The sequence below is a fragment of the Pseudomonas acericola (SeqCode) genome (assembly GCF_053456465.1).
The window spans coordinates 624555-682225 of the sequence record NZ_JBRFJB010000004.1 but is presented as its reverse complement, the minus strand read 5'-3'; the positions used below and the strand labels follow the sequence as shown (position 1 = coordinate 682225).

Below are 57671 nucleotides of genomic sequence, written 5' to 3'. Positions count from 1 at the left end.
TGGCGCATGAAGCCTCCGGCGCCGATGTGCTGGTGCTGCCGGAGATGTTCCTCAGCGGCTACAACATCGGCGCCGAAGCGGTTGGCGCCTTGGCCGAGGCGGCAGATGGCCCCTCCGCGCAGACGATTGCCGAACTGGCGCAAAGCGCGGGCCTGGCGATTGTGTATGGCTACCCGGAGCGCGCTGAAGACGGGCAGATCTACAACGCCGTGCAGTTGATCGACGCCCACGGCCAGCGTCTGTGCAACTACCGCAAGACCCATCTGTTTGGCGACCTTGATCATTCGATGTTCAGCGCCGGAGGCGACGACTTGCCGCTGGTGGAGCTCAACGGCTGGAAGCTGGGAATGCTGATCTGCTACGACCTGGAGTTCCCGGAAAACACCCGGCGCCTGGCCTTGGCCGGTGCCGAGCTGATCCTGGTGCCCACGGCGAACATGGTGCCGTTCGACTTCGTCGCCGATGTCACCGTGCGGGCGCGGGCCTTCGAGAACCAGTGCTACGTGGCCTACGCCAATTACTGCGGGCACGAAGGCGAGATCCACTACTGCGGGCAAAGCAGCATCGCCGCGCCGGATGGCCAGCGCATTGCCCAGGCGGGGCTGGATGAAGCCTTGATCATCGGCACCCTGGAGCGCCAATCGATCCTCGATGCCCGCGCCGCCAACCACTATCTGCACGACCGCCGCCCCGAACTGTACGGCGCGCTGCACAAGCCCTGACCCATTGGGTTTGCTAGCATAGGCACTTCCTACGTTTCGGAAGTGCCCATGCCTGCGCCGGCCCACCCCCTTGATCGTCAACTGACCCTCGCCAATGGCTTGCGGGTTACCCTGCTCCATGCGCCACGCTTGAAGCGCTGTGCCGCAGCCTTACAGGTGGCTGCCGGTAGCCATGACGTGCCGCTGGCTTGGCCGGGACTGGCGCATTTTCTTGAACACCTGTTGTTTCTCGGCACCGAGCGTTTTCCTACCAGCGAAGGGTTGATGACTTACGTGCAACGCCACGGTGGCCAGGTCAATGCCAGCACCCGCGAGCGCACTACCGACTTCTTCTTTGAGCTGCCGGTAGCAACCTTTGCCGATGGGCTGGAACGCTTGGCGGACATGCTGGCCCACCCGCGCCTGGCGCTGGACGATCAACTGCGCGAGCGCGAAGTGCTGCATGCGGAGTTCGTCGCCTGGTCTCAAGATGCCAAGGCACAGCAACAGGTGGCGTTGTTCGAAGGGCTGGCGGCGGATCATCCACTGCGGGGCTTTCATGCGGGCAACCGCGATAGTCTGCCGGTGGAGCGTGACGCATTTCAGCAGGCCTTGCGGGAATTTCATCAGCAGTTTTACCAGAGCGGGCAGATGAGCCTGCGTCTTGCCGGGCCGCAGCCGTTGGACGAACTGGAGGCCATGGCACGGCGGTTCGGCGAGCAGCTGTCTACAGGCCCGTTGCACCCTCAAGCCGCGCCGCCGGCATTGATGGCCGGCCTAGCCCAGGGCTATCAGTACAAAGCAGACAATCACCTGCATCAGGTCATCACTTGCCATGCGCCCCACGCGGCGCTCGAGTTCCTTTGCACCTGGCTTAACGCTTCGGCGCCGGGCGGGCTGTTGGCCGAGCTGCAAACCCGGCAACTGGCCACTGACTTACAGGCGACGGTGCTGTATCACTTCGCCGGACAAGCGCTGCTCGATATCGACTTTACGCTCGGCGTACAAGGTGAACAGGCGACACTGATTGAATCCTTGTTGCACGACTGGCTGAGCTTTTTCGCACACAGCGATTGGACTTCACTGAGAGAAGAGTTCGCCCTGCTCGCCGCTCGCCAGCAACAGACCCGCGGCGCCCTGGCCTCGGCTCAACACGCAAGCGAAGACTTGTCGGAACAGGCCATCGCCGCTCTCAAAGCCATGTTCGACACCCTGCACCTGCCGGCCTCCCGACACACATGGCAACTGCCACCCAACAATCCCTTCCTGCGCCCGCCGCTCAAGGAAGAGCGCGCCGGCCTGATTCGCGGCCAGACCAGCGCTCACCGGGGTTTGCGCACGTTCGCCCAGGATCGTTCGCGGGGGCGCCGGGAGGTTTCGGCACTGACGTTCAGCCAAGCGCTGGCGGATGACACCGATGAAGCAGCGCTGTACCTGCACTGGCGCTTTGCTCCCTCAGGCCTGGAAAGCGCCTTGCAGCCATTGCGTGAGAATGCTCGCCAGGCGGGCATCGAAGTGTCGTTTGAAACCGTCGGCAATGACTGGCTGGTGAAACTGGTCGGGCTACCCGACCCCATGCCCGCAGTGCTGGACGCGTTGGCGCACAGCCTGAATCAGACGCAACAGGCACCCTGCGCGCCCACGCCAATGATCGCCATCCGCGAATTGCTTAAGGCGTTGCCCGCTTTCTGTACCGCCAACACGCCCGAAAACACCGAGGCAACCTGGGCCAGCGCACAGTGGCAAGGCCTGGGGCTGGGGTTTTCCGCCACATCTGAAGCGGCGATCAAAGCCGCAGCGGCCCGCCTGCCTGGGCACCCAACAAATCTCCAACAGGTCCCGGCAACCCTCGGCGGCCAGCGTGTCTGGCACGAGATACAAACCGATTCCAACGAAGCCGCCTTGCTGCTGTTTTGCCCGGCACCCAGCCAATCCTTGGCGGATGAGGCTGCGTGGCGCCTGCTTGGGCATATGCTCCAGGGCCCGTTTTACCAACGCCTGCGGGTAGAACTGCAAATCGGCTACGCGGTATTCAGCGGCGTCCGACAGATCAACGGGCAAACCGGCCTGCTGTTTGGCGTGCAATCCCCCAGCGTGTCCCTCGATGGGATCGTCGAACACCTGCAATCCTTCCTCATACAATTGCCGGCACGCATCAGCAGCAGCGAAGACCTCGGTAACCTGGCCCTGGCCCAACAGTTTTCAACTGAGACGCTACCCCTTGCCCAGGCCGCCGAACTGCTCTGGAACGCGCGTTTGGCGGAGCATCCGGAGGATTATCTGGAACGCCTTCAACAATCAATCCAGAGCCTTACGCGTGAACAGATGCTGCACGCCGCCGAGCAATTGATCGACGCCACAGGAGGCTGGCGCTGTATCGCCAACGGCCCAATCATCCAGGGCCAATGGCAGTCTCCAGGCTGATCATTGCCAACCCTGCAACAGGCTTTTTCCTCCGAGACAGCGCTAACTTGAACAGATCTGAGTATTATTCCTACGCACACAGCTGAACATCTCCGATTGGAGGTGGACTATATATATTACTTGGTAGTGAAAGTCCCATCCCTTGGTAGGAGTAAGAATATGACCTGGTCCAAACCTGCTTACACTGATCTGCGTATCGGTTTCGAAGTCACCATGTACTTCGCCAGCCGTTAATCTGCTGGGTAATACAACGCCTCGGCCCGCCCGGGGCGTTTTTGTTTTGAGCTTTGCTTGGGAGCTACCATGTTTGTCCAGATTCTAGGTTCCGCCGCCGGCGGTGGTTTCCCCCAGTGGAACTGCAACTGCGTGAACTGCGCGGGTTTTCGTGATGGCAGCCTGCGGGCCCAGGCGCGCACCCAGTCGTCCATCGCGATCTCCGACGATGGCGTGAATTGGGTGCTGTGCAACGCCTCGCCGGATATTCGTGCGCAACTGCAAGGCTTTGCGCCGATGCAACCGGGCCGCGCCCTACGCGATACCGGCATCAGCGCGATCATCCTGATGGACAGCCAGATCGACCACACCACCGGCCTGCTGAGCCTGCGCGAAGGTTGCCCGCACCAGGTGTGGTGCACCGACATGGTCCATGAAGACCTCAGCACCGGCTTCCCGCTGTTCACCATGCTCACCCACTGGAACGGCGGCCTGGCCTGGAACCGCATCGAGCTGGACACCAGCTTCACCGTCCCGGCCTGCCCCAACCTGCGTTTCACCCCGCTGCCCTTGCGCAGCGCCGCCCCGCCCTACTCGCCGCACCGCTTCGACCCGCACCCAGGCGACAACATCGGCCTGATCGTCGAAGACCTGCGCACCGGCGGCAAGCTGTTCTACGCCCCTGGCCTGGGCAAAGTCGACGCGCCGTTGCTGGAGATCATGGCCGGCAGCGACTGCCTGCTGGTGGACGGCACGATGTGGGATGACGATGAAATGCAGCGCCGTGGCGTCGGCACCCGCACCGGGCGCGAGATGGGCCACCTGGCGCAAAACGGCCCCGGTGGCATGCTCGAAGTGCTGGAGCAGTTGCCCGAGCAGCGCAAAGTACTTATCCACATCAACAACACCAACCCGATCCTCGATGAAGACTCCCCCGAGCGAGCCGAACTGGTGCGGCGCAATGTCGAAGTGGCTTACGACGGCATGAGCATTGAATTGTAGGAGCGATCGAAATGACTAACACGCCGTTGACCACCGCTGAATTCGAAGCCGCCCTGCGGGCCAAGGGCGCCTTCTACCATATCCATCACCCGTATCACGTGGCGATGTACGAAGGCCGCGCCAGCCGCGAGCAGATCCAGGGCTGGGTCGCCAACCGCTTCTACTACCAGGTGAACATCCCCCTGAAAGACGCCGCGATCCTGGCCAACTGCCCAGATCGCGAGATCCGCCGCGAGTGGATCCAGCGTTTGCTCGACCATGACGGCGCCCCCGGTGAAGACGGCGGTATTGAGGCCTGGCTGCGCTTGGGCCAGGCCGTTGGCCTCGACCCCGACCAACTGCGCTCGCAGGAATTAGTACTGCCGGGCGTGCGATTCGCGGTCGATGCCTACGTCAACTTCGCCCGTCGCGCCAGCTGGCAAGAAGCCGCCAGCAGCTCGCTGACCGAACTGTTCGCGCCGCAGATCCACCAGTCGCGCCTCGACAGCTGGCCGCAGCATTACCCGTGGATCGACCCCACCGGCTACGAATATTTCCGCACCCGCCTGGGCCAGGCCCGGCGCGATGTGGAGCACGGCTTGGCGATCACCCTGCAGCACTACACCACCCGTGAAGGCCAGGAACGCATGCTGGAAATTCTCCAGTTCAAACTGGATATTTTGTGGAGCATGCTGGACGCCATGAGCATGGCCTACGAACTGAAACGCCCGCCTTATCACAGCGTGACCGACCAACGGGTGTGGCATAAAGGGATCGCCCTATGAGCTTTGACCGCAGCAAGAAACCGACCTGGCGCCAAGGCTATCGCTACCAGTACGAACCCGCGCAAAAGGGCCATGTGCTGCTCTACCCCGAAGGCATGATCAAGCTCAACGACAGCGCCGCGCTGATCGGCGGCTTGATCGACGGCGAGCGCAATGTGGCGGCGATCATCGCCGAGCTGGATAAGCAGTTCCCCGGCGTGCCTGAGCTGGGCGACGACATCGAGCAATTCATGGAGGTCGCCCGTGCTGAGCACTGGATCACCCTTGCCTGAAAAACCGCCGATTGGCCTGCCGTTGTGGCTGCTCGCCGAGCTGACCTACCGCTGCCCGTTGCAGTGCCCGTATTGCTCCAACCCGCTGGATTTTGCCGAGCAGGGCAAGGAACTGAGCACCGAACAGTGGTTCAAGGTGTTTCGCGAAGCGCGGGAAATGGGCGCCGCGCAGTTGGGGTTCTCCGGCGGTGAACCGCTGGTGCGCCAGGACCTCGCCGAGCTGATCGCCGAGGCGCGCAAACTGGGGTTCTACACCAACCTGATCACCTCCGGCATCGGCCTTACCGAGCAGAAGATCAGCGACTTCAAGAAGGCCGGCCTGGACCATATCCAGATCAGCTTCCAGGCCAGCGACGAGCAAGTGAACAACCTGCTGGCCGGCTCGAAAAAAGCCTTCGCGCAAAAACTCGAAATGGCCCGCGCGGTAAAAGCCCACGGCTACCCGATGGTGCTGAACTTCGTCACCCATCGGCACAATATTGACAAGATCGACCGCATCATCGAGCTGTGCATCGCGCTGGAAGCGGACTTTGTCGAACTCGCCACCTGCCAGTTCTACGGCTGGGCGCAGCTCAACCGTGTCGGGTTATTGCCAACCCAGGAACAGCTGGTGCGCGCCGAACGCATCACCAACGAATACCGCGCCAAACTGGAAGCCGAAGGCCACCCGTGCAAGCTGATTTTCGTGACCCCGGACTACTACGAGGAACGCCCGAAAGCCTGCATGAATGGCTGGGGCAGTATCTTTCTGACCGTCACGCCGGACGGCACTGCCCTGCCCTGTCACGGCGCCCGACAAATGCCGGTGCAATTTCCCAATGTGCGCGAGCACAGCATGCAGCACATCTGGTACGACTCGTTCGGTTTCAACCGCTTTCGCGGCTACGACTGGATGCCCGAGCCGTGCCGTTCATGCGATGAAAAGGAAAAAGACTTCGGCGGCTGTCGTTGCCAGGCCTTCATGCTCACGGGGGACGCGAGCAATGCCGACCCGGTGTGCAGCAAGTCCGAGCAGCACGGCATCATCCTAAAGGCGCGGGAAGAAGCCGAACACGCCACTCAGACCATCGAGCAACTGGCCTTTCGCAATGAGCGCAACTCACGGCTCATCGCCAAAGGCTGACGGCCTCAGCGCTTGGCGATGATGTACACCGCGTGAATGATGCCCGGGAAATAACCGCACAAGGTAAGCAGAATATTCAGCCAGAACGCACCGGCGAAACCCACTTGCAGGAACACACCCAGTGGCGGCAGCAGAATGGCGATGATGATACGAATGATGTCCATGGGTTCAGCTCCAGAAAATCGGCTCGTGTGAGCCGTGTAGCTAATCGACCTTGGGGGTTCGTGAGGGTTCAGTGGGATCTGGCATAGCGCCACCTTTAACGACGCAGACAAAAAAACGCCCCCAACCAAAAGAATCAGGCCGGAGGCGCCGCGTATACCGCGAGACGGTTCAGGAAATAAGGGTTAAACAGCGATGCCCTTGCGGCATTGCAGTTGCGCGGTGCGCACGCGGGAGAAGGCGCGCGCCAGGCGCAGGAGCATTTCGTCGATGTTGCTTTTGCTGACCGTCAGCGCCGGGGTGAAGCGCAGGCAGTTGGCTTGCGGCGCGTTGAGGATCAAGCCTTCGTGCAGCGCAGCTTTTACCACCGCATCCGCAGAATCATCCGACAAGGTCAGGCCCCACATCAGGCCGTGGCCGCGCAGTTGGCCGTGGTCGTAGCGGTAAGCCAGGCGGGCGAGGCCTTCGCCCAGGTGCAGGCCGGCTTCGCGCACATGCTCTAGAAAGCCGTGTTCCAACACGGTATCGAGTACGGCCACACCGGCCGACGCCATCAGCGCATTGCCGTGATGGGTGCCTTCCAGCTCACCCACTTCGAAGCAACAGGCTTTGCCCCGCGCCAGCAGCGCCGCCAATGGAACGCCGCCGCCGAGGCCTTTGCCGAGGGTGATGATGTCGGCGCGCACGCCGTATTGCTGTTCGGCGAGCAAGGTGCCGCAGCGGCCGAGGCCGGTTTGCACTTCGTCGAGGATCAGCAGGATGCCCAGCTCGCGGCACAGGCGCTCGACGCCTTTGAGATAGTGCTCGGTCGCGGGAATCACGCCGGCTTCGCCCTGGATCGGTTCGAGCATGATCGCGACGGTTTGCGCATCCACAGCGGTGTGCAGGGCTGGCAAATCGTTGAAGGGCACGTGGCTGAAACCCGGCAATTGCGGTTCGAAGCGGTTGCCAGCGGCGCCCGCCGAAGCGGCCATCGCGGCGAAGCTGCGCCCATGGCAACCGGCGCTGGCGCTGATGATCCGATAGGCGCCGCCGCGATGCAGCTGACCCCATTTGCGCGCCAGCTTGATCGCCGCTTCGCAGGCTTCCGCGCCGCTGTTGAGCAGGTAAGCCTGGTCGCTGCCGGTGCGGTGGCACAGGCGCTCGGCCAAATTGAGTTGGGCGCGGTTATACAGGCCATTGCCCGGGTTGATCAGCGCCTGGCTCTGGTCGGCCAGGGCTTTGATCAACACCTGCGGGCTATGGCCGAGGCTGTTGGCGGCGTTGCCCTGGCTGAAATCCAGGTAGGCACGGTCCTCACTGTCCCACAGCCAAGAACCCTGGCCGCGTACGAAAACTTGCGGCGGCCGCGCCACGGTGGGCATCAGGGAATCTCCCGACGGCGATTCGTCCAGAATCAGGTCATCCAGGCTCGGCGCAGGGCGACGCATATTGAACAGGTTCACACCTCACCCCCGATAACAACCGGACCTTGGTCGGTACACCCAGCCACTACGGCCATGAGGTTTATTGCCTTGCCTATGTAAACGCTATCTGAATAAACGCTGTTCATTGCCCGATCTGGCCCTGTAAGCCCTGCGAATAGGCGCTAGACTAGGCGTCTCGGGGGCCAACAGCCATTTCGATTTTCCAGCTTTTTCGATAAGTAAGTCTTATGGATTTCAAGCAACTGCGTTATTTCGTCGCGGTGTATGAGGAAGGCCACGTCGGCCGTGCCGCAGAGCGTCTGTCGATCTCCCAACCGGCGCTGTCCCAGCAGATCCGCCACCTGGAGCAGAACCTCGATGTGAGCCTGTTCGAACGCAGCAGCAAACGCCTGTTGCCGACCCTGGCCGCCCACACGCTGTACAACCACGCGTTGCCGCTGATCGATGGCATGCAGCAAGCCGTCGAGGCCTTGCGCAACTTCAAGGGCCAGGCGATGCGCACCTTGGCCATCGGCGTGCTGCAAACCGTGCACACCAGCCTGGTCCCGCAAATGCTCGAACGTGTGCGCAAGGCCCAGCCCCATCTGGTGGTGCAGATCTACGAATTGACCGGGCTGGAGATCGAGCGGCGGCTGCTCAATGGTTCGCTGGACATCGGCATCAGCTACCTGCCGCCCCGCCAGCCGGGACTGCACGGCGCGCTGCTGTACGAAGATGAGTTGAAGGTAGTCATCCCCGAGGATCACCCGCTGCGGGAATTCAAGAAAGTCTCGCTGAAACAGGCGGCCGAGTTGCCAATGTTGTTGCTGGGGGAAGAGTTTCAGGTCCGGCAGATCTGGCAGGGCCAGTTGGCCAACCTCGGGCGGCGCCCGCAGGTGCAGGCCGAGCTGAACACCATGGTGGGGATTCTCGACAGCCTGCCCCACACCCAACTGGCGACGGTGCTACCAGGGCGTTCCCAGGACGAACACAACAGCAAAGCGTTGCTGTGGAAACCCTTGAGCGAACCCAGGGTGCCGTTGAAAGTGGGCTTGGTGTGCCGCGATGCGCAGCGCCAGCAGGCGACGGTAGCGCTGTTGCGCACCTTACTCGAAGACGTGATGAATGCCCCGCAGGCAGGCGCCTGACTTTTTCGCGGGCAAAAGAAAACCCCGCCGAAGCGGGGCTTTGCAGACTGTTTCCCTGACATCCATTTCACTCCGCCGTCCTGGCAGAATCCTACGTGTCCGTGTTGTTGCTTTGCGCTTCCTGCGCGACGTCCATGTGAAGTAGATTATCTGTGGATCCAATTTGGCGATAGAGGACGAATAGCAGCACGTCATGTAAGAGAATGCTTACACGCCCTCCAAGCCCTTAGAACAGTGCTTCATCCAGCAAAAACAGTGATTCGCTACCGGCTTTTACCGACGCACTCAGCGACTGGATGCGCGGCAGCAGGCGCGCAAAGTAGAAGCGCGCCGTGCCCAGCTTGCTGGCGTAGAAGTCTTCCTCGGCCTCTTTGCCCAGCGCCGCCTTGGCCATACGTGCCCACATGTAGGCGTAGGCCATGTATCCAAACGCATGCAAATACTCCACGGAGGCCGCGCCGATTTCATTCGGGTTGGTCTTCGCGCGGTCCAGCACCCAGGCGGTCAATTCGTCGAGGTTGTCCACCGCCGCGCTCAGCGGCTTGGTGAATTCGGCCAACTCGGCGCCTGTCGATGCGATGAACTGGCGGATCTCGTCGGCGAACAAGGTGTAGAACGCACCGCCGCTGCCCACGATCTTGCGGCCCATCAAGTCCAGCGCCTGGATGCCGTTGGTGCCTTCGTAGATCTGGGTGATGCGCACATCACGCACCAGTTGCTCCTGGCCCCACTCGCGGATGTAGCCGTGGCCGCCAAACACTTGCTGGCCGAGCACCGTGGTTTCCAGGCCGAGGTCGCTCAAGAACGCCTTCGCGACGGGTGTCAGCAGCGCCACCAGGTTATCCGCACGTTCGCGGGCTGCCGGGTCTTCGCTGAACTTGGCGATGTCCAGTTGCGTCGCCACATAAGTGGAGAATGCACGGCCGCCTTCGTTCGCCGCCTTCATGGTCAGCAGCATGCGACGCACGTCCGGGTGGACGATGATCGGGTCCGCCACTTTGTCCTTGGCCTGGGCACCGGTCGGCGCACGGCTTTGCAGGCGGTCACGCGCGTATTCAATCGCGTTCTGATACGAGCGCTCACCCGACGCCAGGCCCTGGATGCCAACGCCCAGACGCTCGTAGTTCATCATGGTGAACATCGCTGCCAGGCCGCGGTTCGGCTCGCCCACCAGGTAACCCACGGCGCCATCGAAGTTCATCACACAGGTCGCAGACGCCTGGATGCCCATCTTGTGTTCGATCGAGCCACAGCTCACCAGGTTACGTGCGCCCAGGCTGCCATCGGCATTGACCATGAACTTGGGTACGAGGAACAACGAAATGCCCTTGGGACCGGCCGGCGCATCCGGCAGCTTGGCCAGCACCAGGTGGATGATGTTGTCGGTCAGGTCGTGCTCGCCACCGGTGATAAAGATCTTGGTGCCGCTGATGGTGTAGGAACCGTCCGCCTGCGGCTCGGCCTTGGTGCGAATAATCCCCAGGTCCGTACCGGCATGGGCTTCGGTCAGGCACATGGAGCCGGCCCACTCGCCGGAGTACATTTTCGGCAGGTAGATGGCCTTGAGTTCTTCACTGGCGTGAGTGTTGATCGACACACAGGCGCCAGACGTCAGCATAGGGTACAGGCCAAACGCCAGGCTCGACGAGTTGATCATCTCCTCGACCTGGGCCGAGACCGCCTTGGGCATGCCCATGCCGCCGAACACCGGGTCACCGCCTACACCGACCCAACCGCCTTGCGCGTAGGTTTTGTAGGCCTGTGGATAACCGTCCGGGGTAAACACCGCCGTGTCTTCCCAACGGCAGCCCTGCTCATCGCCGCCACGGCTGAGGGGGGCAATGGATTTGGCGGTGACTTTGCCGGCTTCTTCGAGGATGGCCTCTACGGTTTCGGCGTCAACGGTGTCTGCCAATGCCGGCAATTGGGCCCAAGTGGTGGCGACCTCAAAGACTTCATTGAGGACGAAGCGCATATCACGCAGCGGCGCTTTGTAATCAGCCATGGCAAACCTCGTGAGAACGTGAAAAGTAATTCGGTAAGTGTCGGTTTTACAGGCTCCGAGTGTACCCGAACAACTTTTCAGACACATAGGGTCCACTTATGACTGATTGGTATTTTTAAGTCATCAGAGCGCAAATGCCTCCGCCGGCAGACTCATCAGGCATTCGCTGCCCGCTTCCACCGCCGCGCGGTGCGTAGCGGTACGTGGCAACAGGCGCTTGAAATAGAACTCGCAGGTAGCCAGCTTGGCCTTGGCGAAGTCGGCATCATCCTGCTCAAGGGCAGCGATCGCCATGCGCAACCATAAGTAGGCAAGTACCACGTAGCCGCTATACATCAAGTAATCCACAGCCGCCGCGCCGACCTCATCGGGGTTTTTCATGGCGGCCATACCGACCTTAGTGGTCAGTTCGCCCCATTCCCCATTCAGTTGATTGAGCTGCGCCACATAGGCCTTGAGCTCCGCGTGCTCGGCATTCGCCACGCAGAACTTATGCACAATCTTGGTAAACCCGCGCAGCAACTTGCCCTGGCTGCCGAGCACCTTGCGCCCCAGCAAGTCGAGGGCCTGGATGCCGTTGGTGCCCTCATAGATCGGCGCGATCCGCGCATCTCGCGCCAGTTGTTCCATGCCCCATTCGCGAATGTAGCCATGGCCGCCGAAAATCTGCATGCCGTGGTTGGTCACCTCCAGGCCGGTGTCGGTCATAAAGGCCTTGCAGATCGGGGTGAGGAACGCCAACAGGTCTTCCGCCTCCTGGCGCCGGGCCGCGTCGCTGCTCAGGTGCGCAGTGTCGAGCAACTGCGCGGTGAAATAAGTCAGGGCGCGGTTGCCTTCGTTGAAGGCTTTCATGGTCAGCAACATGCGCCGCACGTCGGGGTGCACGATGATCGGGTCGGCGGCTTTGTCCGGGGCCTTGGCGCCGGTCAGGGCGCGCATTTGCAGGCGGTCGTTGGCGTATTTGATTGCGCCCTGGAAGCTCGCCTCGCCGTTGCACAAGCCCTGCATGCCGGTGCCCAGGCGCGCGTGGTTCATCATGGTGAACATGCAGTTGAGGCCTTTGTTCGCCTCGCCGATCAAAAAGCCCTTGGCCCCGTCGAAGTTCAGCACGCAGGTGGCCGACGCCTTGATGCCCATCTTGTGTTCGATGGAGCCGCAGTGCACCGCGTTGCGCTCGCCCGAATCCGCATGGAACTTGGGCACGATAAACAACGAGATGCCCTTGGTGCCCGCCGGCGCGTCCGGCAGCTTGGCCAGCACCAGGTGGATGATGTTCGCACTCATGTCGTGCTCACCGGCCGAGATGAAGATCTTGCTGCCGGTGAGCGCATAGCTGCCGTCCGCCTGGGGCGCGGCGCGGGTCTTGATCAGGCCCAGGTCGGTGCCGCAGTGGGCTTCGGTGAGGCACATGGTGCCGGTCCACTCGCCGGCGGTGAGTTTGCTCAGGAAGGTGTCTTTTTGCTCCGCGCTGCCGTGGGCGTGGATCGCCGACATCGCGCCATGGGTCAGCCCCGGGTACATGCCCCAGGACGTGTTGCTGGAGCCGATCATCTCGCTGAGCACCAGACCCAGGGATTGTGGCAAGCCTTGGCCGCCGTAGGCCGGATCTGCCGCCACGCCGTGCCAGCCGCCTTCGACGTATTGGGCGAAGGCTTCCTTGAAGCCCTTGGGCGTGGTGACCACACCGTTATCGAAATGGCAGCCTTCTTCATCGCCACTGCGGTTCAGCGGGGCGAGCACGTTTTCGCAGAATTTCGCGCCTTCTTCGAGGATTGCGCTGACCATGTCCGGGCTAGCGTCGGTCGCGCCCAGCGCAGTGTAGTGGCCGTGGAAATCAAACACGTTGTCGATCAGAAAGCGCATGTCGCGCAGGGGAGCTTTGTAGTCAGGCATGGCAATGTCTCCGGCAGCAGATGGCTCCAACCTACTGCCGGCAACACGCCTGGACAATCACTGTAGCGCTGCTGAATACAGCGCCATTACTCAACCGGCAGCGCTCTCCATGCGCACCGCGCCACGCCGGGTTTGCCCGGCCGCGATCACGCAATTGCGCCCCGCGCCCTTGGCGGCGTACAGCGCCTGGTCGGCGGACTTGAGCACTTCTTCGCTGGTGCGCTGCTCGGCCTGGCGTTCGGCCACGCCGATACTCACGGTCACCGACACACTGGTGGCCCCGCTGCCCACGCGCCGCTGGCGACCTTGCTGATCGTCTTGCGGGCGGTCCGGATTGCGCAGCTTGATGTCGTAGTTGGCGATGATCTCGCGGATCTCTTCCAGGTGCGGCATGCATTCGTCCAGGGTCTTGCCGGCAAACACCACGGCGAACTCTTCCCCGCCATACCGATAAGCGCGCCCGCCACCGTTGACCTTGGCCAACTTGCTCGCCACCAGGCGCAGCACCTGGTCCCCCACGTCGTGGCCATGGGTGTCGTTGAAGCGCTTGAAGTGATCGACGTCGGTCATGGCCAACACGTAGTTGCGGCCCAAGCGCTGCATGCGCTCGTTCAACGCACGGCGCCCCGGCAGGCCGGTCAGCTCGTCGCGGAAGGCCATTTGATACGCCTCATGGGCCACGCCGGCGGCGATCATCAGCATCACTTGGCTGCACATGATGTTGAGGGTGAACGGCAGGATGAAGGTTTGCGGCAACATCCAGAACAACCCGACAAACCCCACTAACTGCGCCGCGTGCAGCGGACGTGGCTGATACCAGTACTGCGCCGCCAGGGTCAGGAAGCCGATCAGGAACATCGGGTATGACAATTGGATCAAGCTCATCCAGTTGCCATGCAGCGCCGGCCAGCGAATCTCCGCCAGCCAGTTCAGCAGCGCCTGGGGATAACTTTGCTCCAGCGCCAACGCCACGCTGCCGACGGCAAACAGCACCGCACAGCGTGCGACGAAGTCGCGGAACAGGTGGGTCTTTTCCTGCCACAGCGCGTAGATGCTGAACAACAGCGGCAACAACAGGCAACACAGATGGAACACCACGGCGGCGTCTTCGCGCACGCGGCCGTTGTCGCGGTAGTAATCGGTCTGGGTATCCAGCAAGAAGTAGGCGATATACACCGTGATCATCAGGAACAGTTCGCGCTGGCGACGGTACACCGCGCAATACGAACCGCCGAGCAACAGCACCAGGGTCGGCAGCACGTTGAACAGCGAGGTGAAGAAGACGTTGAGGTCTTTGACGTACGCAGCCGACAGCCCGGCCAGCAACAGCAGCAACGAAGGGAGAAAATGACTGAACCGTACAGCGGACACGCGTGACAAGGGTAAAACTCCGACCCGTAAAAATGATGGCATTTTGCCTTTATGCGAACAGTTAAGCACAACCTGGCACGCATGTATCACATTGCCATCACTGTAACGGCAGCCGCCGCTAATCCCTGAGCGCTGCACTGGGGTTTTTTATCGCCCACAAAAAAGCCGCCGCTCCCGTAAAGGAGCGGCGGCTCTGGAAGTGAACCCGGTAAGGCTTAGTAAGCCAGGCCGAAGTCTTCTTCTTTCATGTCCATCAGGTTGTTGGCACCCGACAGCATGGTGGCTTTATGGGCCAGGGTACGCGGCAGGATGCGCTGGAAGTAGAAGCGCGCGGTCTGCAGCTTGGCAGTGTAGAACGCCTCTTCCGTGGTGCCAGCGGCCAGTTTTTCGGCTGCCAGGCGCGCCATGTCGGCCCAGAAGTAAGCCAGGCAGGCGTAACCGGAATACATCAGGTAATCCACCGAGGCGGCACCGACTTCTTCGCGGTCTTTCATCGCGGCCATGCCGACCTTCATGGTCAACTCGCCCCACTCTTTGTTCAGTGCCACCAGCGGTGCGACGAACTCTTTAACGGCTTCGTTGCCTTCGTTGGCCTGGCAGAACTTGTGCACGATCTTGGTGAAGCCCTTGAGCGCTTCGCCTTGGGTCATCAGCACTTTACGGCCCAGCAGGTCGAGGGCCTGGATGCCGGTGGTGCCTTCGTACAGCATCGAAATGCGGCTGTCGCGCACGTTCTGCTCCATGCCCCACTCGGCGATGAAACCGTGGCCGCCGTAAATCTGTACGCCGTGGTTGGCGGATTCAAAACCGACTTCGGTCATGAACGCCTTGGCAATTGGCGTCATGAACGCCAGCAGGCCGTCGGCTTGCTTCTTGGCTTCGTCATCGGTGCCGTACTTGACGATATCCACTTGCTTGGCGGTGAAGTACACCATCGCACGGTTGCCTTCGGCGAAGGCTTTCATGGTCAGCAGCATGCGGCGCACGTCAGGGTGCACGATGATTGGGTCAGCGGCCTTGTCCGGCGCTTTCGGGCCAGTCAGGGAACGCATTTGCAGGCGGTCGCGAGCGTACTTCAGGCCACCCTGGAAGCCGATCTCGGCGTGGGACAGACCTTGCAGCGCTGTGCCCAGGCGCGCGGTGTTCATAAAGGTGAACATGCAGTTCAGGCCTTTGTTCGCCGGGCCGATCAGGAAACCGGTGGCCGCGTCGAAGTTCATCACGCAGGTGGCGTTGCCGTGGATGCCCATCTTGTGTTCCAGGGAACCACAGGTCACAGCGTTGCGCGCGCCAATCGAACCGTCTGCATTCGGCAGGAACTTCGGCACGATAAACAGCGAGATGCCTTTGGTGCCAGCCGGTGCGTCCGGCAGGCGGGCCAGCACGATGTGGACGATGTTGTCGGCCATGTCGTGTTCACCGGCCGAGATGAAGATCTTGGTGCCGGAGACTTTGTAGGAACCGTCGGCCTGAGGCTCGGCCTTAGTGCGCAGCATGCCCAGGTCGGTGCCGCAGTGCGGCTCGGTCAGGCACATGGTGCCGGTCCATTCGCCCGACACCAGCTTGGTCAGGTAAGCGTCTTGCTGCTCGGCGGTGCCGTGCTCGGAAATGGTGTTCATCGCACCGTGGGACAGGCCCGGGTACATGCCCCACGACCAGTTGGCGGCGCCGACCATCTCGCTCACTGCCAGGCCCAGGGATTCCGGCAGGCCTTGGCCGCCGTGCTCCACGTCGTGGGCCAGGCTTGGCCAGCCGCCTTCGACGAATTGTTTGTAGGCTTCTTTGAAACCCGTAGGGGTTTTAACGCCTGACTCACTCCAGGTACACCCTTCGATGTCGCCCACGCGGTTCAACGGTGCCAGTACTTGCTCACAGAACTTGGCGCCTTCTTCAAGAATGGCGTCAACCATGTCCGGGGTAGCGTCCTGGCAAGCCGGCAGGCTTTGATAGTGCGCTTCATAGCCAAGCAGTTCGTCACGAACGAAGCGAATATCACGCAAGGGGGCCTTGTAGTCAGGCATAGCGATAAACCTCTGCTGATGTATCTGGAATGAACAACCGCGTGGATTTGTTGTAGCGGTCAAACAGGTGTTTGAAACATACGTTTACGACCTGGGGATGTCAAGACGCCGTTTGTCATGACGCCAATCAATGACGCGCACGGCGATGCTTGCGGCGGGTTGCCACAGCAAAGGAAAGTGTAGGAGTTCAGAGGGTTGGCGCAGGACAAATGTGGGAGCTGGCTTGTGTGGGAGCTGGCTTGCCTGCGATGCAGGCGCCGCGGTGTATCAGAAGAATCGAGTAGAGGCCATCGCAGGCAAGCCAGCTCCCACAGAAGAGCCGGCAAGCCTGAAGAGAGGGGGTTAAGCGTAGGTGTCGATCAACGTACCAAGCATTTCATCCGAAGCCTTGGCAACCTTGGCGCCCAGCTCCACTTGAAACTTGCCTTGCGCCATCTCGACCATATTGCTCGCCGAGTTGGAAGGCTGGGCACGGTCATTGGCGCGCAGACGATCAACCTGCGCATCCGAGGGCTGGGTCGTCGCGGCGCTGGCGATTTTGCCGGCGGCCTGGTCGACACGGTTCTGCCCGGTCTGAATGGTGCTCAGGCCCGAATAAAACGCGCTGCTTCCAGAGATGTCCATGGCGTAAGCCTGCCTTTAGAGAATCGTGAACGCTGATTGAAGCAGAGAAACCGGCAAAACACCCGTCAAAAACACTAATGGCACAATGCCTTAGTGATAGCCAAAATCAGTCAAGCAGGTCCAACTGCAAGTACTCCGCGACGGCTTCGGCCCCGGCGTGCTTGAGTTTCGGCACGCGGCCCAGGCATGGCGCAGGCAGGCGTTCGGCCAAGGTGGCGAGGTTTTCTTCCAGACGGGAGGTCTTCGGGTCGATGATATTCGCCACCCAACCCGCCAGCGGCAAACCGTCCCGCGCAATGGCTTCGGCGGTGAGCAACGCATGGCTGATGCAACCCAAGCGCACGCCCACCACCAGGATCACCGGCAGCTTCAACGCGATGGCCAGGTCCGACAGATTCGCCTGGTCGGCCAAGGGTACGCGCCAGCCACCCGCGCCTTCGATCAGGGTGAAATCCGCGTCCCGCGCCAACACCTGCTGCATGGGCTTGAGCAACGATTGCACCGTGAGCGCAACGCCGGCTTCCCGTGCCGCCAAATGCGGTGCGATGGCCGGTTCGAATGCCACCGGATTCACCTCGGCGTAACTCAGCGGCAATGAACATTCGGCCAACAACGCCAGTGCATCGGCATTGCGCAGGCCCTTGGGCGTGACCTGACAACCAGATGCCACCGGCTTACCGGCGGCGGTACTTTTTCCGGCCTGTCGCGCCGCATGCAGCAGCCCGGCGGCGACGGTGGTCTTGCCGACGTCGGTGTCGGTGCCCGTAATGAAATAAGCGACGCTCATAACGGTTTCTCCAGTACTGCGTACACCACCTGGTAAGTCGCCGGCAGGCCCTGGGCCTGTCGGAACTGCTCGTAAGCGTCCACCAGTGCAACAATCCGCGCGCGCCCCGTCAACCCTCCCGGCCGGCCCGGGTTGAGGTTATGCGCGCCCAGTGCCTTCAATTCATGGGTCAGGCTGCGCACATCCGGGTAATGCAACACATGGGGCTGGCGCGCCAGGCTGACCACGCGCAATCCGCTGGCCGCGCACAACTGCTGGTACGCCTCGAAGGTGCGGAAGCGGTTGACGTGCACCAGGCCATCCGCCGCGCTCCAGCTTTCTCGCAACTCATCCAGCGTGCCCACGCACAAGCTGGCGAACGCCAGCACGCCACCGGGTTGCAGCACGCGATGGGCCTCGCTGAGTACGGACGCGAAATCCGCACACCACTGCACCGCGAGGCTGGAGAAGATCAGCTGCAAGCTTTCAGTTTTAAGCGGCAAGCGTTCGGCGTCGCCGGCGATGAAATGCTGCGCGCCGCCCAACGGCCGGGCGTGGTTGAGCATGCCTTCGGCGATATCCAGCGCCACGCCTTGGCTGGCGGGCAAACGCTCGCCCAGCACACGGCTGAAGTATCCCGTGCCACAGCCCATATCCAGCCAGCGTTGTGGCGCGAGGGCCGCCGGCAGGCGGGCGAGCAGTTCACTGCCCACCGCGCGCTGCAACTCGGCCACGCTGTCGTAACTGGCCGCTGCACGGGAAAACGACGCCGCTACCTGGCGCTTGTCTGGCAAGGCGCCCGGCAGTTGGGGGTGGGATAAATCAGTCATCAACGCACTCATGCAAAAAAGCCTGGATGGCCCCCGCGACACCGTGGGGGTCTTCCAGAAGAAAAGCGTGACCGGCCTGTTCAATCAGGCCGATTTCAACATCCGGAAGCACGCTCAGCAGGGCGCTTGCCGCTTCGGCGGGCACCAGTTCATCCAGCCCGGCGAACAGGTGCATCTGCGGGCCGCGATACGCCAGCAAGGCGTCGCGGGTATCGAGTTGGGCGAGCAGTTCAAGACCGCTCATCAACACGCTGGAGGGCGTATTCGGCGCCCCACTGACCAGCAAACGCGCCAGCCCACGCGGATCCGCAGCGCCCTTGGCGCACAGCAGGCCGAAGCGTTTGAGGGTGACTTGGGAATCTGCATGGCAACCGGCGAGGAAGGCGTCAAAGGTCTCGGCGGGCATCGCACTCGGCCAACCGTCATGGCCGACGAAACACGGGTTGCTCGCCAGGGTCAGCAGGCCGCAGCAACGTTCGCCGCGCCGCGCCGCCAGCTCCGTAGCGAGCATGCCGCCGAGGGACCAGCCGCCCAGCCAGGCGTTGTCCGGCAATGTGGCGTCGAGTTCATCCAGCCATTCGTCAAGGTCGCTGGAGTCCAGCGCCGGCAACGGCTCGATCTGCACCCGCAGGTGTTCGTCGAGGCCCTGCAAGGCGGCGGCCAAGGGTTCCAACGGCGATACGCCGAGGCCCCAGCCGGGTAACAAGATCAGTCGATCACGCATGGTCGGGCTCCGTGGCGCCTAACAAGCGGAAACACTCTTCCAATGCGTTTAACAATAGCTGCACCTGCGCCTCGGTGTGGGCCGCCGTCAACGTCACGCGCAAACGCGCGCTGCCGGCCGGCACGGTGGGCGGACGGATTGCGGTAACCATCAGGCCACGCTCGCGCAGCATCTGCGACAGGCGCACCGCCTTGGCGCTGTCGCCGATCAGGATCGGCTGGATCGGCGTAAAGCTCGCCATCAAGTCCAGGCCCAACTGCTCGGCGCCCTCGCGGAACTGGCGGATCAGGCCGTTGAGGTGCGCGCGGCGCCAATGCTCGGTGCGCAGCAGCTCCAGGCTTTTCAACGTGGCGCAGGCCAGCGCCGGCGGTTGGCTGGTGGTGTAGATATACGGCCGCGCGAACTGGATCAGGCTTTCGATCAGCTCTTCACTGCCCGCCACAAAGGCACCCGCCGTGCCAAACGCCTTGCCGAGGGTGCCAACCAACACGGGCACGTCGTCCTGGCTCAAGCCGAAGTGCTCGACGATCCCGCCGCCGGTGGCGCCCAGCGGACCAAATCCGTGGGCGTCATCCACCATCAGCCACGCGCCTTTTGCGCGGGTTTCACGGGCCAGCGCGGGTAAATCGGCCAAGTCGCCGTCCATGCTGAACACGCCATCGGTGACCACCAAGGTGTTGCCGGTGGCCTTTTCCAGACGCTTGGCCAGGCTGTCGGCGTCGTTGTGCAAATAGCGATTGAAACGCGCCCCAGACAGTAAACCGGCATCCAGCAGCGAAGCATGGTTAAGCCGGTCTTCCAGCACCGTATCGCCCTGCCCCACCAGCGCCGTGACTGCGCCGAGGTTGGCCATGTAGCCGGTGGTAAACAGCAGCGCGCGCGGGCGGCCGGTGAGGTCGGCCAGGGCTTCTTCCAGCTCATGGTGTGGCGTCGCATGCCCCACCACCAAGTGCGAAGCGCCACCGCCCACGCCCCAGCGGGACGCACCGGCGCGCCAGGCTTCGATCACTTGCGGGTGATTGGCCAGGCCCAGGTAATCGTTGTTGCAGAACGCCAGCAACGGCTGGCCGTCCACCACCACTTCCGGGCCCTGGGGGCTTTGCAGCAGAGGGCGTTGGCGATAAAGATGTTCGGCACGGCGGGCAGCGAGGCGCGCGGAGAGATCGAAAGACATGCTGGCCTCGAATAAGCAGACTGAACGCGGTCCAAATGTGGGAGCGGGCTTGCTGTGGCGAGGGAGCTTGCTCCCGCTCGACAGCGCAGCTGGAGCCGGCTTTTTGGGGGCGCTTCGCACCCCAGCGCAAGCAAGCTTGCTCGCCACATCAAGCCAGCTCCCACACTGGATTGCATTCCAATCAATAGAGAGATGGGCGTCAAACCACTGCGTTGTAGAACTGCTCGCTGCTCTTCTGCTCCACCAACGCCTGCTCAATCGCTGCCTGATGCACCTCATCGGCGTGCTCTTCACGCGCCTCCGGCAAGATCCCCAAGCGCGAGAACAGCTGCATGTCCTTGTCCGCCTGCGGGTTCGCAGTGGTCAGCAACTTGTCGCCGTAGAAGATCGAGTTGGCACCAGCAAAAAACGCCAGGGCCTGCATCTGTTCGTTCATCGCCTCACGGCCAGCCGACAGGCGTACGTGGGACTGCGGCATGAGGATGCGCGCCACGGCGAGCATGCGGATAAAGTCGAACGGGTCGATGTCCTCGGCGTTCTCCAGTGGCGTACCGGCCACCTTCACCAGCATGTTGATCGGCACCGATTCCGGGTGTTCCGGCAGGTTGGCCAGTTGGATCAGCAGGTTGGCGCGGTCGTCGAGGGACTCGCCCATGCCGAGGATGCCGCCGGAGCAGATCTTCATCCCCGAATCCCGGACGTAGGCCAGGGTTTGCAGGCGCTCGCTGTAGGTGCGAGTGGTGATGATGCTGCCGTAGAACTCCGGCGAGGTGTCGAGGTTGTGGTTGTAGTAGTCGAGACCGGCCTGGGCCAGGGCTTCGGTCTGCTCCTGGTCGAGGCGACCGAGGGTCATGCAGGTTTCCAGGCCCATGGCCTTCACGCCCTGGACCATCTGCAACACGTAGGGCATGTCCTTGGCCGACGGGTGCTTCCACGCGGCACCCATGCAGAAGCGCGTCGAACCGATGGCCTTGGCGCGGGCGGCCTCTTCGAGGACCTTCTGCACTTCCATCAGTTTTTCTTTTTCCAGGCCGGTGTTGTAGTGGCCCGACTGCGGACAATATTTGCAATCTTCCGGGCAGGCGCCGGTCTTGATCGACAGCAAGGTCGACACCTGCACACGGTTGGCGTCGAAATGCGCGCGGTGCACGGTCTGCGCCTGGAACAGCAGGTCATTGAACGGCTGCACAAACAGCGCTTTGACTTCGGCGAGGGACCAATCGTGACGCAAGGTGGCGGTGGTGCTGGCGCTCATGGGCGATTCCTTGATTATGCTTTGGCAAGCGCTGCGGGAAGGGCAATACCCACAGACACGACACGGATGCTCGGCATATTTAAGGAAGATTCATGCACTGTCAACCTGACTACAAACACCAGGTTTACATCTGGTTAAAAAACGAACATACCTGTTTAATCTGCGATGAAGCGACACACTCCAGCCATTGTGTGTGCAACGTCTGCGAAACCGAGCTGCCTTGGCTGATGACACCCTGTGAAATCTGCGCCCTGCCCTTGCCGATGGACGGTCTGATGTGCGGCCAATGCCTGAAAAAACCACCCGCCTTTAAACAAGTGATCGCACCCTGGACCTACGGCTTCCCAATCGACAGCCTGATCAGCCGCTTCAAGCACCAGTCACGCTGGCCACTCGGGCAAATGCTCGCGCGGCTGTTGGGCCAGCACTTGCAACACCGCTTCGACAACGCCGAACTCACCCGCCCCGACTGCCTGCTACCCGTGCCCATGGCGCGCAAACGCCTGCGTGAGCGTGGCTTCAACCAGGCGCAAATGCTGGCGCGGTGGCTCAGCCAAGACCTCGACATCGCCGTTGATGAACACCTGCTGTTACGTCCCCAGGACACCGTCGCGCAACAGGCCCTCGACGCCAAAAGCCGTCAGCGCAACCTGCTCACGGCCTTCGCCCTGGCCGCCAACGCCGACGTGACGGGCCGCCACTTCGCCCTGGTGGACGATGTACTCACTACCGGCGCCACCGCCCATAGCCTCGCCCGCCTGTTGAGCAACGCCGGCGCGCGGCAAGTCGATGTGTATTGCCTGGCCCGCACGCCTAAACCGGGCGCCTGACTTGACGTCGCCGCGCCTTGCCCGCAACGTTCGGCTCATCTCATCCAAGCGTGTCGCCATGTCCCTGCCAGCCTCCCTCAGCCAACACATCATCCGTCGCCCCCAACGCATTGCCTTGCTGGGGCACATCGCCGAACAGGGCTCGATCACCCGCGCGGCAAAAAGCGCCGGCTTGAGCTACAAGGCCGCCTGGGACGCCATCGACGAACTGAACAACCTCGCGCAAAAGCCCCTGGTGGAACGCAGCGTCGGCGGCAAGGGCGGCGGCGGCGCCAAGTTGACGGCCGAAGGTGAGCGGGTGTTGCGCCTATACCAACGCCTGCAAGTGTTGCAGGCAGAACTGCTGGGTTCGGATGAGGCCGCCAGCGACTTCAATCTGCTCGGCCGCCTGATGTTGCGCACCAGCGCGCGCAACCAGTTGCACGGCCAAGTCATGGCGATTGAAAGCCATGGCCGCAATGACCTGATCCGCCTGCAACTGGCCGGCGGCCTGACGCTGCAAGCGCAGATCACCCACGACAGCACCCAGCGCCTGGAATTGGAGACCGGCGTGGAAGTGGTCGCCCTGATCAAGGCCGGCTGGCTGGAATTGCTGGCTCCCGGCGCCGCTGCAACACCTGGACACAATTGCATGGGCGGCAGGATCGACGCGATTCTCGACGCCGACGACGGCCCCAGCGAAGTGCGCATCGCTCTGCCCAATGGCCAGGTTTTATGCGCCCTGGCGCAGTCCGACGCGCTCAGGGCCTTGGGCGCCGCCGAGGGCCAGGCGATCCAGGTGCAATTCGCGCCGAGCAATGTGCTGCTCGGTACGCCGGTGTAGGCAACGCCCGCCGTCAAACTGCAACAATTTCGTCACGCGCGCTCCTTAAGGTGTCTGCAAAAACCGCAGGGAGCCTGAGATGAGCCTATTAGAAGAAAACCAAGCCACCGACCTTGAACAGATGGTTGGCCTCACTCGCCGCCGCTTTATCGGTGCTGGCGCCCTGTGCGGCGCGGCGATGTTCCTCGGCGGCAACCTGCTGAGCCGCAGCGCGATGGCCGTCAACGCCGCTTCCACCAGCCCGTTGCTGGGTTTCACCAGCATCGCCGCCGCCACCAGCGACGCCATTACCTTGCCACCCGGCTACAGCGCTTCGGTGTTGATCAGTTGGGGCCAACCGCTGAGCAAGAACGCGCCAGCGTTCGACCCTTCCGGCAACGGCACGGCCGAGGCCCAGGAACAACAATTCGGCGACCACAACGACGGCATGAGCCTGTTCGCCTTCCCCGGCGAAGACAATCGCGCGCTCATGGCGATCAACAACGAATACACCAACTACCGCTACCTCTTCGCCCACGGCGGCGCGCCGCAATCGGCCGAAGAAGTGCGCAAGGCCCTGGCCAGCGAAGGCGTGTCGGTGATCGAAGTGCGGCGCCAGGGCGACACCTGGCAGTTCGTCCAGGACTCACGCTACAACCGGCGCATCCACGGCAACTCGCCGATCCGCCTGGGCGGCCCCGCGGCTGGCCACGCCTGGCTGAAAACAGCCGCCGACAAAACCGGCACCAAAGCCCTCGGCACCTTCCAGAACTGCGCCAACGGCAAGACACCGTGGGGCACTTATCTGACCTGTGAAGAGAACTTCACCGACTGCTTCGGCAGCAGCAACCCACAACAAACCTTCGACGCCGGGCAAAAGCGCTACGGCGCCGTGGCCGCCAGCAAAGAGATCAACTGGCATCAGCACGACCCGCGCTTCGACATCGCCAAGAACCCCAACGAACTCAATCGCCACGGCTGGGTGGTGGAAATCGATCCGTTCGATCCAAAGTCCACCCCGGTCAAGCGCACCGCCCTCGGCCGCTTCAAACACGAAAACGCGGCGCTGGCCGAAACCAGCGACGGCCGCGCCGTGGTGTACATGGGCGACGACGAACGCGGTGAGTTCATCTACAAGTTCGTCAGCCGCGACAAGATCAACCACAAGAACCCCAAGGCCAACAAAGACCTGCTCGACCACGGCACCTTGTATGTGGCGATCTTCGACGCCGGCGACGGCAACGCCGACCATCCCAAGGGCAGCGGCCAATGGGTCGAACTGACCCATGGCAAGAACGGCATCGACGCCAGCAGCGGTTTCGCCAGCCAGGCCGAGGTGCTGATCCACGCGCGCCTCGCCGCCAGCGTGGTGAAAGCCACGCGCATGGACCGCCCGGAATGGATCGTGGTCAGCCCCACCGATGGCCAGGTCTATTGCACCCTGACCAACAACGCCAAGCGCGGCGAAGACGGCCAGCCGGTGGGCGGGCCCAACCCTCGGGAGAAAAACGTCTACGGCCAGATCCTGCGCTGGAAGGCCGACGCCGATAACCACGGCGCCCACACGTTCAGCTGGGACCTGTTTGTGGTGGCCGGCAATCCGGGCGTGCATGCCGGTACGCCGAAAGGTGGCTCGTCAAATATCAACCCGCAGAACATGTTCAACAGCCCCGATGGCCTGGGCTTCGACAAGGCCGGGCGCTTGTGGATTCTTACGGATGGGGACTACAGCAACGCAGGCGACTTCGCCGGAATGGGCAATAACCAGATGCTGTGTGCCGACCCGGCCACTGGGGAAATCCGCCGCTTCATGGTCGGACCAGTGGCGTGTGAGGTGACAGGCATCAGCTTCTCGCCGGATCAGAAGACGCTGTTTGTGGGGATTCAGCACCCGGGAGAAACCGGAGGTTCGACCTGGCCGGAGCATTTGCCGAACGGCAAGCCGCGCTCGTCGGTGATGGCGATTCGGCGGGATGATGGTGGGATAGTCGGCGCCTGATAGGGCCTCATCGCAGGCAAGCCAGCTCCCACAGTTGAAGGTATTCACAACTCCAACTGTGGGAGCGGGCTTGCCCGCGATAGCAATGGCACAGACACCCCCCATCCCAAGCCGGGTGCGTTACCATACCCGGCCGGACGCGGCGCCCTGCTGCGCGCAGGAGTTCGCATGGCCCACCCGTTTGAAACACTCACCCCCGACCTGGTCCTCGATGCCGTCGAAAGCATCGGCTTCCTCAGCGATGCCCGCGTATTGGCGCTCAACAGCTACGAAAACCGTGTCTACCAGGTGGGCATCGAAGACTCCGAACCGCTGATCGCCAAGTTCTATCGCCCGCAGCGCTGGACCAACGAGGCGATCCTCGAAGAACACCGCTTCACCTTCGAGCTGGCGGAATGCGAAGTGCCAGTGGTCGCGCCGCTGATCCACAACGGCGACAGCCTGTTCGAGCACGCCGGGTTCCGCTTCACCCTGTTTCCCCGCCGTGGCGGCCGCGCACCGGAGCCGGGCAATCTCGACCAGCTCTATCGCCTTGGGCAACTGCTGGGCCGTTTGCATGCGGTGGGTTCCACCCGCCCGTTCGAACACCGTGAAGCGCTGGGGGTGAAGAACTTCGGTCACGATTCCCTCAACACGCTGCTCGAAGGCAACTTCATTCCCAAGAGCCTGCTGCCGGCCTACGAGTCCGTGGCCCGCGACCTGCTCAAGCGCGTGGAAGAGGTGTACAAGGCCACGCCCCACAAGAACATCCGCATGCACGGCGATTGCCACCCCGGCAACATGATGTGCCGCGACGAGATGTTCCACATCGTCGACCTGGATGACTGCCGCATGGGCCCGGCGGTGCAGGACCTGTGGATGATGCTCGCCGGTGACCGTCAGGAATGCCTTGGGCAGCTGTCGGAATTGATGGACGGCTACCAGGAATTCCACGATTTCGACCCGCGCGAACTGGCGCTGATCGAACCGCTGCGCGCGTTGCGCTTGATGCATTACAGCGCCTGGCTCGCGCGGCGCTGGGATGACCCGGCGTTTCCCCATAGCTTCCCGTGGTTTGGCAGTGAGCGTTATTGGGGCGACCAGGTGCTGGCGTTGCGCGAGCAACTGTCGGCCCTCAACGAAGAACCCCTGAAACTCTTCTGACCCAACCCCTCCCCTGTGGGAGCTGGCTTGCCTGCGATGACGGCTGCACATTCAGCATGAATGTGTCTGAACGACCGCTATCGCAGGCAAGCCAGCTCCCACAGAAAAGCGCCACCCGCTACCTGACAAATATCCTTACAATCGCGCTTTGATAGCTGCCTAAGCAAGGATTCTGCAATGCACGCCGCCAACCCCCGCAAGGGTTACATCCTGGGCCTGAGCGCCTATGTCATCTGGGGTCTGTTCCCTCTCTACTTCAAAGCCATCGCCAGCGTCCCGGCCGCCGAAATCATCGTGCACCGCGTGTTGTGGTCGGCGCTGTTCGGCGGTTTGCTGCTGATGGTGTGGAAACATCCCGGCTGGTTCCGCGAACTGCGCGACAACCCCAAGCGCCTGGCGATCCTGGCCCTCAGCGGCTCGTTGATTGCGGGTAACTGGCTGACCTACGTGTGGTCGGTGAACAGCGGGCGCATGCTGGAAGCGAGCCTGGGTTACTACATCAACCCGTTGGTGAATGTGCTGCTGGGCATGCTGATCCTCGGCGAACGCCTGCGGCGCTTGCAGTGGGCTGCGGTCGCGCTGGCGGCAGTGGGTGTGGCGCAGCAAGTGTGGCAGGTGGGCAGTTTGCCGTGGGTGTCGCTGGTGCTGGCGCTGACCTTCGGGTTCTACGGTTTGATCCGCAAGCAGGCGCCGGTCAAGGCACTGCCGGGGCTGGTGGTGGAAACCTGGATGCTGGTGCCGATTGCCGTGGCGTGGTTGTTGTTCAACCCGACCGCCCACAGTGCACAACTTGAGTTCTGGAGCACGTCCGAAGCCTGGTGGCTGGTGGCCGCAGGCCCGGTCACGCTGATCCCACTGGTGTGTTTCAACGCCGCCGCACGGCATTTGCCCTACACCGCCTTGGGCTTTTTGCAGTACGTCGCGCCGACCCTGGTGCTGCTGGAAGCCGTGCTGCTGTTCGGCGAGCACCTCGCACCGAGCACGCTGATTGCCTTCGCGTTTATCTGGGCAGGCCTGGTGGTCTACAGCGTGGATGCGTGGCTGAGCGTGCGCAAACGCTGATCAAATAACGTACAAAACTCTGCAAGCCACAGCCGGCGTGGCTTGCAGACATCCACCCCAAGGTTATCCACAACCTGATCCCCGCCATTTGTGCACAAGCGCTTGAAATTGCTCGTTTTTTGCTCAAACAACGAAGGCGCCCGGCCGGCGTGGCCTGCCGCCGGGTCTCTACAGGTTATCCACAGGCCCATGCAAGATTTTCATGCATAACCCTGTGGGCAGATTATTCCTCGTGGTGCAGTTCCACCATCAAGTCATCGGCCAGGGTTTCCAGGGATAGCTGTAAGGTATCCAGGGACAGCGCCGCCGGCACCTGCAACAGCGCCTCGGCGGTAAACAGCGGGTCGCCGCTCATGGGCGCCGGGCGCACATCGGTACTCAGGCTCTCCAGGTTCACGCCCAGCTTGCTCAGCAGCGCGGTGATCTCGCGCACGATGCCTGAACGGTCATTGCCCACCAGCGTCATCATGATGGATTTGGACGCACTAGCCTGCCCACTGCTGCCCTCGCCCACCAGCACGCGAATGCCGTGTGTGGATAAGTCCTCCAGCGCACCCACCAATGCCTGACGGTTTTCTGTGGGAACACTGACCCGCAGGATCCCGGCAAATTGCCCGGCCATGTGGGCCATGCGGCTTTCCAGCCAGTTGCCGCCGTGGGCGGCGATGTTCTGCGCAATGCGTTCAACCAGGCCGGGTTTGTCGGCGGCGATAATTGTGAGTACAAGATGGTCCATGGCAAAGCCCTCTGGAATTCAATCTACAAGGTGGACTCGGCAGCCGCCGAAAACAAATCGTGTACCATTTTTATATTTATCTGGAACAATCCAATAGTTTTTTGAGAACATCCCGTTCTCCGCTGTGACCGTACGACCAAAGTGGGTCGCTAAACGACGTATTTAGTCTAATTTTCACAACCGCAAGTCATCATGTAGTATGCGCAACCTGGCACTACATAATGAAAATCTAAAAAGCGCTTAAGCTGTGCAGAGTGAGGCAAGCAATGACTGAACACGTTCAAGTCGGTGGCCTGCAGGTCGCCAAAGTCCTGTTCGACTTCGTGAACAACGAAGCCATTCCCGGCACCGGCATTACTGCCGACCAGTTCTGGGCCGGTGCCGACAAGGTCATCCATGACCTGGCGCCGAAGAACAAAGCCCTACTCGCCAAACGCGACGATTTCCAAACGCGCATCGACACCTGGCACCAGACCCACGCCGGCCAGGCTCACGATGCGGTGGCCTACAAGGCCTTCCTGCAAGACATCGGATACCTGCTGCCAGAAGTCGCAGATTTCCAGGCCACGACCCAAAACGTCGACGACGAGATCGCCCGCATGGCCGGCCCGCAGCTGGTGGTGCCGGTGATGAATGCGCGCTTCGCCCTCAACGCCTCCAACGCACGTTGGGGCTCGCTGTACGACGCGCTGTATGGCACCGATGCCATCAGCGAAGCCGACGGCGCCGAAAAGGGCCAGGGCTACAACAAAGTGCGTGGCGACAAAGTGATTGCCTTCGCCCGCGCCTTTCTTGACGAAGCCGCACCGCTCAGCGCTGGCAGCCACGTCGATTCGACCGGTTACAAAATCGTCGACGGCAAGCTGATCGTCAGCCTCAAGGGCGGCAGCAACAGCGGCCTGCGCGACGACGCACAACTGATCGGCTTCCACGGCGACGCGGCACAACCGACCGCCGTGCTGCTGAAGCACAACGGCCTGCACTTCGAAATCCAGATCGACGCCAGCACCCCGGTCGGCCAGACCGACGCCGCCGGCGTCAAAGACGTGCTGATGGAAGCCGCGCTGACCACCATCATGGACTGCGAAGACTCCGTCGCCGCCGTCGATGCCGATGACAAAGTGGTGATCTACCGCAACTGGCTCGGCCTGATGAAAGGCGACCTGGCCGAAGAAGTGGCCAAGGGCGGCAAGACCTTCACCCGCACCATGAACGCCGACCGCGTTTATACCGGCGTGAATGGCCAGGACGTGACCTTGCACGGCCGCTCCCTGCTGTTCGTGCGCAACGTCGGTCACCTGATGACCATCGACGCGATCCTCGACAAAGACGGCAACGAAGTGCCGGAAGGCATGCTCGACGGCCTGGTCACCAGCCTGGCCGCGATCCACAGCCTCAACGGTAAAAGCAGCCGCAAGAACAGCCGCACCGGTTCCGTGTACATCGTCAAACCGAAGATGCACGGCCCGGAAGAAGCCGCGTTCACCAACGAGCTGTTCGGCCGCATCGAAGACGTGCTGAACCTGCCGCGCAACACCCTGAAAGTCGGGATCATGGACGAGGAGCGCCGTACCACGGTCAACCTCAAGGCCTGCATCAAGGCCGCCAGCGAGCGCGTGGTGTTTATCAACACCGGCTTCCTCGACCGCACCGGTGATGAAATCCACACCTCCATGGAAGCCGGCGCGATGGTGCGCAAGGCGGCAATGAAGGCAGAGAAATGGATCGGCGCCTACGAAAACTGGAACGTCGATATCGGCCTGAGCACTGGCCTGCAAGGCCGTGCGCAGATCGGTAAAGGCATGTGGGCAATGCCCGACCTGATGGCGGCGATGCTCGAACAGAAAATCGCCCACCCGCTGGCCGGCGCCAACACCGCGTGGGTACCGTCGCCGACCGCCGCTGCGCTGCACGCGCTGCACTACCACAAGGTCGACGTCTTCGCCCGCCAGGCCGAACTGGCCACGCGCGAACGTGCGTCGGTGGACGACATCCTGACCATTCCTCTGGCGACCAATACCGATTGGTCCGACGAAGAAATCCGTAACGAGCTGGACAACAACGCCCAGGGCATCCTCGGTTATGTGGTGCGCTGGATCGACCAGGGTGTCGGCTGCTCGAAAGTGCCGGACATCAACGATGTCGGCCTGATGGAAGACCGCGCCACCCTGCGTATCTCCAGCCAGCACATCGCCAACTGGCTGCGCCACGGCATCGTCAACGAAGCCCAGGTGCTGGAAAGCCTCAAGCGCATGGCGCCGGTGGTGGACCGTCAGAACGCTGGGGATAAGTTGTACCGCCCACTGGCACCGGACTTCGACAGCAACATCGCGTTCCAGGCAGCAGTGGAGTTGGTGATTGAAGGGACCAAGCAGCCGAATGGCTATACCGAGCCGGTGTTGCACCGTCGGCGTCGGGAGTTCAAGGCTAAAAACGGCCTGTAAATGAAAAAAGCCCTGGTCGAGAGACCGGGGCTTTTTCTTTGGGGTGTTGGGGTGACTGTGGCGGCCTCATCGCAGGCAAGCCAGCTCCCACATTTTGATCGAGTTCCGACAGGATACACGCGGTCAAATGTGGGAGCTGGCTTGCCTGCGATGGGGCCCGCCCGGCAACCACAAAAAATCAGGCCGCCATCCCCAACTCCCGCTTGACCATCTTCGCCAACTTCACGCTATCAATCGGCTTGAGCAAAAAGTCCACCACGCTCAAATGCATCGCATCAATCACATCCAGCGCTTCCGCATCCCCCGACATGATGATGATCGGCAACGCCGCCCGCGTGGACTCGCGCACCTTGCGGATCAGCTCCAAACCGTTGCTGGGCGCCATGCGCAGGTCGGTGATGAGCAGGCCAATGGAGCCGCTGGACTGCAACAATGCCCACGCCGCCTCGCCGCTCTCGGCCGTCATGCAGCGAATACCGTCCAGCGCGAGGATTTCCGCCAGCAGTTCACGGGCGTCCTTGTCGTCATCGACGATCAACACCCGTTGCGGCGGTAAATCGGGCTCCAGCATCACGGCGCTCAGCGCCTCGCGCTCGGCATCACTCAAAATATCGTGGTCGGACATACGGTTCTCAGCAGTTCTCATCAATCTCCCAGCACACTCGTCAGACATCTGCGGAAGGGCGATCAATGTGCACTTCGTCGGAAAGTTTGCCTAGTGGGCGTTCTACGGGTTTTGCACAATCTTCATGTAAGGTTTTTCCCTAGGTTTACAGCGACTCCCGGGACCTAGACTTACGTCCAATGGGCACCCGACCCGCAGGAGCCGACCATGCAGGACGATAACGACAATAAAATTGCGGTCACTGTTATGAGTAAAGCTGATGCCTTCGCCCAGGCGGGGAAAACTGCTGTGTTGCAGAACATTCACGGCACCTTGCAGTTCCTGCAACGCTTCCCGCCGTTCAACCAGATGGAAAACGCGCATTTGGCGTTTCTGGTGGAACAGTGCCAATTGCGCTTCTTCGGCCCCGGCGAGAGCATCCTCAAACCGTCGGGCGGGCCGGTCGAACACTTTTACATCGTCAAGCAAGGCCGTGTGGTCGGCGAACGCCCGGACTCGGCAGAGACCACCTTCGAAATCGCCACCGGCGAATGTTTCCCCCTCGCCGCGCTACTCGGCGAGCGCGCCACCCGCACCGAGCATAAAGCCGCTGAAGACACCTTCTGCCTACAGCTGAACAAGCCGGCGTTTATCAAGCTGTTCGCCCTTTCCAGCCCGTTTCGCGACTTTGCCCTACGTGGCGTGAGCAGCCTGCTGGATCAGGTCAACCAGCAAGTCCAGCAAAAAGCTGTGGAAACCCTCGGCACCCAATACTCCCTGAACACCCGCTTGGGCGAATTGGCCATGCGCCATCCGGTGACGTGCAGCCCGGCCACACCGCTGCGCGAGGCGGTGACGCTGATGCATGAACAGCAGGTCGGCAGCATCGTGATCGTTGACGAGCACAAGGCGCCCCTGGGGATTTTCACCCTGCGCGACCTGCGCCAGGTGGTGGCCGACGGCACCAGTGATTTCAACCAGGCCATCGCACGCCACATGACCCAGGCGCCGTTCTACCTGACCCCGGACCACAGCGCCTTCGACGCGGCCATCGCCATGACCGAACGGCACATCGCCCACGTCTGCCTGGTGAAAGACCAGCGCCTGTGTGGCGTGGTGTCCGAACGCGACCTGTTTTCCCTGCAACGGGTCGACCTGGTGCACCTGGCCCGCACCATCCGCAACGCGCCCCGGGTGGACAACCTGGTGGCGATCCGCGGCGAGATCGGCCAGTTGGTCGAGCGCATGCTGGCCCATGGCGCATCGTCCACCCAGATCACCCACATCATTACCCTGCTCAACGATCACACCGTGTGCCGGGTGATCGAGCTGACCCTGGCCGAAAAAGGCGACCCCGGCGTGCCGTTCAGTTGGCTGTGTTTTGGCAGCGAAGGCCGCCGCGAGCAGACGCTGTACACCGACCAGGACAACGGCATCCTGTTTGATGCCAAGGACGCCGCCGAAGCCGCGTCTATCCGCGCCCTGCTGTTGCCCTTGGCGCAGCAGATCAACCAAAGCCTGGCGCTGTGCGGCTTCAGCCTGTGCAAAGGCAATATCATGGCCGGCAACCCCGAGCTGTGCCTGTCGCGGGCCGAATGGGCGCGGCGTTTTGCGGCGTTTATCCGCGAGGCCACGCCGGAGAATCTGCTGGGTTCGAGCATCTATTTCGACCTGCGCGTGGTGTGGGGCGATGAGCGCGGCTGCGAGCAACTGCGCCAGGGCATTCTTGATCAAGTCGCGGATAACCGGCTGTTCCAGCGCATGCTCGCAGAGAACGCCTTGCGCCAGCGCCCGCCCGTAGGACGTTTCCGCGAGTTTGTGCTGTCGCGCAAAGGCAGCGAAAAGGCCACGCTGGACCTCAAGGTGCAGGGCCTCACGCCCTTTGTCGACGGTGCGCGCCTGCTCGCGCTGGCCAATGGCATTCACGCCAACAACACCCTGGAGCGCCTGCGCCAGTTGGTGGTCAAGGAAGTCATCGAGCCGCTGGACGGCGCCGCCTATGAAGAGGCGTATCACTTTATCCAGCAAACCCGCATGCAGCAGCATCAGTTGCAGACCCGGGAAAACCAGCCCTACTCCAACCGCGTCGATCCCGACAGCCTCAACCACCTCGACCGGCGCATCCTGCGCGAATCCCTGCGCCAGGCCCAACGCCTGCAAAGCAGCCTGACGTTGCGGTATCAGCTGTGAGTCTGTTCAGTTGGTTGCGTGCGAAAAAACCACGGCTCGACACCCCGCAACAGCAACGCCTGGCGCAGTTGCCCACGCCTGCCGCACTGGGAACCGGCACCTTGCGCAGCCAGCGCTGGGTGGTCCTGGACCTGGAAACCAGCGGCCTGAACCTCAACCGCGACCAGGTGCTGTCCATCGGCGCGGTGGTGATCGAAGACGGCGCGGTGGATTTCTCGCAGATGTTCGAGCGCACCTTGCAACGCGCCGAGAGCAAACTCAGCCCCAGCGTGCTGATCCACGGCCTCGGCCCCAGCGCGATTGCCGCCGGCAGCGATCCGGTGGAAGCGCTGTTGGACTTCATGGCGTTTGTTGGCGACAGCCCGCTGCTCGCCTTCCATGCCCCCTTCGATCAACACATGTTGTGCCGGGCGCTCAAGGACAGCCTGGGTTATCGCCTGTCCCACCCGTTCCTGGACGTGGCTGATATCGCCCCGCTGCTGTGCCCCGAGGCGCATATCCGCGAAGCCGGGCTGGATGACTGGATCAATCACTTCAACCTGCACGTGGGCGAACGTCATCACGCCAGCGCCGACGCCCTGGCCACGGCCGAGCTGATGCTGATCCTGTTCAGCCGCGCGCGGCAGCACCACATCGACACGCCGCAAGCGCTGCACGAGCGTTTGAGCCAATGGAAACGGCGTAAACAGGCGCCCTCTTTCTAGGGGACGCGGAGCGCCTGGGGAGGCATTCCCACGCAGAGCGTGGGAACGATCACCCGACAGACGCCAATTGCGCCCACCCGACGCCTCTGACACAATCGCGAATAATTCTCGTTAGTTTAAACACTTTGTTTGCCAGGTGATGCCTTGTCGTCGATCCAGAACCCACACAGTGAGCTTGTTGGCGCGTTGTATCGCGACCATCGTGGCTGGCTGTTGGCCTGGCTAAGACGCAACGTGGCCTGCCCGAGCCGCGCCGAAGACCTGAGCCAGGACACCTTCATGCGCCTGCTGGGCCGTGACGAACTGCGCGAACCCCGCGAACCCCGGGCGTTCCTGGTGGCCATCGCCAAAGGCCTGCTGTTCGACTACTTCCGTCGCGCCGCCCTTGAACAGGCCTATCTCACCGAACTGATGCTGATCCCGGAAAGCGAACACCCCTCGCCGGAAGAGCAGCAACTGATCCTCGAAGACCTCAAGGCCATCGACCGCCTGCTCGGCAAGCTGTCGAGCAAGGCCCGCGCCGCCTTCCTCTATAACCGCCTCGACGGGATGGGCCACGCCGAAATCGCTCAGCGCCTCGGCGTATCCGTGCCGCGTGTGCGCCAGTACCTGGCCCAGGGCATTCGCCAGTGCTACATCGCCCTGTATGGCGAGCCGCTGTGAGCGTGATCAGTTCCAAACCGGTGTCGGCCCGTGTGCTGGATGCGGCGATTGCCTGGCAGCTGTCCCTGGATTCGGGCGATGGCAGCCCGGTTGAGCGCGAAGAATTCGACAAATGGCTGGCCAGCAATGAAGAACACGCCCGCGCCTGGCGCCAACTGGGCATGCTCGACCAGCGTTTCAGCGCAGCCTCGGGCCCGGCACGGGCGGCGTTGTTGCAGTCCCGCGAGGGCATTCGCCAGCGGGTGCGCAAGCTCGGCAGTGGCCTGGCGAGCATCGTCGTGGTGATTGGCCTGGCCCTGTTTGCCGGGGAGCGTTATGTGCCGATCCACTATTGGCTGGCCGACCAGCGCACCGCCACCGGCGAGCAGCGCACGCTGAAACTGGCGGACGGCACCCTGATCAACCTCAACACCCACAGCGCCATCGACGTGCGCTTCGATGACAAGCGCCGGCTGATCGTGTTGCAGGAAGGCGAAATCCTCGTCGAGACCGGCCACAACGATGCGCGGCCGTTTTATGTGCAGACCCGCGACGGCAGCCTGCGCGCACTGGGCACGCGGTTTATCGTCAAGCGCGAAGAAGACGCCACGCGCTTGAGCGTGCTGCAATCGGCCGTCGGCGCCCAGCCCGAAGCGTTGCCGCAGGAACAGATTTTCAAGGAAGGCCAGCAGGTGCTGATGCGCAGCGACGGCCTGGGCCCTACGCTGGCCGTCACCCCCGCTACCGATGCGTGGACGCGCGGCATGCTGGTGGTGGACAACGCGCGCCTGGGCGATGTGGTGGCGGAACTGGCGCGCTACCGCACCGGGCATTTGGGTGTGGATAAGCATGTGGCGGACCTGCGTATTACCGGCAGCTTCCCGCTGCATGACACCACCCTGGCGTTGAATGCGCTGCTGCCGACGTTGCCGGTGCAGATCGAGCAGCACACGCCGTGGTGGGTGACTGTCGGCGCCAAGCCTTAGGTTCTGTGGTGCCTGGGCGATTGCTATCGCAGGCAAGCCAGCTCCCACACTTAACTGTGTTCACAAATCAAATGTGGGAGCTGGCTTGCCTGCGATGAGGCCCTCAAGAACACCCCAAAAAAATATTTGCACCCAGCCCTATCACTTTTCGATTCTCGTTCGGCACCTAGGCAATTGAGAAATATTTCCATTCAGGAGCCGCCCCATGTCCCGCACGCTAGACACCCTGTTGCGCCCCAGCCTGTTAGCCGTGGCCATCGCCCTCAGCGCCCCGCTGGCCAGCACCCCGCTGATCGCCGCCGAACAGGCCTCCAGCGTGCGCGCCTACAACTTGCCGGCGGCTCCCCTGGCGAGCACCTTGAACCAGATCGCCAGCCAGGCTGGCCTGGCGTTGACCCTCAACCCGGCGCTCGCTGCGGGTAAAACCTCGGCTCCGGTCAAAGGCCAGTTCGATGCACAGGGCGCACTGCGTGAGGCGCTGCGTGGCACGGGCTTGCAGTTGGAGCAGAGCAGTGCGGGGACGTACACGCTGGTGGCGATTCCGGAGGGTGTGGTGGCGTTGCCTGAGACCAATATCACCGGTCAAGGCAGCTATGAAAGCGCATGGGGCCCAGCGGACGGCTATGTCGCAACGCGCACCGCTGCCGGCACCAAGACCGACACACCGATTGCCGAACTGCCGCGCTCCGTCTCGGTCATTACCCGCAAACAAATGGAAGACCGCTCGGTACTCAACCTCAACGACGCCCTGCGCTACACCGCTGGCGTACAGAGCAGCGGCTACGGTTCCGACTCGCGCAGTGACTGGTTGCTGGTGCGCGGCTTCGTGCCGACGCAATTCCTCGATGGTCTGCCATTGCCGAAAGGTAACTACGCAACCCCAAAAATCGACACCTGGGACCTGGAACGCATTGCCGTCCTGCGTGGCCCGGCGTCGTCGGTCTACGGGCAAACCCCTCCGGGCGGCTTGCTGGATATGGTCAGCCGTCGGCCGCAAGCCGAACGTTCGAATGAAATCGAAGTGCAGGCCGGCAGCAACAACCACAAGCAGATCAACTTCGACAGCACCGGCAAGATCGATGACGAGGGCCAGTTCCTCTACCGCATCAGCGGCGTCGTGCGCGACAGCAATACCGCCGTGGATCACATCCCGGACAAACGCTACAACGTTGCCCCCAGCCTGACTTGGAATATCAACGACGATACCAAGCTGACGTTGCTCACCCAGTTCACCCGCGACGATACAGGGATCACCGGGCAGTTCCTGCCCTTGCAAGGCACCAAGCTGAGTTCGCCCGCCGGCAAGATTTCCCATCACAAGAACCTCGGTGATCCGGATTGGGAATTCTATGACCGCACCTACTACGCGCTGGGCTACGCCTTCGAAACGCGTCTGAACGACACGTGGCAGTTCCGCCAGAACCTGCGCTACACCAAGAATGATCTGTCGTTCCAAGGCATCACGGCGGGCGGCGCGTTCTATCCAAACGGCCCGGAACTCGCAGTCGACGACGCTGGCAACGTCACCCGTTCTGCCGGCAAGGTCGATGAAAACATCGGTCAGTTCGCCGTGGATAACAACTTCCAGGCCGACTTCCAGACCGGCGCAGTAAGCCACACGTTGCTGCTGGGCCTGGATCATCAGCGCTCCGACAGCGATGCGCGCTGGCTATGGGGTTCGGCCGGTGTACCGACCATCAACTTCAACCGCCCGGTGTATGGGCAAGACTTCTCCAAAGTCCAGTACTTCACCATGTACGACTACACCCAAAAGACCCAGCAGACCGGCCTTTACGTCCAGGACCAAATGGCACTCGACAACTGGCGCCTGACCCTCGGTGGGCGCGAGGACTGGGTGCATACCGGCACTACGTTCCACAACCTGAATGACGCCACCAACACCCAGCGTGACAAGCATTTCAGCGGCAACGCGGCGCTGAGCTACGTGTTCGACAACGGCATCACCCCGTATCTGTCCTACGCAGAATCGTTCCAGGCGGGTACCGGTACCCAAGTGGCGAGCACCGGAACGTTCAAGCCAACCGAAGGCAAGCAATACGAAGCCGGTGTCAAATACCAACCACCGGGCACCATGGCACTGTTTGCTGCTGCGGTGTTTGACCTGACCCAGCAGAACTCCACCGTGACTGAAGGCAGCATCACCCGCCAGATCGGTGAAGTGCGCGTTCGCGGCCTTGAACTGGAAGCCAGTGCCGACGTCACCGAAAGCCTCAAGCTGGTGGGTTCGTACACCTACAACGACAGTGAAATCATCGAAGGTGCTGCCGCCGAGAAAGGCAATCGCATGAACCAACTGCCACGCAACCAAGCCACTGGCTGGGCCGACTACACATGGCGCAGCGGCCTGCTGGACGGTTTCGGCGTCGGTGCGGGCGTGCGTTACGTCGGCGACACCTACGGCAACGCCACCAACACCGATTTGGGCCATGTCGGCTCCTACACCGTGTACGACGCGTCGGTGCACTACGACCTGGGCCGTGTGAACAACACCCTCAAAGGCGTGACGGTCGCGGTCGACGCCAAGAACATCTTCAACAAGGACTACCTGTCCACCTGCGATGGTTACTACTGCTATTACGGCGACCAACGCAACGTAGTCGCCAGCGTTAATTACAAATTCTAAGACGGTGAACAGCCGCTGACGAAGGGCCGCCTGAACTGCGGCCCTTTTTGCCTTGGAGCCGTGATGAAAAGCAAAACCATCCGCCGCTGGTCCTTCATCCACACCTGGACCAGCCTGATCTGCACGGTGTTCCTGCTGCTGCTTGCCCTCACCGGCCTGCCGCTGGTGTTTCACCACGAGATAGATCACCTGCTGGGCAACGAGCCGCAGCTGGCGCAAATGCCCGCCGACACGCCGCAGCTCAACCTGGAGCAGTTGGTGGCCAAGGCCGAGGCCCATCGCCCCGGCGAAGCCATGCAGTACCTGGCGTGGGACGAGGACGACGCGAACGGCGTGATTGCGATCATGGCCGCCACCGCCGGTACCGAGCCCAACTCGTCCCACACGTTCATGCTGGATGCGCGTACCGGTGACGCGGTGGAGATGCCGTCGGCGAATGGCGGCTTTACCCTGTTCCTGCTGCGCCTGCATGTGGATATGTTCGCCGGGCTCCCAGGCAAGTTGCTGCTGGCGTTCATGGGCATTCTGTTTGTGGTGGCGATTATCTCGGGCACGGTGTTGTACCTGCCGTTCATGCGGCGCCTGAAGTTCGCCACCGTGCGCCAGGACAAATCCACGCGCCTGCGCTGGCTCGACCTGCACAACCTGCTCGGCGTGGTCACCCTGACCTGGGCATTGGTGGTGGGCGTCACCGGCGTGATCAGTGCCTGCGCCGACCTGATCATCGCCGCCTGGCGCCAGGACAGCCTCAGCGCCATGATCGAGCCGTACAAACACGCGCCACCGCTGAGCCAACGCGCACCGGCCAGCGAATTGCTGACCATCGCCGCCAAGGCCGCGCCCGGCATGCAGCCGGACTTTATCGCCTTCCCCGGCACGCGGTTTTCCAGTGAGCATCACTATGCGGTGTTCATGAAAGGCAGCACCCACCTGACCTCGCACCTGCTCACGCCGGTACTCATCGACGCCAGCACCCTGGCCGTCACGGCCATCGCCGAACGGCCGTGGTACATGGACGCCATGGGCATGTCCCAGCCCCTGCACTTTGGCGACTATGGCGGCATGCCGATGAAGATCTTGTGGGCGGTGCTGGATGTGCTGACCATCATCGTATTGGGCAGTGGGGTTTATCTGTGGATCGTCAGGCGTAAGACATGAAGCCAAGACAGTCGAGTTTCTGGAAGGTGTTTGGCATTCCCTTGGGGATTGGCGTGCTCAGTGCGGCGGGGTTGTTTGCGGCGTTGCTGGGGGATGGGTGGTGGGATTCGTTGAGTTGGGTGGGATTGGGGGTGCCGGCTGTGATTGGTGTCTGGGGGTTGTTTAGGCGGCGGGGCTAAGGGCCTCATCGCAGGCAAGCCAGCTCCCACATTGGAGGGTGTTCACAATTCGAAATGTGGGAGCGGGCTTGCCCGCGATGAGGCCTTCAAAAACACCACCAATGCCTCTAGGCTAGCCCCTGCCCATCTTGAGGAATGCCCATGTCCACCATGACTCTGTTCCACAACCCCGCCTCCCCCTTCGTGCGCAAAGTCCGCGTGCTGCTGCTCGAAACCGGCCAGCAGGACCGCGTGGCCCTGCAAGCCACCCTGCCGACGCCGATCCAGCCCGACCAGCACGTGCTGCAAGGCAACCCGGTGGGCAAGATCCCGGCCCTGCGCCTGGCCGACGGTTCGGTGCTGCACGACAGCCGGGTGATCCTCGATTACCTCGACCACCAACACGTCGGCAACCCGCTGATCCCCCGCGACGGCTCGGCGCGCTGGCGCCGCCTGACCCTGGCGTCGATGGCCGACGGCATCATGGATGCCGCCGTGCTGGTGCGCTACGAGACCGCCATGCGCCCGGTGGAGAAGCATTGGGACCAGTGGCTGGACGAACAGCGCAACAAGATCCGCCGCAGTGTCGCCGAGTTGGAAGCGGACGCGATTGCGGAGTTGGCCAGCCACTTTGATATTGCCGCGATCAGTGTGGCGTGTGCCTTGGGTTACCTGGATTTCCGCCACCCGGACCTGCAATGGCGCCTTGATAACCCGAGGCTTGCCGCCTGGTACGCCGAGGTCAGCCAGCGCCCTTCGATGCAGCAGACCCAGCCACCGCTCTGAAACCCACCGCTGACCAGTGTGGGAGCTGGCTTGCCTGCGATAGCGGTGTGTCAGTTTGCACTTGTTTTCCTGGCCCACCGCTATCGCAGCGATGCGGCGACCCGACAAGCCAGCTCCCACATAGTCCAGCGGCGTGGTTGAGGTAGTCGATCATCCGCGCCTTCATTTGCTGATCTTCCCTTAACCCAATCATTGCACCCCCTCCAGATCAAACTGCAACGGCTCCACCGCCTTGCGCTTGCCCACGCCATACCAGTCCAGTTTGCGTGTCAGCACCATCACCGTGCCCAGCAGGCCAAACAGCAGCAGCGAGCCCATCAGCAGCGCGTAATCCTCGGCGCTCAACAGCCCGTACAGCAAGCCATACAACGCCGCCAACCCCGCCGAAAAGCCCAGCCCGTGGCTGATGCTGCGCAGCACATGGCAGACGTAGAAACCAATCAGCAACACACAGGCGCTGGCGGAGATGAGATAGGCCAGGGCAAAGCCGATGTGCTCGGACAACGACAACAACAGCAGGTAGAAAAACGCCAGCGCAAAGCCCACCAACGCGTACTGGACCGGGTGCACCGCCAGGCTCTTCAGCACTTCGAACAGGAAGAAGCCGGCAAAGGTCAGGCCGATAAACAGCAGCGCGTATTTGATCGCCCGGTCGCTCTTGAGGTACTGGTCCACCGGGTCGATGAAGTTCACGCCGAAGCTGCGGTTGGTGAAATCCTTGCAGCCCTGGCCGTCCAGGCAGCTTTGCAGCGCCTGTTCGAGGTTGGTGGAAAAGAAGGTGGTCTGCCAGTTGGCGGTAAAGCCTGCGTCGGTCACGTCCCGCTGGGCCGGCAGGAAGTTGCCGATAAAGCTCGGGTGCGGCCAGTTGGAAGCGAGCGAGACCTGGCTGATCTTGCCCACCGGCACCACTTGCAACTGCTCGGTGCCTTGCAGGCGCAGATCGAAGGCGAAGTCCACGACGTAGGGCTTTTTGCTGTCCTGTACCGGCAACGCCACGTGCACGCCCTGCCCCAGCCAGTCCACTTGGGAGCCGGGTTCGAAGTCCAGTTGCTGGCTGCCCAGCTCCAGTTTCAGCGCGTTTTCGATGCCGCGAATATCGCTGATACCCACCGCCAGAAACGCCGGCTCAAAGCGGTAATCGGCAAAGTCTTCGGTGATACCCCATTGCGTGGGCAACTCGAAGCGCCCACTGATGCGGTTGTCGGCATGGAACAGCCGCGCCTGGTAAATGCCCCGTGCGCGCAGTTCGGTCTGCACTTTGCCGTCGAGTTCAAAACGGTCCGGCAGGAAATACAGACGACCACGTTCTTCACGGGTGACTTCGTAGCGTTTGTTGAGCTTTTCATTGAGCTTCCACTCGCGCACGGTCTTGCGATAAGGCACCACCATCACCGGGCCGGTGAGGCGCTGGCTGTAGCTGGAACTGCGGGCAATATCTTCCAGCACTGCATCACGAGTGTATTGGCGATCGCCGATGATGCCGTTGATCATCAGCAATGGAATCAGCAATACCAGCATCAGCAGCGCAATCGCGCCCAGTTTGAAAAGCAGACTGCGGTTCATGGGACTCTCCCTGTTTTGATGGGGCGAGTCTGGGCAGCCTGTGTGGGGGGTTTATGTGGGCAATGTGGAGACTGTGTGGAGATGCAGCACCACTTGCACGCCGCCGGGTACGTTGCCGATCTGCAAGGTGCCGCCGTGCAGCTTCATCACTTCTTCGACAAAATTCAGGCCCAGGCCGGTGCTTTTACGCCCGCTGGCCGGACGTGGCAGCGAGTAGAAACGCTCGCTCAGGCGTGGCAGGGCGTAGTCGGGAATCGGCGCCGCCTGGTTGAACACGCTGATGTGCACGTCGTTGTGCTGCGCGTGCGCACTGAACTTCAAGGTGCCGCCCGCAGGCGTGAAGTCCAAGGCGTTGTCCAGCAGATTGCCCAGGGCCTGGCGCAACAGGAACGGTTCGCCGTAGACCTTCACATCGGCAGCAATCGCCTGTTGCACCTGCAAGCCGGCGCGTTCGATCCGCGCACATTGCGCCGTGAGCATGTCCTCGACCATCGCCGCCAGCGGGATGCTCGCCTGCTCCTCCAGGCCCTGACGCTGCTCCACCTGCGCCAGGTTCAACAGGCGTTCGATCAACTGCTGCAAACGCGCGCTTTCGCTGTCGATATTACCGACAAACCGCTGCTGCTGTTCACGGCTCATATCGCCCTGCAACAGCTCCGCCGCGCCGCGAATCGCTGCCAGCGGGCTTTTCAATTCGTGGGTCAGGGTGTGCACGTAATGCTCGACGTAGGCCTTGCCTTCCAACTGCGTGCGCATGTGCTCCACGGCGCTGGACAGCTGCTTCAATTCGCCGCCACGGTAATGCGGCAACTCGGCACGGCGGCCTTCGCTGACGGCCTCGGCATACGCCGTGAGGCGGCGCAACGCGACCGTCAGCCACCACGACAACAACGCCCCCAGCAACAGGCCCAGCACCACCAGCCCGGCGCCATACCACAGCAGGCGCCGCTCGGTGCGGTCCACATAGGGCTGCAACGAGCTGTTGGGCTTGGCCACGGTGACCACGCCGATGATCTCGCCGTTGTCGCGGATCGGTGCGCCCACATGCATCACCGACGAGGTGGCGTCGTCCTCTGCGCTGCGGGTGGAACGCGCACCGTACTCGCCGCGCAGGGTCAGGTACACGTCGTTCCACTTGGAATAGTCCTGGCCCACCGCCTCGCCCGTGGAATCGAGCAGCACGATGCCCTTGGCGTCGGTCACGTAGATGCGATGGTTGACCTGGTTTTTCGGCAGGCCCCAGATAGTCGCCCTCGGCTGGCGATTGCCGTAGGCCTTGAGCCATTCAGGCCAGTGGCTTTGGCCGAGGGTGCCGTTCTTCACGTCATCGCGCAGGATCTCGGCGAGCAGGTTGGCGGTGTCCACCAGGGTTTCTTCGGTGGACTGGCGCACGCCGGGGCGGATCTCCTTCATCACCGTGCTCAGCACGAAATAGCCGGTCAGGCCGATAAACAGCGCATACACGAGGAAGATCCGCAGCCCCAGGCGCATCAGCTGTGGCTCGGGCTGTAGCTGTAGCCGAGGCCGCGATGGGTCTGGATCGGCTCGGCGTCCGCCGCCACGCTGCGTAATTTGCTGCGCAGGCTTTTGATATGGCTGTCGATATTGCGCTCATAGCCGGCATCCGCCGCCACGCCGACCGCGTCCAGCAATTGCTCGCGGCTGAACACCCGCTCGGGTTGTTCCAGCAGGCTTTGCAGCAGGCGGAATTCGTGGCGGGTCAGGCTCAGCGGCTGGCCGCGATAGTTGATCTGCATGCGCTCCAGGTCGACCTGGAACACCGCCGGCGCCACACCGGGGCCGACGCGCTTGAGAATCGCCTTGACCCGCGCCGCCACTTCCCGTGGGCTGAACGGCTTGACCACATAATCGTCGGCGCCGATTTCCAGGCCCACCACGCGGTCAATCTCACCGTCGCGGGCACTGAGGAACATCACCGGCACTTCACTGAAACGGCGCAGTTGCTTGCAGGTTTCAAAGCCGGTGATGTCGGGCAGGCCGATGTCGAGGATGATCAGGTCGGCCGGCGCCTGGCGCTGATGGGCCAGCGCCTCCTGGCCAAGGCTCAGCCAGGTGGTGGTGAAGCCCTCGCCTTGCAGGGCGAATATCAGCGTGTCGGCTATCGCCGCTTCGTCTTCGACAATCAGGATGTGAGGCATGGGGCTCTGTCAGCAGTCCGGTTTGTCCGCAGTGTAACGACGCGCCGGGTTCACCGCTGCGCCAAATTCACGCAGGGCCTTGGCGCCGATCAACAGCGGGTAGTTGAAGCTGCTGCGGTCGGTGAGGTTGACCTCGACGGTGCGCTTGACGTTGCCCAGGCACATTTCCAGGTCGATCACCGGGCGCTTGGCCACGCTGGCTTCGTCCTTGTCGTCGTCCTCGTCGGCGCGGCTCTTGATCTTGCTGATGCGCGAGACTTTGTGCTCGTAGACCTTATCGGATGCGTCCTTGCCGCCGAGGCGGAAGCGTACCCAGTCGTCGCCGTCACGCTGGAAGGTTTCGATGTTGCGCGCAGAGAGCGAGGCCGTCAGGGCACCGGTGTCCATCTTGGCCTTGAAGGTTTCGCCGATCTCCGGCAATTGGATGTATTCGTAGCGACCGTAGAGGGTCGGTTCGGCGGCCATGACCGGCACGGCAACCAGGGCGAACGCAGCAAGTAACAGTTTCACGAAGGGATGTCCTCGGAAAGAAGTAGGCGGATTCTAGACCGCAAAAGCGCGGGTTAGTTAGCTCGCGTCAACCATACTGGCCGCATTGTGAAACATTCGTCCGGCGCTTTGCGATTTGGCCTCTAGACTCACCTTGCTTATCATGGCCCGCCCACAAGAATCCAAGAGTTGCTTATGCGCCGCCTGCTCACCGGCTGTTTTGTCACCCTGCTGCTGTTGCTCAACACCCTGGTCCTGATCGGTCCGTTGATGGTGTTTGCCCTACTCAAGCTGGTCGCCCCCGGCCGCTCCCGCGACTACATGTCCTGGGCGGTGATGTGGATCGCCGAAACCTGGGCCGAGATCGACAAGCTGATCTTCGCGTTGTGCATCCCCACCCAATGGGACATTCGCGGTGGCGGCGACTTGCGCACCGACACCTCCTACCTGGTCATCAGCAACCATCAATCCTGGGTGGATATCCCGGCGCTGATCCAGGCCCTCAACCGGCGTACGCCGTTCTTCAAGTTCTTCCTGAAAAAGGAACTGATCTGGGTACCCTTCCTGGGACTCGCGTGGTGGGCGCTGGATTACCCGTTCATGAAGCGCTACAGCAAGGCGTTCCTGGCCAAGCACCCGGAGCTGGCGGGGCAGGATTTGCAGATAACCAAGCAGGCGTGCGAGCTGTTCAAGCGCCAGCCAGTGACGGTGGTCAATTATCTGGAAGGGACGCGGTTCACCGAGGCCAAGCGCGCGCAGCAAGCATCACCCTTCACACGCTTGCTCAAACCTAAGGCGGGCGGCGTGGCGTTTGTGCTGGCGGCGATGGGTGAACAGTTGGATGCGATCCTCGACGTCACCGTGGTTTATCCACAGGCGAAGATCCCGGGGTTCTGGGACTTGATCAGCGGCGCGGTGCCGAAGGTGATCATTGATATCCGCACCCGCGAGCTGGACCCGGCGTTGTGGCAAGGGGATTACGAGAACGATCCAGCGTTTCGCCAGACCGTCCAGAACTGGGTGAACCAGCTCTGGAAGGAGAAGGATGCGCGCATCGAACACCTGCGCGCCGAGCAGTAATCAGCTACCGGTACCCCACGCCTGTGCCAGCTTGCCCAGCACCGACTCGCTGGCACCCTGGCCACCCAGGTATTGCAGGATCACCGGCGCAAACTGGCCGATCATGCCGCTGTCCATACCCAGGGCGCTGAATGCGGTGTTCAGGTCATTGGTGCTTTTCACGTTACCCAGCAGGCCGTCCAGGCCGCTGGTCTTGCTGCCGCCCGCTTGGCCGAGCATCCCGCTCAAGGCCCCGAGGCTGCCCAGGGCGTTGTTGCCCGACAGTTGATCCAGACCCGGCACGCTCTTGCCCAATTGCGAATAGTCGCTGCCGCTCAATTGGTTCTTGGCCAGGCCCAGCATCGCGCCGGTGCCGCCGACGGCTTGCTCAGGGGTGACATTCAGCTGCGAGGTCAGTGCGCTCAGCAGGCCAGCGGTCTGGGAGCTCGGCGCTGCGGCAGCCGCCTTATTGTTGCCGCCCTGGGCACCGGAAACGGCGTTGGCCACATCGCCGAGGCTGAAACCTGCGGCAAATACCGGGCTGGCGGCCACGGTCATCAGGCAGGAAAGGGCGAAACCGCGTGAAATCTTCATTGAAACAACCTCTGGATGTAGGAGCTAAAAGCAGGCGTTTGACTGACACTCCCGGAGGAATGTTCCCACTTCAAGATTAGTTCAGAAAAAGCTGCATCCGAATGGCCTGCCCCTGCGTATATCGGGTATGCACCGCCCGGAGTCGGATGGAATGAATGCAAGAGCTGAACTACCCTCTGCCTACCGTGCGCAGTTCCGTCGCCCTCGTCCGAGTGCTTGGAGAAGCCCTATTTCCATCAACGATGCTGACCCGTTGCGGCCTTTACTGGCCCAATGTGCCTTGGGCAACCGCCAGGCATTCGAAACCCTGTACCGCAGCGTTTCACCGCGTCTGCACGGTGTTGCCTTGCGTTTCATGGGGCGCCCGGACTTGGCTGAAGAGGTGCTGCAGGAAGCCTTCGTGCGCATCTGGTACAACGCCTCGCGCTACGAGGCCCACCTGGCGGCGCCGATGACGTGGATGGTCAACATCACCCGCAACCTGGCCATCGACCAATTGCGCAAACGCCACGAGCAACCCCTGGCCGATGGCCAACAGGATGCCATGCTCGACGACCGCCCCAGCGCCCACGAACAACTCGACCGCGAACGTGACGCCCATGCGCTGAACCGCTGCCTCGATAGCCTTGACGCTGTGCAGCGCCAATCGATCAGCGTCGCGTACTTCAAGGGCCTGTCGTGCGCGGAGCTGGCCGAACACATGGCGGCACCGTTGGGCTCGGTGAAATCCTGGATTCGTCGTGGCATGGAGCGCCTGCGCAGGTGCCTTGAATCATGAACTACCAAACCACCGCCCTGCGCCGCGCACTCGCCGCCGACTATGCCATTGGGCTGATGCCGGCTACCGCCCGTCGGCGTTTTGACCGCCTGCTGCTGGACGATGCGGCGCTGCGCGTCGAACTCGGCCACTGGCAGGACGCCCTCGCCAGCCTGACCGGCACGCTGCCTGAACACCCGGTGCCGGACCACGTATGGGCCGGCATCCAGGCGCGCATCGAGCCGCAGGTGCTGCACCTGCCAGTGAAGAAACCGGTGTGGCGCAATATGCGCCTGCTGGCGGCCGCCTGCGCAGTGGGCGTAGCGCTATTGGTGGGCGTGTTGTACCCGCGCGATCCCGGCGTGACTTACAACGCCACCCTGCTCAACGCCAGCCAGCAGCCGGCGTTGCGGGTGCAGGCGGTGGGCGATCATCTGCAAATCGAAGCGCTGGCGTTGGCCGCTGTGGAGCCGGCGCGGGACTTGGAGCTGTGGGCCGTTCAGAGCGGCGGTAAACCCATATCCCTGGGCCTGGTGCCTGCTGGCGGAAAAGGTCGGATTGCGCTGAGCGCGGCGCAGCAGGCGTTGCTTATCAAGCCGCTGACCCTGGCCGTCAGCCTGGAACCACGCGGCGGTTCACCGACCGGCCAACCTACCGGCCCCGTGCTATATCAAGGCCAATTGGCATCACTTTAACGAAGATCACGGCTGATGGGCTCAGGAACCCATCGCCGCGCGCAAGGTCCATGAACTAACTACAAAATTTGTCAGGAAGAGACCTATGACTACGATCGCCCCCCAAGTGCCTGAGTACAAGCCCTCGTTCTGGACCCGCCCGCGTCTTTTCGTGGGTGTTTGCCTGGTGGTACTCGCCGGTGTCGGCGGCGCCCTGTACACCCAGGACTCGGTCAAATCCGCCGCCACCCTGGTGACCACGGCCCAGCAACCTGCGGCGCAGATCATGGCCCACAAGGACTACCTGGAAGTGCAATCGATCGCCGCCACCGCCGTCGCGCCAGGCCAGAGCCTGGAACTGTGGGCGATCCCCGAGGACGGCGTGCCGGTATCCCTTGGCCTGTTGCCAGAAGATGGCAAAGGCATCATCGGGCTGAACCCGCGTCAGCAGGAGTCCATCAAGAAGCCTGTGGCGCTGATGGTGAGTTCGGAAACCAAAGGTGGATCGGTGAGCAAGCAGCCGACGGGGCCGACGGTTTATCAGGGCGCGCTGGCAGTTCGCTGAGGAGGCAAAGCAGGTCTAGGGCAGCATAACGAGACGCTTGCGCGTTTTTTACCGATGTAACCGTTATGTATGACCGTCGCCCCGCCCTACCTCCTCCGTACATCATTACTTATGAAAGAAGAGAATTGGCACGTTCTGTAATCACTATAAAAACTGTCAATGTTGACAGTAGAAAGCCGAATGCGGAGTGCAGATCATACCCACTCAAATAATAGAGTGGAGCACTACAACATGCAGACCAAAGTATCATTTTTCGCACTTTTTCTTTTCGCATCACTAGCCGGCACCGCCTATGCGGACGACTGTCCGGATGTATCTAAAATCACCGGGACGGGCGGTTCATTTGCTGTGAGTGGTGCCAGTGGCATAAGTGGATCGCAATGGGTGCTCAGCACGACCTCCGCAGACGTTGATCTGGCTACGCTCACGTTCCAGTCGGTGCGTATTCAAAAAGAAAACGATGAAACAGACGCGACGAAAAAGAAAGATTGGGCCGCTATTTGCCGCTACGTGGATTCAAATAATGAATACGTCACGTTGATCTCCAAACCCAATACGTCCATCAAAACCCAGATTGGTAACTGGGCAAACGTGACCACTACTGCCTTTGACAATGAAGTCAGAGCTAAAACCAAGTTAGCCAGTGACGCAACAGACGCCGATATCACCGCGTGGGACTGCGTAAGCTCAGCCCCCTCCAATTGCACCTTTCAATAGAAAAAGCGGATTGCGATGAAGAGTGCAATTTGCTGAAAGCCATCAGCCAACGCTTGCAGACTTACACCGCCAAGGAAGGCAGATCCCTATCTGAGGCTGACAACTCTCAAATAAAAAAATGGCGACCTCCAGGGCCGCCATTTTTTGCGCAATGCTTTACGCCGCACTGAACAACTTATGTGGATCAATCACAAACTTCTTCGGCACACCCGCATCAAACTCGCCGTAGCCTTTTGGCGCTTGATCCAGGCTGATCACCTCCACGCCAACAATGTCAGCGATGTTGATGCGATCCCACATGATCGCCTGCATCAGCTGGCGGTTGTACTTCATCACCGGCGTCTGGCCGGTGTGGAAGCTGTGGGATTTGGCCCAGCCCAGACCAAAGCGAATGCTCAGGCTGCCCATCTTCGCGGCGGCATCCACGGCACCCGGATCTTCGGTGACGTACAGCCCAGGAATACCAATCTTGCCCGCCACGCGCACCACGCCCATCAGCGAGTTGAGCACGGTGGCCGGCGCTTCGGCCTTGACGCCGTCATGCCCGTGACCGCGTGCTTCGAAGCCCACGCAGTCCACCGCGCAGTCCACTTCCGGCTCGCCCAGCAGCGCAGCGATCTGCTCGTGCAACGGGGTGTCGGTGGACAGGTCGGCAATCTCGAAACCCTGGGCCTTGGCATGCGCCAGGCGGATCGGGTTGACGTCACCGATGATCACCACGGCCGCACCGAGCAGGCGGGCTGAGGCGGCAGCGGCCAGGCCGACCGGGCCGGCACCGGCGATGTACACGGTGCTGCCTGGGCCAACGCCGGCAGTCACGGCGCCGTGGTAGCCCGTTGGGAGAATGTCGGAGAGGCACGTCAGGTCACGGATTTTTTCCATGGCCTTGTCGCGGTCTGGCAGTTTCAGCAGGTTGAAGTCGGCGTACGGCACCAGCACGTACTCGGCCTGGCCACCGGTCCAGTCGCCCATGTCGACGTAGCCGTAGGCACCGCCCGGGCGGGCTGGGTTGACGCTCAGGCACACGCCGGTGTGTTGTTCTTTGCAGGAGCGGCACAGACCGCAGGCAACGTTGAACGGTACCGAGACCAGGTCGCCAATTTTCAGGTTTTCGACGCCGCTACCCATTTCGATCACTTCACCGGTGATCTCGTGACCGAGCACCAGGCCGACCTGGGCAGTCGTGCGGCCGCGCACCATGTGTTGGTCAGAGCCGCAGATATTGGTGGAGACCACGCGCAGGATGACGCCGTGCTCAATCTTCCTGCCACGGGGGTCCTGCATTTTGGGATAGTCGATTTTCTGTACTTCGACCTTGCCGTTGCCGAGATACACGACACCACGATTACCAGACATGCTTTCACCTCGCTGTTGTTTTTATGGAACTGCGTTGCCCTTGGGTGGGCAGCGCGTTAAATGCTCGGGTACAGATGCTGTTTTTGCGTTGTTTGTCAGGGCCTCATCGCAGGCAAGCCAGCTCCCACATTTGATCGGGTTCACACGGCCAAAAATGTGGGAGCGGGCTTGCCCGCGATGGCGATCTAAAGAACGACCGTGCGATTGGCGTTCAAAAACACCCGCCGCTCAATGTGATACCCAACGGCCCGTGCCAACGTCAGCCCTTCAATATCGCGCCCCTTGGCAATCAAATCCTCGGGATAGTGGCTGTGATCCACCACCTCCACGCCCTGGGCGATGATCGGGCCTTCATCCAGGTCGTTGTTGATGTAATGCGCCGTCGCGCCGACCAATTTCACGCCCTTGTTGTACGCCTGATGATAAGGCTTCGCGCCCTTGAACCCGGGCAACAACGAGTGGTGAATGTTGATGGCCTTTCCATCAAGTTTGCGGCACAGCTCCGGCGACAGCACTTGCATGTAGCGCGCAAGGATCACCAGTTCGGCGCCGGTGTCTTCCACCACCTGCCACACCTGACGCTCCTGTGAAGGCTTGTCGTTGGGGTCGAGGGGGAAATGGTAGTAGGGAATCTGGTGCCAGTCGGCCAACGGCTTCAGATCGGGGTGGTTGGATACCACCGCGACCACGTCCATCGACAGTTGGCCGATGCGCTGGCGGTACAACAGGTCGTTGAGGCAGTGATCGGCCTTGGAGACCATGATCACCACTTTTGGCCGGTAGTTCGGTGCCGTCAGTTCGAAGATCATGCCGAAGGCTTCACCGCGCGTGGCCAGGCCGTCGCGGAAACCTTGTTCGTCAAAACCGTCTGGCTGGCGGAACTCCACGCGGATGAAGAACCGGCCCGAAAGCCGATCATCAAACGAGTGGTGCTCAGTGACGTAGCAACCCTGCTCGAACAGGTAGCGGGTGACCGCGTCCACCGTGCCGAGCACGCTGGGGCAGTCGGCGGTCAAAATCCATGTATCGGGTGCGCGGCTCATGGGGCTTTCCTCAGGCTTGGACGTTGAGGCCGAATTCCGCAGAGGCGTCCTGCAACCACAACCACCAGTAATCCGAGAAGCTGCGGCGAATCAGCAGTTCCCAGGTGTCTTCGGCCGTGTGGCGGATCACCAGTTGCGACTTGGCGAACACCGTGCCCACCGCCTTGCCCACCGGGAAGTTGTCGGGGTGCACGTCGTAGCTGGTGGACTTCATCAGCACATCGCGCACGTTCGGCCCGCTCAGCTCAAGAATCTGCTGGCCGCCGCTGACGTTGACGATCTGGATATGCAGCTCACCCAGGGCGTCACGCAGGTTTTTCTCGGCGGCGAACTCGTCACCGCTTGGCACGATGAGCAACCACTCATCCGGGCCGAGCCATTGCAGGCTGGTTTCGCCTTTGACGATCACGGTCAAGGCGCTTGGCAGTTCGATACCCAGGGCCTTGTGCACGCCGGCGGCGAAAGCGGCGTCATGGCCATCGCCACGGATGGTCAGGTGGCCCAGGAGTTTCTTTTCGCGCACGCTCACGCCGGCGTTCTTGCGGCCCTTGCCGACCAGGCTAGCGAGGTCGGCATGGTGCAGCGACGACTCGGCCTTGGCCCCGGTGGTTGGGCGTTGTTGGTAAACATTGGCTGCTGTCATAAAGCACCTGTTTTGAATGCTGTGGTGTCTGTTCTGGCCTCATCGCGGGCAAGCCCGGCTCCCACAGGGGAATACATTCCAGTGTGGGAGCTGGCTTGCCTGCGATGCAGGCGACTCGGTCCATCAGATGTTCTGGCGATCGCCTTTCGGGTCAAAGAACACCGAAGACACAATCTCCGCCTCGATCACGCTGCCATCCGCCTGCGGCGAAAACACCCGCTCGCCAATGCGCTTCAAGCCGCCCTTCACCACACCCATCGCGAACGAATAGCCGAGGGAGTTGTGGGCATAACTTGAGGTCACGTGACCGACCATCTTCATCGGGATCGACTGCTTCGGATCGAACACCAACTGCGCGCCTTCCGGCAGCCACACTTTCGGGTCTACCGGCTTCAAGCCCACCAGTTGCTTGCGCTCTTCACGCACGCAGTCTTCACGGTTCATGCCGCGCCAGCCGATCCACGAGAACGGTTTGGTGCGTCCCACGCACCAGCCCATGTTCAGATCGTCCGGGGTCATCGAGCCGTCAGTATCCTGGCCGACGATGATGAAGCCCTTCTCGGCCCGCAGCACGTGCATGGTTTCGGTGCCGTACGGGGTCAGGTTGTACTTCTTGCCAGCGTCGACGATTTTTTCCAGCACGCCCATGGCGTAGTCGGCTTGCACGTTGACTTCGTACGACAGCTCACCGGTAAACGAAATACGGAACACCCGCGCCGGTACGCCGCCCACCAAGCCTTCTTTCCAGGTCATGAACGGGAAGCCGTCCTTGTCCAGGTCGATGTCGGTGACTTCGGCCAGCAGCTTGCGGCTGTTGGGGCCGGACAGGGTCATGGTGGCCCAGTGGTCGGTGACCGAGGTGAAGTACACCTTGAGGTCTGGCCACTCGGTCTGTTGGTAGATTTCCAGCCACTGGAGTACGCGGGCCGCGCCGCCGGTGGTGGTGGTCATCAGGAAGTGGTTGTCGGCGAGGCAGGCGGTGACGCCGTCGTCGAAGACCATGCCGTCTTCCTTGCACATCAGGCCGTAGCGCGCCTTGCCCACGTCGAGTTTTGTCCAGGCGTTGGTGTAGATGCGGTTGAGGAACTCGCGGGCATCCGGGCCCTGGATGTCGATCTTGCCCAGGGTGGACGCATCCAGCAGGCCAACGCTGTCGCGCACGGCCAGGCATTCGCGTTTCACCGCAGCGTGCAGGTCTTCACCGTTGCGCGGGAAGTACCACGGGCGTTTCCACTGGCCGACGTCTTCAAACTCGGCGCCGTTCTTCACGTGCCACGCTTGCAGCGCGGTGTAGCGGACGGGTTCGAAGATGTGCCCACAGTGACGACCGGCTACGGCGCCGAAGGTTACCGGCGTGTAGTTCGGGCGGAACATGGTGGTGCCCATCTGTGGGATGGTCACGTTCAACGAACGGGCGGCAATCGCCAGGCCGTTGACGTTGCCCAGCTTGCCCTGGTCGGTGCCGAAGCCCAGCGCGGTGTAGCGCTTGACGTGCTCGACCGACTCGAAACCTTCGCGGGTCGCCAGTTCGATGGCGGCGGCGGTCACGTCGTTTTGCAGGTCGACAAATTGCTTCGGTGCCCGTGCGGTTGGCTTGTCGTGCGGCACTTGGTAGATCGCCAGCGTCGGTTCTTCCAGACGGCTCAGGGCCTTTGGCAGCGTACCTTCCACCGGCGCAAAACCGGCTTCACTGGCTGCGCGCACGCCGCCTTCAAAACCATCGGCCAGGGAATCGCCGAGGCCGTAGACGCCATTGATGCCGCCCACGCACACACGTTTCTGCGGTGCTTCGCCCGGTACAAAACCGAGGATGTCTTCACGCCAGGTCGGCTTGCCGCCCAGGTGCGAAGCCAAGTGGACCACCGGGCTGTAGCCGCCGGAACTGGCCACCAGGTCGCAGTCCAGCCACTCGCCGGGGCTGGTGACTTTGTGGGCCTTGACGTCAATCGCAGCAACGCGCGCAGCGGTCACGCGCTTGGTGCCACGGGCTTCGACCACGGCGCTGCCGGTGAGGATGCGAATACCTTTGGCACGGGCTTCTTCAACCAGTGCACCGCGAGGGTTGTGGCGCACATCGGCCACGGCGACCACTTGCAGGCCGGCATCCAACCAATCCAGCGCAACGCGGTAGGCGTGGTCGTTGTTGGTCGACAGCACCAGCTTCTTGCCCGGTGCCACGCCGTAGCGACGCACGTAGGTCGAAACCGCACCGGCGAGCATGTTGCCCGGCACGTCGTTGTTGCCATACACCAGTGGACGCTCGCACGCACCGGTCGCCAGCACGACGCGCTTGGCGCGCACACGGTGGATACGCTGGCGCACCACACCAATCGGCGCACGGTCACCGAGGTGGTCGGTGAGGCGTTCGTGGATGGTCAGGAAGTTATGGTCGTGGTAGCCGTTGACGGTGGCGCGGGGCAGCAGCACCACGTCCGGCAGGGCTTTCAATTCAGCGATAACGCTGGCAACCCATTCAGCGGCTGGCTTGCCGTCGAGGCTTTCACGGGAATCCAGCAGCGAGCCGCCGAACTCTTCCTGCTCGTCGGCGATGATCACGCGGGCACCGCTGCGGGCGGCAGCCAATGCGGCAGCGAGACCGGCAGGGCCTGCGCCGACCACCAGCACGTCGCAGTGACGGTTGAAGTTGTCGTAGGTGTCCGGGTCGTTCTCGGTCGGCGAGCGGCCAAGGCCCGCGGCCTTGCGGATGTACTTCTCGTACGTCATCCAGAACGATTGCGGGTACATGAAGGTTTTGTAGTAGAAACCCGGCGGCATCAGCTTGCCGCCGACCTTGCCAAGAATGCCCATCACGTCGGTGTTGACGTTCGGCCAGCCGTTGGTGCTGGTGGCGACCAGGCCTTGGTACAGCGCCTGTTGCGTGGCGCGCACGTTGGGGATCTGGGTGGCTTCGGTGGCGCCGATCTGCAACACCGCGTTCGGCTCTTCGGCGCCGGCGGCAAAGATGCCGCGGGGACGCGAATACTTGAAGCTGCGGCCGATGATATCGACGCCGTTGGCCAGCAGGGCTGCGGCGAGGGTGTCGCCTTCAAAGCCCTTGTAGGTCTGGCCGTTGAAGGTAAACGTCAGGACTTTGTTACGGTCGATCCGGCCACCGTTGGACAGGCGATTGGTCTGGCTCATACCTTCTCTCCAGAGGCCTTGGCGGTGAATTGTGGCTTCTCACCGATCTTGTAGGTTTCAAGAATTTCGTAGGTCAGGGTGTCGCGGGTCGCGTTGAAGTACTGGCGGCAACCGGCGGCGTGAATCCACAGTTCGTGGTGCAGGCCGCGCGGGTTGTCGCGGAAGAACATGTAGTCGCCCCACTGCTCATCGGTGCAGGTATTCGGGTCCAGCGGACGCGGGATGTGCGCTTGGCCGGACGCGTGGAATTCCTCTTCGGAGCGCAGTTCGCCACAGTGAGGACAGAAGATATGCAACATAGGAAATTTCTCCTGTTAGTGGGCGACGGCCGCAGCGCCGTGTTCGTCGATCAACGCACCGTTGTGGAAACGGTCGATGGAGAAAGGTGCCGCCAACGGGTGCATCTCACCCTTGGCCAGGCTGGCGGCAAACACGTTGCCTGAACCCGGTGTGGCCTTGAAGCCACCGGTGCCCCAACCGCAGTTGAAGAACATGTTCGGTACCGGGGTCTTGGAGATGATCGGGCATGCATCCGGCGTGGTGTCGACGATGCCGCCCCACTGACGGTTCATGCGTACGCGCGACAGCACCGGGAACATCTCGACGATGGCCTGGATGGTGTGCTCGATCACCGGGTACGAACCGCGCTGGCCGTAGCCGTTGTAGCCGTCGATACCGGCGCCGATCACCAGGTCGCCCTTGTCGGACTGGCTGATGTAACCGTGTACGGCGTTGGACATGATCACGCTGTCGATAATCGGTTTGATCGGCTCCGACACCAACGCTTGCAGCGGGTGGGATTCGATCGGCAGGCGGAAGCCCGCCAGCGAGGCCATATGCCCGGAGTTACCGGCGGTGACTACACCGACGCGCTTGGCGCCGATAAAGCCCTTGTTGGTTTCCACGCCGATGCACACGCCGTTTTCCTTGCGAAAGCCGATCACTTCGGTCTGCTGGATCAAGTCCACGCCGAGGGCGTCGGCAGCGCGGGCAAAGCCCCACGCCACGGCATCGTGACGGGCCACGCCGCCGCGCCGTTGCACGGTGGCGCCGAGCACTGGGTAGCGGGTGTTTTTCGAGCAATCCAGGTACGGGATCTCGTCCGCAACCTGCTTGGCGTTGAGCAGCTCACCGTCGACGCCGTTGAGGCGGTTGGCACTCACGCGGCGCTCGGAATCACGGATGTCTTGCAGGGTGTGGCACAGGTTGTAGACGCCACGCTGGGAGAACATCACGTTGTAGTTCAGGTCCTGGGACAGGCCTTCCCACAGTTTCATCGCGTGTTCGTACAGGTGCGCCGACTCGTCCCACAGGTAGTTGGAACGCACGATGGTGGTGTTGCGCGCGGTGTTACCGCCGCCCAGCCAGCCTTTCTCGACCACGGCCACGTTGGTGATGCCGTGCTCTTTGGCCAGGTAGTAGGCGGTCGCCAGACCATGCCCGCCGCCGCCGACGATGACCACGTCGTAGACCTTCTTAGGGGTCGGCGTGCGCCACATCTTCTGCCAGTTTTCGTGGTGGCTGAGGGAGTGCTTGAAGAGGCCGAAGCCCGAGTAGCGTTGCATAGTCATTACTCCAAAACCGCGCTCAGCGATAAACCGGGAAATCAGCGCACAGGGCAGACACGTGCTTGGCCACGTTGGCCTCGACATCGGCGTCGCCGAGGTTGTCGAGGATGTCGCAGATCCAGCCAGCCAGTTCGATGCACTGCGGCACTTTGAAACCACGCGTGGTCACCGCCGGGGTGCCGATGCGCAGGCCCGAGGTCACGAACGGCGACTGTGGGTCATTCGGCACGGCGTTCTTGTTGACGGTGATGTGGGCGCGACCGAGGGCGGCGTCCGCCTCTTTGCCGGTGAGGCCCTGACGGATCAGGCTGACCAGGAACAGGTGGTTATCGGTGCCGCCGGACAACACGTCATATCCGCGCTTGATGAACACCTCGGCCATGGCCTGGGCATTGTCGATCACTTGTTGCTGGTACGCCTTGAAGCCCGGCTCCAGCGCTTCCTTGAAGCACACGGCCTTGCCGGCGATGACGTGCATCAGCGGGCCGCCCTGGGCACCGGGGAACACGGCAGCGTTGAGTTTCTTTTCGATTGCTTCGTTGGACTTGGCCAGGATCAAACCACCCCGTGGACCGCG

General features: G+C 62.0%; 53 protein-coding genes (2 of these 53 cut by a window edge). 27 read left to right on the top strand and 26 right to left on the bottom strand.

All coding sequences use genetic code 11. From position 1 onward, the window contains the following. From ACU688_RS19395 to pqqE, 7 genes are all read left to right on the top strand, one after another. Positions 1–722 carry the 3' portion of a carbon-nitrogen hydrolase family protein gene (locus ACU688_RS19395; RefSeq protein WP_448185990.1) on the top strand. The gene continues 73 nt to the left of window position 1, outside the view, so the window shows 722 of its 795 coding nt (coding positions 74–795); its start codon lies beyond the left edge, outside the window; it ends in the stop codon at positions 720–722. 48 nt (positions 723–770) lie between these two features. Continuing rightward, positions 771–3125 (top strand): pyrroloquinoline quinone biosynthesis protein PqqF, encoded by a 2355-nt coding sequence (gene pqqF, locus ACU688_RS19390; protein WP_448185989.1) that lies wholly within the window; start codon positions 771–773, stop codon positions 3123–3125. A 159-nt stretch (positions 3126–3284) separates the two neighbouring features. Continuing rightward, a complete protein-coding gene (pqqA, locus tag ACU688_RS19385) occupies positions 3285–3359 on the top strand; it encodes a pyrroloquinoline quinone precursor peptide PqqA (RefSeq protein WP_003194766.1) in 75 nt (24 codons plus the stop codon). 69 nt (positions 3360–3428) lie between these two features. Beyond that, positions 3429–4340 carry a pyrroloquinoline quinone biosynthesis protein PqqB gene (pqqB, locus tag ACU688_RS19380; RefSeq protein ID WP_122513965.1) on the top strand — a complete coding sequence of 304 codons (912 nt, stop codon included), beginning with the start codon at positions 3429–3431 and terminating at the stop codon, positions 4338–4340. A gap of 11 nt (positions 4341–4351) precedes the next feature. Continuing rightward, positions 4352–5104: a pyrroloquinoline-quinone synthase PqqC gene (gene pqqC / locus ACU688_RS19375; RefSeq protein WP_448185988.1), complete on the top strand. Its 753-nt coding sequence runs from the start codon at positions 4352–4354 to the stop codon at positions 5102–5104. Then, on the top strand, positions 5101–5376 hold the full coding sequence (gene pqqD / locus ACU688_RS19370) for a pyrroloquinoline quinone biosynthesis peptide chaperone PqqD (RefSeq protein WP_448185987.1): 276 nt from the start codon (positions 5101–5103) through the stop codon (positions 5374–5376). Before pqqC ends, pqqD begins: the two co-directional genes overlap by 4 nt. Continuing rightward, positions 5369–6499, top strand: coding sequence for a pyrroloquinoline quinone biosynthesis protein PqqE (gene pqqE / locus ACU688_RS19365; protein ID WP_017739526.1), 1131 nt, complete (start codon positions 5369–5371; stop codon positions 6497–6499). The genes pqqD and pqqE overlap by 8 nt, the downstream gene beginning before the upstream one ends. 5 nt (positions 6500–6504) lie before the next feature. On the opposite strand, the gene ACU688_RS19360 is transcribed toward pqqE, so the two are convergent. Together ACU688_RS19360 and ACU688_RS19355 are read right to left on the bottom strand one after the other, a co-directional pair. Beyond that, entirely contained in the window at positions 6505–6663 is a 159-nt protein-coding gene (locus ACU688_RS19360; protein WP_010207008.1) for a YqaE/Pmp3 family membrane protein, read from the bottom strand. Positions 6664–6846: 183 nt separating this feature from the next. Then, on the bottom strand, positions 6847–8106 hold the full coding sequence (locus tag ACU688_RS19355; RefSeq protein ID WP_448185986.1) for an aspartate aminotransferase family protein: 1260 nt from the start codon (positions 8104–8106) through the stop codon (positions 6847–6849). Positions 8107–8315: 209 nt separating this feature from the next. Here ACU688_RS19355 and ACU688_RS19350 point away from each other — a divergent pair, with 209 nt between their 5' ends. Further along, on the top strand, positions 8316–9215 hold the full coding sequence (locus ACU688_RS19350; protein ID WP_448185985.1) for a LysR family transcriptional regulator: 900 nt from the start codon (positions 8316–8318) through the stop codon (positions 9213–9215). A 226-nt stretch (positions 9216–9441) separates the two neighbouring features. On the opposite strand, the gene ACU688_RS19345 is transcribed toward ACU688_RS19350, so the two are convergent. The 10 genes from ACU688_RS19345 to bioB all read right to left on the bottom strand — a co-directional run bounded on the left by ACU688_RS19345 (position 9442) and on the right by bioB (position 21878). After that, positions 9442–11220: an acyl-CoA dehydrogenase C-terminal domain-containing protein gene (locus ACU688_RS19345; RefSeq protein WP_448185984.1), complete on the bottom strand. Its 1779-nt coding sequence runs from the start codon at positions 11218–11220 to the stop codon at positions 9442–9444. 123 nt (positions 11221–11343) lie between these two features. Next, positions 11344–13113 carry an acyl-CoA dehydrogenase C-terminal domain-containing protein gene (locus ACU688_RS19340; protein WP_448185983.1) on the bottom strand — a complete coding sequence of 590 codons (1770 nt, stop codon included), beginning with the start codon at positions 13111–13113 and terminating at the stop codon, positions 11344–11346. Between the two features lie 90 nt (positions 13114–13203). Further along, positions 13204–14493: a GGDEF domain-containing protein gene (locus ACU688_RS19335; protein ID WP_448185982.1), complete on the bottom strand. Its 1290-nt coding sequence runs from the start codon at positions 14491–14493 to the stop codon at positions 13204–13206. Between the two features lie 206 nt (positions 14494–14699). Beyond that, complete coding sequence (locus tag ACU688_RS19330) at positions 14700–16505, bottom strand: phenylacyl-CoA dehydrogenase (RefSeq protein ID WP_448185981.1); 1806 nt, start codon at positions 16503–16505, stop codon at positions 14700–14702. A gap of 342 nt (positions 16506–16847) precedes the next feature. Further along, positions 16848–17129: a hypothetical protein gene (locus tag ACU688_RS19325; RefSeq protein ID WP_017739535.1), complete on the bottom strand. Its 282-nt coding sequence runs from the start codon at positions 17127–17129 to the stop codon at positions 16848–16850. A 106-nt stretch (positions 17130–17235) separates the two neighbouring features. After that, positions 17236–17916: a dethiobiotin synthase gene (gene bioD, locus ACU688_RS19320; RefSeq protein ID WP_124527157.1), complete on the bottom strand. Its 681-nt coding sequence runs from the start codon at positions 17914–17916 to the stop codon at positions 17236–17238. Then, positions 17913–18725 (bottom strand): malonyl-ACP O-methyltransferase BioC, encoded by an 813-nt coding sequence (gene bioC / locus ACU688_RS19315; RefSeq protein ID WP_448185980.1) that lies wholly within the window; start codon positions 18723–18725, stop codon positions 17913–17915. Before bioC ends, bioD begins: the two co-directional genes overlap by 4 nt. Beyond that, positions 18718–19449, bottom strand: a complete 732-nt coding sequence (locus ACU688_RS19310; RefSeq protein WP_448185979.1) for an alpha/beta fold hydrolase — start codon at positions 19447–19449, stop codon at positions 18718–18720. The genes bioC and ACU688_RS19310 overlap by 8 nt, the downstream gene beginning before the upstream one ends. Continuing rightward, the gene (bioF, locus tag ACU688_RS19305) at positions 19442–20623 is read right to left on the bottom strand and encodes an 8-amino-7-oxononanoate synthase (RefSeq protein ID WP_448185978.1); all 1182 of its coding nucleotides are present in this window, start codon (positions 20621–20623) and stop codon (positions 19442–19444) included. Before bioF ends, ACU688_RS19310 begins: the two co-directional genes overlap by 8 nt. Before the next feature lie 199 nt (positions 20624–20822). After that, positions 20823–21878: a biotin synthase BioB gene (gene bioB / locus ACU688_RS19300; protein ID WP_122487227.1), complete on the bottom strand. Its 1056-nt coding sequence runs from the start codon at positions 21876–21878 to the stop codon at positions 20823–20825. Between the two features lie 92 nt (positions 21879–21970). On the opposite strand from bioB, the gene ACU688_RS19295 reads away from it, so the two are divergent. From ACU688_RS19295 to rarD, 5 genes are all read left to right on the top strand, one after another. Beyond that, entirely contained in the window at positions 21971–22708 is a 738-nt protein-coding gene (locus tag ACU688_RS19295; RefSeq protein ID WP_448185977.1) for a ComFC family protein, read from the top strand. A gap of 58 nt (positions 22709–22766) precedes the next feature. After that, positions 22767–23531, top strand: a complete 765-nt coding sequence (locus tag ACU688_RS19290) for a TOBE domain-containing protein (protein ID WP_448185976.1) — start codon at positions 22767–22769, stop codon at positions 23529–23531. A 79-nt stretch (positions 23532–23610) separates the two neighbouring features. Then, on the top strand, positions 23611–25509 hold the full coding sequence (locus ACU688_RS19285; protein ID WP_448185975.1) for a PhoX family protein: 1899 nt from the start codon (positions 23611–23613) through the stop codon (positions 25507–25509). 168 nt (positions 25510–25677) lie between these two features. Beyond that, positions 25678–26652 (top strand): serine/threonine protein kinase, encoded by a 975-nt coding sequence (locus ACU688_RS19280; protein WP_448185974.1) that lies wholly within the window; start codon positions 25678–25680, stop codon positions 26650–26652. 177 nt (positions 26653–26829) lie between these two features. After that, positions 26830–27714, top strand: coding sequence for an EamA family transporter RarD (gene rarD, locus ACU688_RS19275; RefSeq protein WP_207045147.1), 885 nt, complete (start codon positions 26830–26832; stop codon positions 27712–27714). Between the two features lie 223 nt (positions 27715–27937). Here rarD and ACU688_RS19270 read toward each other — a convergent pair whose 3' ends face one another. Next, positions 27938–28450, bottom strand: coding sequence for a glycine cleavage system transcriptional repressor (locus tag ACU688_RS19270; RefSeq protein WP_448185973.1), 513 nt, complete (start codon positions 28448–28450; stop codon positions 27938–27940). A 266-nt stretch (positions 28451–28716) separates the two neighbouring features. Between ACU688_RS19270 and ACU688_RS19265 the strand changes: the two genes are divergently transcribed. Beyond that, positions 28717–30894 (top strand): malate synthase G, encoded by a 2178-nt coding sequence (locus ACU688_RS19265; RefSeq protein WP_448185972.1) that lies wholly within the window; start codon positions 28717–28719, stop codon positions 30892–30894. Between the two features lie 178 nt (positions 30895–31072). Here ACU688_RS19265 and ACU688_RS19260 read toward each other — a convergent pair whose 3' ends face one another. After that, on the bottom strand, positions 31073–31519 hold the full coding sequence (locus ACU688_RS19260) for a response regulator (RefSeq protein ID WP_448185971.1): 447 nt from the start codon (positions 31517–31519) through the stop codon (positions 31073–31075). A gap of 246 nt (positions 31520–31765) precedes the next feature. On the opposite strand from ACU688_RS19260, the gene ACU688_RS19255 reads away from it, so the two are divergent. The 8 genes from ACU688_RS19255 to ACU688_RS19220 all read left to right on the top strand — a co-directional run bounded on the left by ACU688_RS19255 (position 31766) and on the right by ACU688_RS19220 (position 40766). Further along, the gene (locus tag ACU688_RS19255) at positions 31766–33688 is read left to right on the top strand and encodes a putative nucleotidyltransferase substrate binding domain-containing protein (protein WP_448185970.1); all 1923 of its coding nucleotides are present in this window, start codon (positions 31766–31768) and stop codon (positions 33686–33688) included. Further along, entirely contained in the window at positions 33685–34392 is a 708-nt protein-coding gene (locus ACU688_RS19250) for a 3'-5' exonuclease (protein WP_448185969.1), read from the top strand. The genes ACU688_RS19255 and ACU688_RS19250 overlap by 4 nt, the downstream gene beginning before the upstream one ends. Positions 34393–34536: 144 nt before the next feature. Next, on the top strand, positions 34537–35055 hold the full coding sequence (locus ACU688_RS19245) for an RNA polymerase sigma factor (protein WP_016977831.1): 519 nt from the start codon (positions 34537–34539) through the stop codon (positions 35053–35055). Then, positions 35052–36020, top strand: a complete 969-nt coding sequence (locus ACU688_RS19240) for a FecR domain-containing protein (RefSeq protein ID WP_448185968.1) — start codon at positions 35052–35054, stop codon at positions 36018–36020. The genes ACU688_RS19245 and ACU688_RS19240 overlap by 4 nt, the downstream gene beginning before the upstream one ends. Before the next feature lie 205 nt (positions 36021–36225). Beyond that, positions 36226–38664: a TonB-dependent siderophore receptor gene (locus ACU688_RS19235; RefSeq protein ID WP_448185967.1), complete on the top strand. Its 2439-nt coding sequence runs from the start codon at positions 36226–36228 to the stop codon at positions 38662–38664. 63 nt (positions 38665–38727) lie between these two features. Next, a complete protein-coding gene (locus tag ACU688_RS19230) occupies positions 38728–39822 on the top strand; it encodes a PepSY-associated TM helix domain-containing protein (protein WP_448185966.1) in 1095 nt (364 codons plus the stop codon). Then, entirely contained in the window at positions 39819–40001 is a 183-nt protein-coding gene (locus tag ACU688_RS19225) for a hypothetical protein (protein ID WP_448185965.1), read from the top strand. The genes ACU688_RS19230 and ACU688_RS19225 overlap by 4 nt, the downstream gene beginning before the upstream one ends. Positions 40002–40136: 135 nt before the next feature. Beyond that, positions 40137–40766 carry a glutathione S-transferase N-terminal domain-containing protein gene (locus ACU688_RS19220; protein ID WP_448185964.1) on the top strand — a complete coding sequence of 210 codons (630 nt, stop codon included), beginning with the start codon at positions 40137–40139 and terminating at the stop codon, positions 40764–40766. Between the two features lie 189 nt (positions 40767–40955). Here the strand turns inward: ACU688_RS19220 and creD are convergent, their stop codons facing one another. From creD to rloA2, 4 genes are read right to left on the bottom strand one after another with little or no spacing between them, the layout of a single operon-like run. Continuing rightward, entirely contained in the window at positions 40956–42329 is a 1374-nt protein-coding gene (gene creD / locus ACU688_RS19215; protein ID WP_448185963.1) for a cell envelope integrity protein CreD, read from the bottom strand. A gap of 51 nt (positions 42330–42380) precedes the next feature. After that, positions 42381–43820: a two-component system sensor histidine kinase CreC gene (gene creC, locus ACU688_RS19210; protein WP_448185962.1), complete on the bottom strand. Its 1440-nt coding sequence runs from the start codon at positions 43818–43820 to the stop codon at positions 42381–42383. Continuing rightward, positions 43820–44488 carry a two-component system response regulator CreB gene (gene creB, locus ACU688_RS19205; protein ID WP_448185961.1) on the bottom strand — a complete coding sequence of 223 codons (669 nt, stop codon included), beginning with the start codon at positions 44486–44488 and terminating at the stop codon, positions 43820–43822. The genes creC and creB overlap by 1 nt, the downstream gene beginning before the upstream one ends. Positions 44489–44497: 9 nt before the next feature. Next, complete coding sequence (rloA2, locus tag ACU688_RS19200; RefSeq protein ID WP_448185960.1) at positions 44498–44998, bottom strand: retropepsin-like aspartic peptidase RloA2; 501 nt, start codon at positions 44996–44998, stop codon at positions 44498–44500. Between the two features lie 174 nt (positions 44999–45172). On the opposite strand from rloA2, the gene yihG reads away from it, so the two are divergent. Next, the gene (gene yihG / locus ACU688_RS19195; protein WP_448185959.1) at positions 45173–46057 is read left to right on the top strand and encodes a 1-acylglycerol-3-phosphate O-acyltransferase, YihG family; all 885 of its coding nucleotides are present in this window, start codon (positions 45173–45175) and stop codon (positions 46055–46057) included. On the opposite strand, the gene ACU688_RS19190 is transcribed toward yihG, so the two are convergent. Continuing rightward, positions 46058–46630 carry a DUF2780 domain-containing protein gene (locus ACU688_RS19190; protein WP_448185958.1) on the bottom strand — a complete coding sequence of 191 codons (573 nt, stop codon included), beginning with the start codon at positions 46628–46630 and terminating at the stop codon, positions 46058–46060. Between the two features lie 151 nt (positions 46631–46781). On the opposite strand from ACU688_RS19190, the gene ACU688_RS19185 reads away from it, so the two are divergent. The 4 genes from ACU688_RS19185 (at position 46782) to ACU688_RS19170 (ending at position 49343) form a co-directional block, all read left to right on the top strand. Continuing rightward, entirely contained in the window at positions 46782–47408 is a 627-nt protein-coding gene (locus ACU688_RS19185) for a sigma-70 family RNA polymerase sigma factor (RefSeq protein ID WP_448185957.1), read from the top strand. Continuing rightward, complete coding sequence (locus tag ACU688_RS19180; RefSeq protein WP_448185956.1) at positions 47405–48082, top strand: anti-sigma factor; 678 nt, start codon at positions 47405–47407, stop codon at positions 48080–48082. The genes ACU688_RS19185 and ACU688_RS19180 overlap by 4 nt, the downstream gene beginning before the upstream one ends. Positions 48083–48167: 85 nt before the next feature. Then, on the top strand, positions 48168–48626 hold the full coding sequence (locus ACU688_RS19175) for an anti-sigma factor domain-containing protein (RefSeq protein WP_448185955.1): 459 nt from the start codon (positions 48168–48170) through the stop codon (positions 48624–48626). A gap of 231 nt (positions 48627–48857) precedes the next feature. Continuing rightward, the gene (locus tag ACU688_RS19170) at positions 48858–49343 is read left to right on the top strand and encodes a hypothetical protein (protein WP_448185954.1); all 486 of its coding nucleotides are present in this window, start codon (positions 48858–48860) and stop codon (positions 49341–49343) included. Positions 49344–49499: 156 nt separating this feature from the next. Here the strand turns inward: ACU688_RS19170 and fdhA are convergent, their stop codons facing one another. The 7 genes from fdhA to glyA form a co-directional block, all read right to left on the bottom strand. Then, the gene (fdhA, locus tag ACU688_RS19165; RefSeq protein ID WP_124527186.1) at positions 49500–50699 is read right to left on the bottom strand and encodes a formaldehyde dehydrogenase, glutathione-independent; all 1200 of its coding nucleotides are present in this window, start codon (positions 50697–50699) and stop codon (positions 49500–49502) included. Positions 50700–50884: 185 nt separating this feature from the next. After that, positions 50885–51742: a formyltetrahydrofolate deformylase gene (purU, locus tag ACU688_RS19160; protein WP_016977808.1), complete on the bottom strand. Its 858-nt coding sequence runs from the start codon at positions 51740–51742 to the stop codon at positions 50885–50887. 10 nt (positions 51743–51752) lie between these two features. Beyond that, positions 51753–52385 (bottom strand): sarcosine oxidase subunit gamma, encoded by a 633-nt coding sequence (locus ACU688_RS19155; protein WP_448185953.1) that lies wholly within the window; start codon positions 52383–52385, stop codon positions 51753–51755. A gap of 123 nt (positions 52386–52508) precedes the next feature. Beyond that, complete coding sequence (locus ACU688_RS19150; RefSeq protein WP_448185952.1) at positions 52509–55526, bottom strand: sarcosine oxidase subunit alpha; 3018 nt, start codon at positions 55524–55526, stop codon at positions 52509–52511. After that, complete coding sequence (locus ACU688_RS19145; RefSeq protein WP_017738445.1) at positions 55523–55825, bottom strand: sarcosine oxidase subunit delta; 303 nt, start codon at positions 55823–55825, stop codon at positions 55523–55525. Before ACU688_RS19145 ends, ACU688_RS19150 begins: the two co-directional genes overlap by 4 nt. A gap of 15 nt (positions 55826–55840) precedes the next feature. Next, positions 55841–57091: a sarcosine oxidase subunit beta gene (locus ACU688_RS19140; RefSeq protein ID WP_010207084.1), complete on the bottom strand. Its 1251-nt coding sequence runs from the start codon at positions 57089–57091 to the stop codon at positions 55841–55843. A 22-nt stretch (positions 57092–57113) separates the two neighbouring features. Beyond that, positions 57114–57671, bottom strand: the end of a protein-coding gene (gene glyA / locus ACU688_RS19135; protein WP_448185951.1) for a serine hydroxymethyltransferase. It continues 696 nt past the right edge of the window; only the last 558 of its 1254 coding nucleotides appear in the window; its start codon lies beyond the right edge, outside the window; its stop codon occupies positions 57114–57116.

Excerpts from the sequence above, each read along its gene's own strand:
- pqqF (WP_448185989.1), top strand. The coding sequence starts at position 771 with ATGCCTGCGCCGGCCCACCCCCTTGATCGTCAACTGACCCTCGCCAAT.
- pqqB (WP_122513965.1), top strand. The coding sequence starts at position 3,429 with ATGTTTGTCCAGATTCTAGGTTCCGCCGCCGGCGGTGGTTTCCCCCAG.
- pqqC (WP_448185988.1), top strand. The coding sequence starts at position 4,352 with ATGACTAACACGCCGTTGACCACCGCTGAATTCGAAGCCGCCCTGCGG.
- pqqD (WP_448185987.1), top strand. The coding sequence starts at position 5,101 with ATGAGCTTTGACCGCAGCAAGAAACCGACCTGGCGCCAAGGCTATCGC.
- ACU688_RS19360 (WP_010207008.1), bottom strand. The coding sequence starts at position 6,663 with ATGGACATCATTCGTATCATCATCGCCATTCTGCTGCCGCCACTGGGT.
- ACU688_RS19350 (WP_448185985.1), top strand. The coding sequence starts at position 8,316 with ATGGATTTCAAGCAACTGCGTTATTTCGTCGCGGTGTATGAGGAAGGC.
- ACU688_RS19345 (WP_448185984.1), bottom strand. The coding sequence starts at position 11,220 with ATGGCTGATTACAAAGCGCCGCTGCGTGATATGCGCTTCGTCCTCAAT.
- ACU688_RS19340 (WP_448185983.1), bottom strand. The coding sequence starts at position 13,113 with ATGCCTGACTACAAAGCTCCCCTGCGCGACATGCGCTTTCTGATCGAC.
- ACU688_RS19330 (WP_448185981.1), bottom strand. The coding sequence starts at position 16,505 with ATGCCTGACTACAAGGCCCCCTTGCGTGATATTCGCTTCGTTCGTGAC.
- ACU688_RS19325 (WP_017739535.1), bottom strand. The coding sequence starts at position 17,129 with ATGGACATCTCTGGAAGCAGCGCGTTTTATTCGGGCCTGAGCACCATT.
- bioD (WP_124527157.1), bottom strand. The coding sequence starts at position 17,916 with ATGAGCGTCGCTTATTTCATTACGGGCACCGACACCGACGTCGGCAAG.
- bioC (WP_448185980.1), bottom strand. The coding sequence starts at position 18,725 with ATGACTGATTTATCCCACCCCCAACTGCCGGGCGCCTTGCCAGACAAG.
- ACU688_RS19310 (WP_448185979.1), bottom strand. The coding sequence starts at position 19,449 with ATGCGTGATCGACTGATCTTGTTACCCGGCTGGGGCCTCGGCGTATCG.
- bioF (WP_448185978.1), bottom strand. The coding sequence starts at position 20,623 with ATGTCTTTCGATCTCTCCGCGCGCCTCGCTGCCCGCCGTGCCGAACAT.
- bioB (WP_122487227.1), bottom strand. The coding sequence starts at position 21,878 with ATGAGCGCCAGCACCACCGCCACCTTGCGTCACGATTGGTCCCTCGCC.
- ACU688_RS19295 (WP_448185977.1), top strand. The coding sequence starts at position 21,971 with ATGCACTGTCAACCTGACTACAAACACCAGGTTTACATCTGGTTAAAA.
- ACU688_RS19290 (WP_448185976.1), top strand. The coding sequence starts at position 22,767 with ATGTCCCTGCCAGCCTCCCTCAGCCAACACATCATCCGTCGCCCCCAA.
- ACU688_RS19285 (WP_448185975.1), top strand. The coding sequence starts at position 23,611 with ATGAGCCTATTAGAAGAAAACCAAGCCACCGACCTTGAACAGATGGTT.
- ACU688_RS19280 (WP_448185974.1), top strand. The coding sequence starts at position 25,678 with ATGGCCCACCCGTTTGAAACACTCACCCCCGACCTGGTCCTCGATGCC.
- rarD (WP_207045147.1), top strand. The coding sequence starts at position 26,830 with ATGCACGCCGCCAACCCCCGCAAGGGTTACATCCTGGGCCTGAGCGCC.
- ACU688_RS19270 (WP_448185973.1), bottom strand. The coding sequence starts at position 28,450 with ATGGACCATCTTGTACTCACAATTATCGCCGCCGACAAACCCGGCCTG.
- ACU688_RS19265 (WP_448185972.1), top strand. The coding sequence starts at position 28,717 with ATGACTGAACACGTTCAAGTCGGTGGCCTGCAGGTCGCCAAAGTCCTG.
- ACU688_RS19260 (WP_448185971.1), bottom strand. The coding sequence starts at position 31,519 with ATGTCCGACCACGATATTTTGAGTGATGCCGAGCGCGAGGCGCTGAGC.
- ACU688_RS19255 (WP_448185970.1), top strand. The coding sequence starts at position 31,766 with ATGAGTAAAGCTGATGCCTTCGCCCAGGCGGGGAAAACTGCTGTGTTG.
- ACU688_RS19235 (WP_448185967.1), top strand. The coding sequence starts at position 36,226 with ATGTCCCGCACGCTAGACACCCTGTTGCGCCCCAGCCTGTTAGCCGTG.
- ACU688_RS19230 (WP_448185966.1), top strand. The coding sequence starts at position 38,728 with ATGAAAAGCAAAACCATCCGCCGCTGGTCCTTCATCCACACCTGGACC.
- ACU688_RS19225 (WP_448185965.1), top strand. The coding sequence starts at position 39,819 with ATGAAGCCAAGACAGTCGAGTTTCTGGAAGGTGTTTGGCATTCCCTTG.
- ACU688_RS19220 (WP_448185964.1), top strand. The coding sequence starts at position 40,137 with ATGCCCATGTCCACCATGACTCTGTTCCACAACCCCGCCTCCCCCTTC.
- creD (WP_448185963.1), bottom strand. The coding sequence starts at position 42,329 with ATGAACCGCAGTCTGCTTTTCAAACTGGGCGCGATTGCGCTGCTGATG.
- creC (WP_448185962.1), bottom strand. The coding sequence starts at position 43,820 with ATGCGCCTGGGGCTGCGGATCTTCCTCGTGTATGCGCTGTTTATCGGC.
- creB (WP_448185961.1), bottom strand. The coding sequence starts at position 44,488 with ATGCCTCACATCCTGATTGTCGAAGACGAAGCGGCGATAGCCGACACG.
- yihG (WP_448185959.1), top strand. The coding sequence starts at position 45,173 with ATGCGCCGCCTGCTCACCGGCTGTTTTGTCACCCTGCTGCTGTTGCTC.
- ACU688_RS19190 (WP_448185958.1), bottom strand. The coding sequence starts at position 46,630 with ATGAAGATTTCACGCGGTTTCGCCCTTTCCTGCCTGATGACCGTGGCC.
- ACU688_RS19185 (WP_448185957.1), top strand. The coding sequence starts at position 46,782 with ATGAATGCAAGAGCTGAACTACCCTCTGCCTACCGTGCGCAGTTCCGT.
- ACU688_RS19180 (WP_448185956.1), top strand. The coding sequence starts at position 47,405 with ATGAACTACCAAACCACCGCCCTGCGCCGCGCACTCGCCGCCGACTAT.
- ACU688_RS19175 (WP_448185955.1), top strand. The coding sequence starts at position 48,168 with ATGACTACGATCGCCCCCCAAGTGCCTGAGTACAAGCCCTCGTTCTGG.
- ACU688_RS19170 (WP_448185954.1), top strand. The coding sequence starts at position 48,858 with ATGCAGACCAAAGTATCATTTTTCGCACTTTTTCTTTTCGCATCACTA.
- fdhA (WP_124527186.1), bottom strand. The coding sequence starts at position 50,699 with ATGTCTGGTAATCGTGGTGTCGTGTATCTCGGCAACGGCAAGGTCGAA.
- purU (WP_016977808.1), bottom strand. The coding sequence starts at position 51,742 with ATGAGCCGCGCACCCGATACATGGATTTTGACCGCCGACTGCCCCAGC.
- ACU688_RS19155 (WP_448185953.1), bottom strand. The coding sequence starts at position 52,385 with ATGACAGCAGCCAATGTTTACCAACAACGCCCAACCACCGGGGCCAAG.
- ACU688_RS19150 (WP_448185952.1), bottom strand. The coding sequence starts at position 55,526 with ATGAGCCAGACCAATCGCCTGTCCAACGGTGGCCGGATCGACCGTAAC.
- ACU688_RS19145 (WP_017738445.1), bottom strand. The coding sequence starts at position 55,825 with ATGTTGCATATCTTCTGTCCTCACTGTGGCGAACTGCGCTCCGAAGAG.
- ACU688_RS19140 (WP_010207084.1), bottom strand. The coding sequence starts at position 57,091 with ATGCAACGCTACTCGGGCTTCGGCCTCTTCAAGCACTCCCTCAGCCAC.